This is a genomic window from Streptomyces sp. NPDC006193 (assembly GCF_040613915.1).
Lineage (GTDB): Bacteria > Actinomycetota > Actinomycetes > Streptomycetales > Streptomycetaceae > Streptomyces.
Genome location: NZ_JBEXTB010000011.1, coordinates 57,672 through 112,916, shown reverse-complemented (window position 1 = coordinate 112,916; position 55,245 = coordinate 57,672). Strand labels below are relative to the sequence as shown.

Genomic DNA, 55,245 nt, shown 5'->3' with positions numbered 1-55,245 from the left:
CAACTGGGCCAAGGCGCACGACATCCTGATGCCCGCCTTCGCGCTCGGCTCGATGCGCACCTACCACCCCGTCATGCTGAAGGTGGCCCGGCGGCTCATCGACTCCTGGGACCGGGCGGCCCGCGCCGGACGTCCCGTCGACGTGCCCGACGACATGACCCGGATGACCCTCGACACCATCGGACTGGCCGGGTTCGGCTACGACTTCGGCTCCTTCGAACGCGCCGAGCCGCACCCCTTCGTGGAGGCGATGGTCCGCTGCCTGGAGTGGAGCATGACCCGGCTCGCCCGCACCCCGGGTGAGGACCACGCGGCGGCCGACGCGGCCTTCCGGCGCGACGCCGACTACCTCGCCGGGGTCGTGGACGACGTCATCGCCTCCCGCACCGGAACCGACCAGAGCGGCGCCGGCGACCTGCTCGGGCTGATGCTCAGCGCCCCGCACCCCGCCGACGGCACGACCCTGGACGCGGCCAACATCCGCAACCAGGTGATCACGTTCCTGATCGCCGGCCACGAGACGACGTCCGGCGCGATGTCCTTCGCCCTCCACTACCTCGCCCGGAACCCGGCCGTCCTGCGTCTGGTGCAGCGCGAGGCCGACGCCCTGTGGGGGGACACGCCCGACCCCGAGCCGTCGTACGAGGACATCGGCCGGCTCGCCTACACCCGGCAGGTGCTCAACGAGGCGCTCAGGCTCTGGCCCACCGCCGCCGCGTTCAGCCGGGAGGCCCGCGAGGACACCCTGCTCGGCGGCCGGATCCCGCTGCGCGCCGGGCAGGCCGTCACCGTGCTCACCCCGATGCTGCACCGCCGGCCCGTCTGGGGCGACAACCCGGAGCTGTTCGACCCGGAACGGTTCGCCCCGCAGGCTGAGGCGGCGCGCCCGGTGCACGCCTTCAAGCCCTTCGGCACCGGCGAACGGGCCTGCATCGGGCGGCAGTTCGCACTGCACGAGGCGACCATGCTGCTGGCGATGCTGGTCCACCGCTACCGGCTGCACGACCACGCCGGCTACCGGCTCAGGGTGAAGGAGACCCTCACCCTCAAGCCCGAGGGCCTCACCCTCACCCTCACCCCGCGCACCTCCGCCGACCGGGTGCACGCCCCGCTGCCCGGCGGCGGCGCCGCGCCGGCCGACGACGGCCCGGCCCCGGACACCCTGCCGGCGCGGGTCCGCCCGGGAAGCCGCGCCCTGTTCCTGCACGGCAGCAACTACGGCACCTGCCGGGACCTCGCCGCCCAGCTCGCCGACGAGGCGGCCGCCGTCGGCTGCGCCAGCGAGACCGCGGCGCTCGACGCGTACGCGGGCGGGCTGCCCACGGACCGGCCCGTCGTCATCACCGCCGCCTCCTACAACGGCCGCCCCACCGACGACGCCCGCGCCTTCACCGCATGGCTCGACGGCTCCCCCGACCTGACCGGTGTGACCTACGCCGTCCTCGGCGTCGGCGACCGCAACTGGGCCGCCACCTACCAGCAGGTCCCGGCCCGCGTCGACGCCCGCCTCGCCGAACTCGGCGCCACCCGGCTCACCGCCCGCGCCGCCGCCGACGCGTCCGGCGACCTCGGCGGTACGGTACGGGAGTTCACGGCCCGCCTGCGCACCGCCCTGCTGACCGGGTACGGCGACCCGGACGCCCCCCGCGGCGCCCCGGACGAGCCCGCCCGCGCCTACGAGGTGCGCGCCCTGACCGGCGGCCCGCTGGCCGCCCTCGCCGAGCGGCACGGCATGGTCGCGATGACCGTCGCCGAGGCGTACGACCTCACCGCGCCGGACCACCCGCGCACCAAGCGGTTCCTGCGCATCGCCCTGCCCGAGGGCGTCGCCTACCGCACCGCCGACCACCTCGCCGTGCTCCCGGCCAACGCGCCCGCCCTGGTGGACCGCGCCGTCGCCGCGTTCGGCCTCGACGCCGACGCCGTCCTGGACATCCGGTCCACCCGCCCGCGCCGCGACGGCCTCGCCGTGGACCGGCCGCTGACCGTGCGCCAGTTGCTCACCCACCACGTGGAGCTGGGCAGGAGGCCGACGGCCCGGCAAGCGGCCCTGCTCGCCGAGGCGAATCCCTGCCCGCCCGAGCGGGCCGCCCTGGCCGCCCTGGCCGGCGACGACCCGCGCACCCTGGTGGAACTGGCCGAGGACCACCCCGCCCTGCGCGGAGCCCTCGACTGGCCGCTGCTGCTCGACCTGCTGCCCCCGATGCGCCCCCGCACCTACTCCATCTCCTCCTCGCCCGCGGTCGACGCGCACCACGCCGACCTCATGGTCTCCGTGCTGGACGTCCCCGCCCCGGCCCGCTCCGCGCCGTCCGCGAGCGCGGGGAGCCCCGCCGTCAGGGGCCGCCGCCGCGGCACCGGATCAGGCCATCTCGCCTCCCTGCGGCCCGGCGACACCGTGTACGCCCGCGTCCAGCCGTGCCGTGAGGCGTTCCGGGTGGACGGCTCGGCACCGGCCGTGCTGGTCGCCGCGGGCACCGGGCTCGCGCCGTTCCGCGGCGCCGTCGCCGACCGTGTCGCGGCCCGCCGCGCAGGCGCCGGACTGCCCCCGGCGCTGCTCTACTTCGGCTGCGACGCCCCCGACGCCGACTTCCTGCACGCCGGTGAACTGCGCGCCGCCGAGGCCGAGGGCGCCATCGGGCTGCGTCCCGTCTTCAGCGCCGCGCCGGTGAACGGGGCCGCGTTCGTCCAGCACCGCATCGCCGCCGAGGCCGACGAGGTGTGGCGGCTGCTGACCGAGGGCGCCCGCGTCTACGTCTGCGGCGACGGCGCCCGGATGGCGCCCGGCGTCCGCGCGGCCTTCCGCACCCTCTACCGGGACCGCACCCCCGGCGCCGACGAGGCCGCGGCCCAGCGGTGGCTGGACTCGCTGGTCGCGGACGGGCGTTACATCGAGGACGTCTACGCGGCCGGCTGAGCGCCGGGGGAGGGGCGAGGCGCACGGCTCCGGTCCCGACGCCCCTCCCCGCCCCGGCCCCGCGCTCCCCCCGTCCGTGGAGTGCGGGACTCCGGGGCAGCCCGCCCGCCGGACACCGGGCCGGCTCGTGCCGCCGTGCCCGCGGACCTCCGGAAGCGCCCGTTCCTGGGCCCGTGGCCGCCCGCGGGGGCGGTATCCGGTCGCTCCGTCTTAGCTCATACCCTGAATTAAGGTGGCGGGAATCTCCCCACCCAGCTGCCCGAAGGGGTATGTTGCAGGTCGGGCAGGGTTTGTGAAGGGAGCCGCATGGCGGGGCGGAACGGACGCACGGTACGCGATCTCAGACGCGGCAACCGCACGGCGGTGCTGCAGCGGCTCTACTTCGACGGGCCGCTCAGCCGCTTCGAGCTGGGCCCGGCCACCGGGCTGAGCTCCGGCTCGGTCAGCAACGTGGTCGCGGACCTGATCGCCGACGGCCTGGTCGAGGAGGCCGGCAGCGTCGACTCCGACGGCGGCCGGCCCCGCACCCTGCTGCGCGTCGCCCCGGACAGCGGGCAGATGATCGGCGTCGACGTCGGCGAGACCCGCGTCCGCGTCGAGCTGTTCGACCTGGCGCTCACCGAGCTCGCCCGCACCGAGCGGCCGTTGACGCCGCAGGGCTACGACGTCGACGTCATCGCCGGTCACATCCGCGACGGCGTCGCCGAGGTCCTCACCTCCGGCCGGGCCGCCCCCGACCGGCTGCTCGGCGTCGGCGTGGGCGTCCCCGGCATCGTGGAGCGCTCCCCGGACCGGGGCGCCGTCGTGCACGGGCAGACCATCGGCTGGGACGCGGTGCCGCTGGAGCGGCTGCTCCGCTCGGCCTCCCCGCTGCCCGACGAGGTGCCGTACTTCATCGACAACGGCGCGAAGACCCTGGGCCAGGCGGAGATGTGGTTCGGCGCCGGTCGCGGCGCCCGCAACGCCGTGGTCGTGCTCTTCGGCTCCGGCGTCGGCGCCTGCCTGGTCACACCCGAGGTGGAGCACGGGCGGGCCGTGGAGTGGGGCCATCTGACGGTACGGGTGCGCGGGCGCCGCTGCCGCTGCGGTGCGCCGGGCTGCCTGGAGGCGTACGCGGGCGCCGAGTCGCTGCTGGCCCGCTGGCGCGAGGAGGGCGGCCGGCCGCCGGAGGACGCCGACGAGGAGACCGCGCTCACCGCGATGCTCGCCGCCGCCTACCCGCCCGAGGGCGGCGCCCCGGACCCGGTCGCGCTCGCCGTGCTGGAGGAGACCGCCGAGTACCTCGGCGCGGGCCTGTCCGATCTGATCAACCTCTTCCAGCCCGAGCGGATCCTCATCGGCGGCTGGGCCGGCCTCCAGCTCGGCACCCGCTTCCTGCCCGCCGTACGCCGGCACGCGGCCACCTACGCCCTGCGGCACCCGGCCGACCGGGTGACGATCGACCTGGGGCGGCTCGGCCCCGACGCGGTCACCGTCGGCGCCGCGATCCTGCCGCTGGCCGCGTTCTTCGCCGGCGGCGGCCGGCGCCCCGAGCCGGCCGGCGAGGCCCGCCTGCCGGCGTGGCGGGCCGCGCTGCGCGAACGCGCGCCGCGCTGAGCCGGCCGGCCGGTCAGGCCGTGGGTTCGTCCGGGCCCGGCTGCTCCGCGGGCGACGTGCCGGGACCCTGCGTGCCGCGGGGGCCGCTGCCGGCCTCGTCCGTGTCCGGCACGGACTCCTCCCCGGCCTCGTCGCCGAGCGTGCGGCCGGGGACCACCTCCCACGGATCCTCGCCGGGACCGGCCTGCTGATCGGGCAGGTCACGGGGGACCGGCCGCTCCTCGGGTCCGGCTTCCGAACCGGGTTCCTGCACTGCCATGTGTTCTCCTCCTCGTTCGGGTCCGTACGGGTCCTGTCCGGGGCGCGGGCCGTCGATGCGCCGGCGTCCGGCGCGGTGCCGGGCGCGTCCGCTCGGTCCGGCCCGCTCAGCCGACCTTCCGCCCCCGCAGCACCTCGGTCTCCATCCCGCCGCCCTTGCGCAGGCCGTCCAGGAACTCCTGCAGCACCTCGGTCGCCGTGCGCCGCGGCTGCCAGCCCAGCTCGGTGCGCGCGCGCCCGCAGTCCATCAGCGGCAGCCGCAGCACCGCGTCGAACAGGTGCGGGGAGGCGGGCAGCAGATGCAGCCCCCACGCCGCGGCGATCGCCGACCGGGCCGCCGTGCGCGGCACCCGCACCGGCCGCGCCCCGAGCAGTCCGGCCAGCACGTGCGCGTCGACCGGGGGATCGGCGGCCAGGTTGTAGGCGCCGCGGGCGGTGTCCGCGTGCACCGCGAGGCGGTAGGCCTCGGCGGCGTCGTCCGTGTGCAGTGCCTGCATCCTGAGGCCGGGGACGTCGGGCAGGAACGGCAGCAGCTCCCGCCGGGCCAGCGGACCGGGCAGGAACCGCCCGCCGAAGATCCGCCGCTGCTCGCTCGCCGACTGCCACTTGAACAGGAACGCCGGGCGCATGCGCACCACCCGCACCTCCGGATGGTCCCGCTCGAACACGTCCAGGGTGCGTTCCAGATACGCCTTCTCGCGGCAGTACGCGGCGTCCGGCCAGCCGTGGGTCGGCCAGGACTCGTCCACCGGACGGTCCTCGGGCCCCGGCGAGTACGCCCCGACCGAGGAGGCGTGCACCAGCACCGGCACCCGCGCCGCCGCGACCGCCTCGAACACCCGGATGCCGCCGAGCACGTTGGTCCGCCAGGTGGTGGCCGGATCGTGCGTCGGCTGGAACGCCCAGGCCAAATGGATCACGGCGTCGGCGCCCTGGAAGCACTCCACGAGGTCCGCCCGGTCGGCGGCCAGGTCGACGGCGGACCACTCGGTCTTCGCCGGTGACCACTCGGGCGTACGCCGGGCGAGTCCCCGCACCGATCCGACGCGGGGATCCTCCGAGAGCAGACGCACCACACTCGTCCCGACATTGCCGGTGGCTCCGGTCACGACGATCCTGCTGCCCGCTGAGCTGCTCACCTCAGGCTCCTTACGTCGTCACGGCGGAGGGTGCGACGAGCGGCCGGGTACCCGGCCGCCCCGCCCGCACACCCCGGCACGCCACGGCAGGCGATCACTGCGCCGCCCCCCGCCGCGCGACCGTCGGGACCGCCGGGCGCGGCGGACGTCCCCGGTGGACGAGAAGAGCCCCGGCCGTGACGGGGGGAATCACGGCCGGGGCGGTCGAGGGGGCGCGGGACGCCGGCCGTCCTGCGGGGTGTTCCGTCCCGCACGTGACCCGCGTCACCTTCGGCGCCCCTCAGGCCAGCGGGCTCCCGGCCAGCCGCGCCAGCAGGTCGGCGGGGTCGGCGTACACCGCCTCCGCCCCCGCCTCCTCCAGGTCGGCGCGCGGGATCCCGCCGCACAGCAGGCCCACACAGCGCACACCGGCCTTGCCGCCCGCCCGCATGTCCCACACGGTGTCCCCGACGAACACCGCCCGCGAGGCCGGCACCCCGGCCAGCTCCAGCGCGTGCTCCACGGGATCCGGGGCCGGCTTGCCCTCCTGCACGTCCTCGGCGCTCGCCATCCCCGAGATGGCGTCGTCCGCGTCGATCGCCCGGCGCAGCGCGCCCAGCTCCGCACCGCTCGCCGACGTGGCCAGGACCACCGCCCAGCCGTCGCGGTGCAGCCGCCGCAGCAGCTCCGCCGCCCCCGGCAGGGCGGGCAGCCGGTCGAAGTACTGCCCGTACAGCGCCTTGTGCGCCGCGTCCAGCTCGGCGTCCTGCTCCGTGTCCCGGTCCTCGCCCAGCAGATGGGCGACGAGGTCGGCGGAACCCAGGCCGACGGCACGGTGCACGGCGTGCATGGGCACCGTGTGACCCGCCTGCCGGAACGCCTCCCACCAGGCCACGACGTGCAGGTGATTGGTGTCGACGAGGGTTCCGTCGACGTCGAAGACGGCGGCGCGGTCCATCCGGGGATCCTTTCTCTCAGCTCCCGGACCGGGTACCACGCCCGGCCTCCGCCACGCGTGCCGGCAGCCGGCCCTCCCGGGTCCAGTCCAGCAGCTCCCCGGCCGACCAGGTCGTCACCACCCGCTCGGGCGGCACCCCGCACTCCTCGGCCCGCGCGCAGCCGAGGATCTGCCAGTCCAGCTGGCCGGGCGCGTGCGCGTCGGTGTCGACCGCGAACAGCACCCCCGCCTCCACCGCCCTGCGCAGCAGCCGCCGGGGCGGGTCCAGCCGTTCGGGACGGCTGTTGATCTCCACGGCCGTACCCGACTCGGCGCACGCGGCGAACACCTCGTCCGCGTCGAACTCCGACTCCGGACGTCCCCGGCCCGTCACCAGGCGCCCGGTGCAGTGCCCGAGGACGTCGGCGTGCGGATCGCGCACCGCGGCCACCATCCGGCGGGTCATGGACCGGGCGTCCATCCGGAGCTTGGAGTGCACCGACACCACGACCACGTCCAGCCGCTCCAGCAGCGCGGGCTCCTGGTCCAGCGAGCCGTCCTCCAGGATGTCGCACTCGATGCCGGTGAGCAGCCGGAACGGCGCCCACCGCGCGTTCAGCTCCGCCACCGCCTCCAATTGCTCCCGCAGCCGCGCGGGCGACAGCCCCCGGGCCACCGTCAGCCGGGGCGAGTGGTCGGTCAGCACGGTCCACTCGTGTCCCAGCCCGGCCGCCGCCCGCCCCATCTCCTCGATCGGGCTGCCCCCGTCCGACCAGTCCGAGTGCGTGTGGCAGTCCCCGCGGATCAGCGCCCGCAGCGCGGCGCCGGGAGTCTCCGCGCCGGCCGGCGCCCCGGCCTCCTCCTCCAGCTTCCGCAGGTAGCCAGGCACCTCGCCGGCGAGCGCCTCCCGCACCACCTGGGCGGTCTTCGGACCGACCCCCTTCAGCGCCTCCAGCGTCCCGGCCGCCGCCCGCTCGGCGACCTCGTCCGCGGGCAGCGCGGCGAGCACCCGGGCCGCGGTGCGGAAGGCCCGCACCCGGTAGGTGGGCGCGAGCGCCCGCTCCAGCAGAAAGGCGATGCGGTCCAGGGCGGCGACAGGTTCCATGCACACCAGGTTCACACCGGACGCCCCCGAGGGGCGCGGCGAACCGCGCGGGCGCCGTCCCCGCGCCCGGCGGACCGCTCGGCGCCCCCGTTTGCCCCGCCCCGCCCCGGGTACTGCGAAGACCCGTCCACGCGACCGACCCCCGAGGAGGTTCAGCCATGCCCACACCGGGTGCGCAGCGAACGGCGCTGATCACCGGCGCGGACTCCGGCATCGGCCGTGCCACCGCCGTACGGCTGGCCGAGGCGGGCCTGGACGTCGGCATCACCTGGCACTCCGACGAGAAGGGCGCCGAGGAGACGGCCGAGGAGGTCCGGGCGCACGGACGCCGGGCCGCCGTCGCCCGGCTGGACCTCACCCGGCTGCCCGAGGCCGCCGACACGGTCGACGAGCTGTGCGCGGAACTGGGCCGCCTCGACGTCCTGGTGAACAACGCCGGCACGGGCACCATGACCCCCTTCCTGGACCTCGCCCTGGCGGACGTGCGCCGGGTCCTGGACGTCGACCTCGTCGGCCCGTTCCTGCTCGGGCAGCGGGCGGCCCGGCAGATGATCCGGCAGGGCGACGGCGGCCGGATCGTCAACGTGACCTCCGTGCACGAGCACCAGCCGCGCGTCGGCGCGGCACCGTACTGCGCGGCCAAGGGCGGACTGGGGCTGCTCACCCAGGTGATGGCCCTGGAGCTGGCCGAACACGGCATCACCGTGAACGCGGTCGCACCGGGCGAGATCGCCACGCCCATGACCGGCCAGGAGGACACGGACGTGCGCACCGAGCGCCGGCCCGGCGTGCCGCTCGGGCGGCCCGGCGACGCCCGCGAGGTCGCCGCGGTCATCGCGTTCCTGGCGAGCCCGGACGCCTCCTACGTCACCGGCGCCTCGTGGAGCGTGGACGGCGGGATGCTGCGCATGGGCCCGATGGCGGGCTCGCACCTGACCGCCGACGACTGGCGTCGCCCCTGACCCGCCGATGGGAGCGCGCCAGGCGGCGGGCGATCATCTGGACGGCGCCGGTGGACGGCCCGCCGCGGGGAAGGGCGTTCTACCCTCGAAGACATGACCGAACAAGCAGCTCCCTACATCTCCCGCCCGCGGATCCTGGTCCTCGGCGTGTGCCCGGGCAGGCCGGGCGAGCCGCCGTTCAGGATCATGGAGATCGACGGTCAGGTGATCGGTGAGGCCAGGGCCGTCATCGACGTGCTGGAGGCCGCGGCCGCCTACGGCATCACCATCCACGACCTGGACGACCCCGATGTGGTCCGCTGGGTCGGCGGGGACAAGTACACCTGGACCGTGCACTGAGCGTCCGGCGCGGCCGGCTCAGCCGACCGTCCACTTCTGGTTGGCGCCGCCCGTGCACGTCCAGATCTGCAGCCGTGTCCCGTTGGCCGCGTTGTTGCCCGTGACGTCGAGGCACTTGTCCGCCTGCGGGTTGACGATGTCGTGCGCCCCGGTGACGGTCCATTTCTGGTTGGGGCCTCCGGTGCAGTCCCACAGCTGGACGGTCGAGCCGTCCGCCGTGCCGTTGCCCGTCACGTCCAGGCACTTGCCGAGCGCCCGCAGCGTCCCGTCCGAGCCGACGGTCCACGCCTGCGCGCCCGTGCCGTTGCAGTCGTAGAGCTGGACCGGAGTGCCGTTCGCCGGATTCGCGCCGGCCACGTCCACGCACTTGCCCGCGAGGCCCCGGATGGGCACGCCGGCGGCGTCGCCGGAAGTCGTCACCGACACGGAGTCCACCACCAGCTGCTGCGGGAACTGGGTGGAGCCGTCGGGGTCGCCGGGCCAGTAGCCGCCGACCGCGAGGTTCAGGATCAGGAAGAACGGCTTGTTGTCGAAGACCCAGGTCTTCCCGCCCAGGTCGGCGGGCGTGCGGCGTTCGTAGACGGTGCCGTCCACGGACCAGGTGAGGGAGCCCGGCGCCCAGTCGACGGCGAAGGTGTGGAAGGCGTCGGCGAAGGCCTGCCCGTTCGGCAGCGTGTAGGCGGCGCCGATGCCGCCCGAGCCGGAGTAGCCCGGCCCGTGGATGGTGCCGTGCACGGTGGAGGGCTCGAAGCCGACGTTCTCCATCACGTCGATCTCACCCGAGTCCGGCCAGTTGACCGGCGTGCCGAGCATCCAGAACGCGGGCCACATGCCCTGCCCGCGCGGGATCTTCATCCGGGCCTCGACGTGGCCGTAGGTGGCGTGGAACTTGCCGGCCGTGTTCAGCCGGGCCGAGGTGTACTGGCAGCTGCCGTACCAGCACTGGTAGCCGGCCGGGTTCTCCTTGCGGGCGGTGATCACGAGATGGCCCTGGCCGTCCAGTGCCGCGTTCTTCGTGCCGGAGGTGTAGTACTGCCGCTCGTGGTTGTTGACGTTGTCGCCGGTCTCCAGGGTCCACTTCGAGGCGTCGACCGCGGCGCCCGCGGGCCCGTCGAAGGTGTCCGAGAAGGCGGTGACGGCCGCGGCCGACGGGGCGGCGGTCCCGGCCCGCGCGGGGCCGACGGCCGCGGAGCCGATCAGGGCGGCGGACAGGGCGGCGAGGAGACATCGGCGGAGCAGGCGTGGGGAGGCCATGGCTCTCCATTCGTGGGGGCGCCGTGGGGACGCTGCGGAGAAGCGAGTGCCTCTTGATTTAAGGAATGAGATAAGGGCGCGTCAATACTCTGGTACAGACCTGAATGGCCGCGCTCATTCCGCGGGCTCCTCCGGCACCCGCCGGTGCACCCCGCGCCCGAGCCGCCGCCCCAGCAGCAGCCAGCCCAGCAGGGCCCCGGTGGTGTTGAGGATGACGTCGTCGATGTCGAAAGCCCGCCCGGTCACCAGCGCGCCCTGCACCAGTTCCACCATCAGCATCACCAGCGCGGTCAGCCCCAGCACCTGGAACGCTCCCCGGGCGCGCGGGGCGAGCACCGGCACCAGCACCCCGAACGGCACCCCGAGCAGCACGTTGCCGCCGACCTGCCGGAGCACGTCCCGCAGCGAGCCCTGCTCCAGATAGGCCCGCAGCGAGCGCCCGGGGTGCAGGTTGCTGTGGGTCAGGGGCACCGACGCGGGGGAGGGCTGCAGGGTGATCCGGGCCAGGACGACCGCGAACGCCACCATGAACCCGAAGGCGGCCAGGACCACCAGAAGCCGGACGGGAAGCGGCCACACATGGTGCACGGCGGGCGGGCGGGTCTCCTCGGCCGGTTGCGGCTTCCTGGCGGTGCGCAGCACCGCGGGCAGACGCAGGGCGGTACGGGGCATTCGATCCTCCAGTCGTCAACGTGCCGATGCTGTAAGCCGGTTACCCACCGCACCGCCCCCGATGCCGCCGCCCGTTCCGCACCGGCCACATCCGCGCACGCCCCGGCCCCCGCGCACGCCCCGGCCCCCGCGCACGCCCCGGCCCCCGCGCACGCCCCGGCCCCCGCGCACGCCCCGGCCCCCGGCACGGGTCGCGTGCCGGGGGCCGGGGAACAGCGCGCCGGCCCGGGAGATCCGGCCCGGCCGCCTCGATCAGGAGCCGTAGGAGACGTGCACCTCCTCGAAGCCGAGGGAGCGCAGCAACCCCTGGAGCATGCCGGTGGTGTTGGTCTCGGCGCGGGCGGTCAGCCCGCTGCTCCTGGCCGCCTCGCCGATGTGCCGGACGGCGAGCTTCTGCACGGCCTGCTCGCCGTTGGGGTTGCCCGAGAAGAGGTCGCCGAGCCGGTCCAGCAGCCCGCGCTGCTTGGAGACGGCGTACGAGTGGTCCGGATCCAGGGCCGGCCTGCCGAGCCGCGCGTGCGGCAGCCGGAGCGTGGCGGACGTGCGGTCGCCGTCGACCGTCACGTCGTTCTCACCGACCTGGCCGAGATCGACATAGGCGTCCACGGTGCCCGCGCCGACGTACAGGGTGCGGGTGCCGCGGATGGCGTCCGGCAGGAGCTTCGCGTCCTTCTCCAGGTCCACCACGACCTGGAAGTTGCCGGATGCGGCGTTGTAACGGCTCATGTCCTGGATGGACTTGAGGAGTGCGGGTCCCGAACGGTCGTGGGTCTCGGTGCCGAACAGATCCTTGATGCCCGGCACCACGGCCAGCCGGATCCCGGCGAACAGCACCACGAGCACCAGTACGAGCGCGGCCACGGCCTTGGCCCAGCCGGGCAGGCGTCTGACGGAAGTCGTCATCGCGACGGTCCTCCTTCCTGCTGACCGCATTCCCGCCGACAGCCGGGTCAGACCCGTGGGCCGGGCCCGGCGGCCGTCCCGCTGTCGGCCGGCCGTCCGCAAGGGCGGGCGCCCGGGCTCACAGCGGGCCGGAGGCGGCCTCGAAGCGGGCCAGGGCCGCGTCCAGGCTCGGATACGCGGGCAGCGCCCGGGCCAGGCCGGTGACCCGCAGGATCCGCAGGGTCAGCGGATGCGTGCACACCAGGCGCAGCTGCCCGCCGCGCTCCATGACCCGGGTGCGCGCCCGGTGCAGCAGCCGCAGCCCCGAAGCGTCGAAGAACTCCACCGGCCGCAGATCGACCACCAGGCGGAGGCCGTCGCGCCCGGTGACCCGGTCAAGAAACGGGCCGAGCTCGGTGGCCGCGACGATGTCGATGTCACCCCGGAACTCCACCACCGTGTGCCCGCGGCACGCGTACACGCTCAGTTGCCGGGGGAGAGGCACGCGCTCGTGTCGCACCTCGCCACCACCTCCCAGCCGCGCCCGGACGTCGGTTTCCGATCGTCAAGTTACCCTCGGTGGAAGAAATTTGAGCATGTTCGTTCGGCATATGTCTTCGCGTTCGACGCGTGTCGCGGGACGAGCCGGGCGGCGCGGCCCGTCCCGGACGCCGGCGCCGCTCAGTCCGCCAGCAGCACCAGCTTGCCCGTGGTCCGGCCCGTCTCGCCGATCTCGTGCGCCTTCGCGGCGTCGGCCAGCGCGAACGTCCCGGCGATCGTCGCCTTCAGCCTCCCGGACTCCGCCAGCTCCGCGACCGCCCGCATCCCCTCCCGGTCGGCGTCCACCAGCATCCGCACCGCCCGCACGCCCAGCCGCTCCGCCTCCTCGTGGAACTCGGGGGAACCCACCGGCAGGACGGACACCACGACACCGCCCGGCCGCAGCACCCGCAGGGACCGCACCGACGTGTCGCCGCCGAGCGTGTCCAGGACGACGTCCACGTCCCGCACCGCCTCCGTCACGTCGGTGGTGCGGTAGTCGACCGGTTCGTCCACGCCGATCTCCCGCAGGAAGTCGTGCTTGCCCGCGCTCGCCGTGCCGATGACGTACGCCCCGCGCGCCTTGGCGATCTGCACGGCCACATGCCCGACCCCGCCGGCCGCCGCATGGATCAGCACCCGCCGGCCGGGCCGCACGTCCGCGTGCTCGGTCAGCGCCTGCCAGGCGGTCAGGGACACCAGCGGCAGCGCGCCCGCCTGGGTGTGGTCGATAGAGGCCGGCTTGTGCGTCAGGGCGCGGACCGGGGCGATCACGTACTCGGCGTGCGAGCCGTGGCCGAAGGGGTAGGGCAGCATCCCGAAGACCTGGTCGCCGGGCGCGAAGGCGGCCACGCCGATCCCGGTCTCCACGACCTCGCCGGACACGTCCCAGCCGAGGACGAACGGGGGCTCGCCCAGGAACCCGCCGGTGGCCCGGTGCTTCCAGTCGGTGGGGTTCACCCCGGCCGCCCGTACCCGCACCAGCACCTCGTTCGGACGCGGCCTGGGCCGCTCGATCCGCACTTCCCTCAGCACCTCGGGACCGCCGAGGACGTCCTGGCTGATGGCTCGCATCGTGTTCACATCGCTCATGGTGCCCCAGCCTGCCGGAGGCCGCCCGCCGGGGAAATGGCATGATTGCCAACCTTCGATAAGATCGTGCCATGCCCGACATCCAGCTGCGCGCCCGGCGCCCGGAGCGCGTGGCCGTGCTCGCCCTCGACGGCGTCTACCCCTTCGAACTGGGCATCCCCAGCCGCATCTTCGGCGCGGCCGACGGTCACTACGAGGTCCTCACCTGCTCGGTCGACGGCCTGCCGGTGCGCACGAACGCCGACTTCACCGTCGGTGTCACCCACGGCCCGGAGCTCCTGGAGACGGCCGACACGGTCGTCGTCGCCTCCGTGGGGACCGCCCACATCCCCACCGAGCTGTCCGGCGAGGTCGCCGCCGCGCTCGCCCGGATCCGCCCGGACGCCCGCATCGTCTCCATCTGCACGGCCGCCTTCGTCCTGGCCGCGGCCGGTCTGCTCGACGGCCGCAGGGCGACCACGCACTGGCAGGTCGCCGGCCTGTTCCGCCGCCGCTACCCGCAGGTGGACCTCGACCCCGACGTCCTCTTCGTCGACGACGGCCGGATCCTCACCTCCGCCGGGGCGGCCTCCGGCGTCGACGTCTGCCTGCACATGGTGCGCACCGACCACGGCAGCGAGCTGGCGAACACGGTCGCACGCCGGTGTGTCGTGCCCCCGTTCCGGGACGGCGGCCAGGCCCAGTACATCGAGCAGCCGGTGCCCGAGAGCGGCGCCGCGAGCACGGCCGCCACCCGGGCCTGGGCCCTGGAACACCTGGACCAGCCCCTCACCCTGGCCGACCTCGCCGGGCACGCCCGGATGAGCCTGCGCACCTTCGCCCGCCGCTTCAACGACGAGGTCGGCCTCAGCCCCGGCCGCTGGCTCATCCAGCAGCGGGTGGCCCGAGCCCGGCATCTGCTGGAGGCCAGCGACCTGCCGGTGGACCGGATCGCCGCCGAGGTCGGCTTCGCCACCGGCGCCTCCCTGCGCCAGCACCTGCACGCGACGATAGGGGTGTCGCCGCAGACCTACCGCCGCACGTTCCAACGCACCCGCTGACCCCCCTCGCACCGGCCCCGCCGCACCTCGACGCACCCCGAGCGGAAGGCGCAGCCCGCCGACCGCCGCCCGCCGCCCTCAGGCGGGCGGGGTGCGCCGGGGGCCGAGCGGCGGGGACGGCAACTCGGGGCGCGCCGCATTCCCCCTGGGGGCGATGGGCGCGTCCGCGGCCGTCCGGGACGATCGGCGGGGAAACGGCGACCGCGTCCAAGGAGGCTCCGTGTCCCTGACCCGTCCGTTCCGCGAAGCCGCCCTCGTCGCGGCCTCGCTCGCGCCGGCCGCCTCTCCGGCCGCCGTGGCCGCGCCGGCGCCGCAGGCGGCCGAGCCCTGCCACGTGGAGCACTTCTGCCTGTGGGGGCGCGGGCGGTTCGAGGGCCCGATGGCTCCCTGCACCAAGGGAAGCCGCGATGTGGCCGGTCAGGGCCTCACGCGGGGCGGCCGGTCGGCGTGGAACCGGACGAGTGAGGCATGGTGCCTGGGGTACAACCCCGGTTGCGCGAGCGGGGCGAAGGAGATCGTGAAGCCGGGCGGGAAGGTGCGCGGGACCCCCTACGCGTTCAAGTCGCTGCTGCCGCGCAGCGACTGGAGGTGCTGAGGCCCCACGAGGGCGGCGCCGCCCCTCGGATCCGCGCCCGCACGGGCGCCGTTCGCCCGGGAAGGGCGGTGGCCGCGGCAGAGGCTCAGCGGCTGCGGTGCAGGGCGATCAGCAACTGCCACACCTGGTCCGCGACTTCCTCCGGCTCGGCCGCCAGCAGTCCGTGCAGCCAGTCCGCGAGGACCCCGGCGAAGGTCGCGGCCACGGCCGAGGCGACCAGCGGGGCGTCCGCGGCGCCCGCCAGCTTCCGCTCGGCGAGGCTTCGGGCCCGCAGGTCCCGGTGCAGCACCCGGCCCAGCGGCCCGCCGCCGCCCGGTGCGAGCAGCGACCGGTACAGGGCCGCGTGCGGGACGAGATCCGCGAAGAACTCCCGCAGGGCGGGCGGGGCGTGCACCGGATCGGGCCGCCCCCGCCAGGCGTGCAGGGCGTCCACCGCCTGCCGTACGACGTCCGCGCACGCGTCCACCGCGAGCGCCTCCAGCCCGTCGTAGTGGACGTAGAAGGTGGCCCGGCCCACGCCGGCCCGGCGCGCCAGCGCGGCCACGCCCACCTGTTCCAGCGGGCGCTCCGCGCACTCCGCGAGGAGGGCCGCCCGCAGCCGGGCCCGGGTGCGGGCCGCCCGCGGATCCTCGGCCGGGGTCCCGCTCAACGCGCGGCCAGCACCGCTGCCAGGGCCAGCGCCCCGGGCAGGGCCTGCGCGACCAGGATGCGGCGGTTCGCCGTGACCGCCCCGAACACGCCCGCCACCACCACGCAGGACAGGAAGAAGACCTGCGCCCGGAACCCGGTCGGGTCTTCCGCGGCCAGCCCCCACACCAGCCCCGCCGCCAGAAACCCGTTGTACAGGCCCTGGTTGGCGGCCATCGGGGCGGTGACCCGGGCCACCTCCGGGGAGAAGCCGTGCAGGGAGCGCCCCGGCTTGCGCTGCCACAGGAACATCTCCAGCGCCACGATGTACACGTGCAGGGCGGCCACCAGACCGACCAGGACGCGCGCCACGATCTCCATGACCGGCGGACCTCACCTTCTTGGACAGGTGTCCAGCATAACCAGACACCTGTCCACGTAGGGAGGGGGGCGTGCCCGGCGCGGGGTGAGGGAGCCGGAGGGGGCGAGCCGTGCAACGACAGGGCCTGGCCGCCCGCCGACTGAATCCGGCGGCCCGGGATATCCGCTGGGGAAGAGGACACACCCCGGGAGGGAACATGGCACTGGTGAAAGCCGGCGTGGTCGTGCTGGACTGCGCCGAACCCGAGAAACTGGCCGAGTTCTACCGGCAGTTGCTGGAGGGCGAGCGGACGGTCGAGTCCGCCAACCTGGTGGAGATCCGGGGCGCCGACGGCATGCGGCTGGCGTTCCGGCGCGACGTCAACGCGACCCCGCCCAGCTGGCCGCGCCCGGAGAACTCCCTCCAGGCCCACCTCGACTTCCTGGTCGAGGATCTGGACGAGGCCGAGCGCCGGGTGGTCGGGCTGGGCGGGCGGCCGACCGAGACGAGGGACGCGGCGGGGCCGTACGAGGAACGCGGGTACGCCGACCCCGCCGGGCACTCGTTCACCCTGCGGCTGCTGCCTGCGACGGCGCCGAAGCAGGGCTGAGGGGCCGGCTCAGTCCCGGCCGCCCTTGTCGGTCGCGGGCCACACGCCCGTGGAGCGTGCGATGGCCTTCGCGCCGGTGCGGTCCACCGCACTGCGCACCACCGCGAAGATCGCGCCCTGGACCGCCGCGGCCAGCAGGATCTCACCCCAGCTGCGGTCGGGGTCCAGGGCGTCGGGCGCGTCCTCCTCGTGCCGGATCGCCATCCATGCCTTGCGGAAGGCCATGCCGGCCAGGGCACCGCCCGCCCAGCTGAGCACGAATCCGACCGGCTGGTAGGCGAGAGGCAGCTTCTTCTTCTTTTTCTTGGCCATGTCTGACTCCTTCCTCGTCAGACGGTCCTCATGCAGGCCGTCCCTGCGGGGCCACCCGTTCGCCCGGGGGCACCGGTCCCGGCGGCGTACCGTCCCCGAACGGCCGGCCGCCCAGCTCCTCGCGGTGGTGGGGGCTCAGCCAGCCGGTGAGATCCGGACCGAGCGGCACGATGCCGGAGGGGTTGATGCCGGTGTGCACCTGGTAGTAGTGCCGCTTGATGTGGTCGAAGTCCACGGTGTCACCGAAGCCCGGCGTCTGGAACAGGTCCCGGACGTAGGCCCACAGCACCGGGTGCTCCGACAGCTTCCAGAGGTTGCACTTGTAGTGGCCGTGGTAGACGGCGTCGAACCGGACCAGCGTGGTGAACAGCCGGATGTCCGCCTCCGTGAGGGTGTCGCCGACCAGGTACCGCTGTCCGGCCAGCCGCTCGCCGAGCAGTTCCAGCCGCCGGAACACGGCCGCGCACGCCTCCTCGTACTCCTTCTGCTCCGTGGCGAACCCGGCGCGGTACACGCCGTTGTTCACGTCCTCGTAGACTTCGGCCATCACCTCGTCGATCTCGTCGCGCCGGTCCGCCGGGTACAGATCGGGCGCGCCGGGCCGGTGCAGGGCCGTCCACTCGGTGGCCAGGTCCAGGGTCAGCTGGTGGTAGTCGTTGGTGACGAGCCGCCCGCTGGGGACGTCCACGACGGCGGGCACGCTGACCCCGCCCGGATGACCGGTCTCCCGCCGGTCGTACGCCTCGCTGAGGTACCGGATGCCGAGCACCGGGTCCCGGCCGTCCGGGTCCAGGGTGAACCGCCAGCTGCGGTCGTCCTGGATCGGATCGGCGATCGCCAGCGACAGCGCGTCCTCCAGCCCCAGCAGCCGGCGCGAGATGACCGCCCGGCTCGCCCACGGACAGGCCCGCGACACCACCAGCCGGTAGCGGCCCGCCTCGACCGGCCAGCCGTCCCGGCCGTCGGCGGTGATCCGGTCCGTGAAGTGGCTCCGGGACCGCTTGAACTTCTTCCGTCCGTGCGCCGTGTTGCCGTCCTCGCCCATGTCTCCTCCTCGTCGCGATCCGTCTGTCCGGGACACAGCCTTCCCCGTTCCCCACCGGTGTGAGCCGCCGGGGCGCGGGCAGTCGGCGATAGGTGAGCGAAGCATCTTCGGAACGGGAGACGGCCGCACGGACGGCCGGGGACGGCGCAACGACACCGGCACGGGCCGCGGAGGACGGAGCGCCGCCCGCCCGCGCCCGGGACGACGGCAGGCCGGGCGGCCCCACCGACGGCCGGACCGAGTCCAAGGCCGACCGGAACACCAAGATCACGATTCTCGTGGCGCTCGCCGCCAACCTGGTGATCGCCGTGGCCAAGGCGGTCGGCGGCGTCCTCGCCGGCTCGCCGGCGCTGCTGTCGGAGGCCGCGCACTCCGTCGCCGACAGCCTCAACGAGGTCTTCCTGCTGGCCGCGCTGCGCCGCAGCCGCCGCCCCGCCGACGCGCGGCACCCCTTCGGCTACGGCAAGGAACGCTTCTTCTGGTCGCTGCTCGCCGCCGTGGGCATCTTCGTCATGGGCGGCTGCTTCTCCTTCTTCCAGGGCTTCGAGGCCCTCCACAACGGCGCCGAGGAGACGTTCAGCGGCTATGTGGCGGGCCTGATCGTGCTCGGCGTGGCCCTGGTCGCCGAGGGCGCCTCCCTGCTGCGGGCCCTGCACCAGGTCCGCCGGCAGGGCGGCGGTCTCGGCGGACTGCGCGACCCCGCGCTGCGCACCGTGATCGCCGAGGACGGCACGGCGGTGCTCGGCGTGACCCTGGCGCTGGTCGGTATGGCGCTGCACATGACGACCGGTCAGGTGGTGTGGGAGGCGTCCGCCTCGCTGGCGATCGGCGTGCTGCTGGTGTACGTCGCCTACCGGCTCGGCCGCGACGCACGCGCCCAGCTGATAGGAGAGGCCGCCGACCCGGAACTGAGCGGCCGTATCCGGTCGCTGCTGCAGGCGCAGCCGGAGATCGACAGCGTGGAGGCGCTGTTCACGATGAAGATGGGCCTGGACTCCACCCTGGTCGCGGCCCGCATCGACTTGGCGCCGGGCCTGGACAGCGAACGCGTGGAGGAGGTCGCCGTACGCATCAAGCGGTCCCTCGCCCGGACGTTCCCGGACGCCGACCAGATCTTCCTCGACGTCACCGACCGGCCCGCGGGCGAAGCACGCGAAAGCCCCGCCGCGACGGGGGAGCGCGGCGGGGCCTGAGGCACGGGTGCCCGTGCCGAAGCGGCTTCACACGCTTCGGGGGCGGTCACTTTCTCCGGACACGGCCCGGCGCGGAGCGCGGATGCGCCGCGCCGGGCCGGACGCGCCGGCCCGCGAGCCCTTCTCAGCTCGCGTCGAGCGGCTCCAGCACGAAGACCGGGATCTCCCGTGACGTCTTCTTCCGGTAGTCGGCGTACGGCGGGAACGCCGCCACCGCCCGCTCCCACCACTCGTCCTTCTCCGCGCCGGTGACCTCACGGGCCCTCATGTCCCGCTTCACGGGACCGTCCTGGAGTTCCACGTGCGGATGGGCCTTCAGGTTGAAGTACCAGAACGGATGGTCGGGCGCCCCGCCGACGGAGGCGACCGCCGCGTACCGGCCCTCGTGCTCCACCCGCATCAGCGGCGTCTTGCGGAGCTTGCCGCTCTTCGCCCCCCGGGAGGTCAGCACGATCACCGGCAGCCCGGTGTCCCGCAGGGTCGTCCCCTTCGTCCCGCCGGAACTCTCGTACAGCTCGACCTGCTCGCGCACCCACTGGGTGGGGCTGGGCTCGTACTCACCCTCAAGAGGCATGGGACTCCGTCTCCTTCGCCGTCCGGCGACTGCCCGCCGCCGGTTGCGGCCCCGGCGGGCCGCGCTTCGTCCGTACCGGATGCCCGTCCGCCGGCGCGGGGATTACCTCGCGGGTCATCGCGCCGGCCCGCCGGCCACGGCACAGTGGTCACGTCCCGATCACCGCCCGCAGGGGAGGCAGCCGCCCATGTCCGCCGACCGCACCGCCGAGACCCGCTCCGCCGTCCGGGAACTGCTCCGCAGGATAGGCCAGGGCGACCCCGAGTCGGTGGCCGAACTGTACGCGGAGGGCTGCGACTGGCGGCTGGACTGGCCGGAGGAGGACCACGGGCGCGCCGACACGCCGTGGATCCGGCACCGTTCCGGCCGCGCCGACGCCGCCGCGCACTACCGGGAACTGGCCGCCCACCACGTCCCGGAGAAGGCCGCCACCACGGTCGAGCGGATCCTGGCCGACGGCGAGGACGCGGTCGTGCTGGGCGAGATCCGGCAGACCGCCGCACCGACCGGCCGCGCCTACACCGCCCGGTTCGCCCTGCACCTCACCGTCCGGGGCGGCCTGGTGGTACGGCACCACGTCTACGAGGACAGCCTCGCCGTGGCCCGCGCCTTCGCCTCCGGCGCGGGCGGCGCGCGGCTGCCGTGACCGGGCAGGCGCGCGGCCTTTCGCGGCCGCGGTCGGCCGACGGGCGGGCGGGGTTCCCCCTTCGGACCGGCGCGCTTCGGCCAGATCGCGCGCGTCACCGAAGTGGCCGAACTTTCCGTCGACCCATAGATGCCTGGGGCATCTAATGAAGATCGGCACCACGCACTTCTTCGTCTGCGAGGTCTTCCCATGACGGAACTGACGGACATCACCGGCCCGGCCGCTCCGGCCGCACCCGTCGCCTTCCCCCAGGACCGCACCTGCCCCTACCACCCGCCCACCGGCTACGCCCCCCTGCGCGACGGGCGCCCCCTGTCCCGTGTCACCCTCTACGACGGACGCGAGGTGTGGGTCGTCACCTCGCACACCGCGGCCCGCGCCCTGCTCGCCGACCCCCGGCTGTCCACCGACCGCCGCCACCCCGGCTTCCCCGTGCCCACCGCGCGCTTCGAGACCGCCCGCGACCGCAAGGTGGCCCTGCTGGGGGTGGACGACCCGGAGCACCACCGGCAGCGGCGGCTGCTGATCCCGTCGTTCACCGTCAAACGCGCCGCCGCACTGCGCCCGTGGATCCAGCGGATCGTGGACGGGCTGCTGGACGCGATGATCGCGCAGGGGCCGCCCGCCGAGCTGGTGTCCGCCTTCGCGCTCCCCGTGCCGTCGATGGTGATCTGCGACCTGCTGGGCGTCCCGTACGCCGACCACGAGTTCTTCGAGGAGCAGTCCCGCCGCCTGCTGCGCGGCCCGACCGCCGACGACACCGAGGCGGCGCGCATCCGGCTGGAGGAGTACCTCGGCGGGCTGATCGACGCCAAGGCGGAGCAGGCCGGACCCGGCGACGGCATCCTCGGCGAACTGGTGCACCAGCGGCTCCGCACGGGCGAGCTGGAGCGCTCCGAACTCGTCTCGCTGGCCCTCATCCTGCTGGTCGCCGGGCACGAGACGACCGCCAACATGATCTCCCTCGGCACCTACACGCTGCTGCGGCACCCCGGCCGGCTGGCCGAGCTGCGCGCCGACCCCGCGCTGCTGCCCGCCGCGGTGGAGGAGCTGATGCGGATGCTGTCCATCGCCGAGGGACTGCAGCGGGTGGCGCTGGAGGACATCGACGTCGCCGGCACCACGATCCGGGCCGGCGAGGGCGTGCTCTTCTCCACCTCGGTGATCAACCGGGACACGTCCGTGTACGAGGATCCCGACACCCTGGACTTCCACCGCCCCGCCCGCCACCACGTGGCGTTCGGCTTCGGCATCCACCAGTGCCTGGGTCAGAACCTGGCCCGCGCCGAACTGGAGATCGCCCTCGGCAGCCTGTTCGCGCGTCTGCCCGGGCTGCGCCTGGCCGTCCCGGCGGAGGAGATCCCGTGCAAACCCGGCGACACGATCCAGGGGATGCTGGAACTCCCCGTGACCTGGTAAGAGGCTCTGCGCATGCACATCGACATCGACAAGGACGTCTGCATCGGGGCCGGGCAGTGCGCACTGGCCGCGCCCGGCGTCTTCACCCAGGACGACGACGGGTACAGCACCCTCCTGCCCGGCCGCGAGGACGGCGCGGGCGACCCGATGGTCCGCGAGGCGGCCCGCGCCTGCCCGGTGGGCGCGATCACCCTGGCCCCCTGACGGACCGGCGGACGGCGCGGCCGGCCGCGAGGCGGAGACCCGCGCCGCCTCCCGGCGGCCGGGCACCTGGGCGTGCCGGTGAGCGCGCCCTCGGTCGCGCGGGCGTCCCCTAGCGCACCGTGCGGACGTACGCGGCCCGGTCCGGTGTGGACACGTTCCGGTCGCGGCGGACGATGCTCAGCCGGTCGCCCCAGCGCGCCCGGGCCTTGCGCAGTCCGGTGTCGGTGTACTCCACGTCCACCACCCGGTCGTCGAACGCCTTCGCGTACACCTCGCACTCGTCGTACTGCCCGCACTCCTCCGTCACCGCGAAGTCCAGCCCGGCCCGCTCGCGCCGCCCGGCCAGTTCCGCGGTGTTCTTCTGCGCGACGGCCAGGTGCCGGGTGTGCGCGTGCCGGGAGAGCAGGGCCATGAACGCCGTCGCGTCGGCCGCGTCGAGCAGCCCGTGGGAGCGGGTGTAGCTGTCGTAGTTGTCGGGCTCGACGGCGTCGAAGCCCTTGCGGGCGCAGTCGTCGATCCACCGGTTCACCCGCCGCGCCGCCCGCTCCCGCCGGGCCGGGGTGCGCAGGTCGAGCAGCGGTTCGTCCCAGTCCTGGTCGACGACGACCCTGCCGTGCGCGTCGCGCAGCAGCAGGCCGGCCGGCCAGGAGGCGCGTTCGGCGGGCTGGGCCTGGAAGGCGTTGACGTAGCAGATGTTGTACAAGCCGGGCGCGGGGGAGTCGGACCGGTCGCGGCTGACGATCCGTACGCCCGCCGGCGGGGGGTAGGCGCCGCCGATCTGGTAGTCGAACCCCGCGTTGCGCGGAGGCAGCCGCACCGCGGCGGGCTTCGGCGGGGAGGCCGGCTGCTCACCGCCCGCGGCACAGCCGGCCAGGGCCGTCACCGCGGCGACGAGCACCGCCAGGAGGGCGCCCGGGACCGTGCGCCGCCCCGCGGCGCGGAGAACACCCGTCGAGGTCACGTCCGCTCCATCCTGCCCACGCCGGACGGCGTACGGCACATGTCAAGATCACATCGCCCGCGCACCGGCGCCGTCAAGCCGGCTCCCGGGCACGCCGTGGGCTCCGCCGTGACCCCGTGCTGATGTCGCGGGCCCGGACGGGCCACGGAGCGCAGACGGCGGCCCTCGCCGGCGCGTCCCGGTCGACGAGGACCGGCCGCAAAGGGAGCGAATGCGTTGCGTTGACAGAATGTCAATGAGGAATGCCGGACGGGAATGCCGCTTACCCGAGGGTCACTTGTTCGGGGGTGTTCCGCTGTGCAAAAGTGTGCGTCGTCGGCGCGCAGGCGCATGCATTCCCCCGCAGTGCGCCAGGCCGCTCCCGTACACCCCCCACGCTTCGACAAGGCCGCCCAGGGTGGGCGTTCGAGCTGCCTCACCGCCTCACCGCGCCCGTTGGTATGGACTTATTTCCGTGTCGCTCATGGAGGAATGCAGCCGTGCGTGAGGCAGGCCCGTCGGACGAGCAATTGAGCGCCGAACTGAAGAAGTGGACGGGGACCGCACCCGCGCTGCACCCGGTCGGCGAACTCCTCGACCGGCACTGGGCGGCGGCCTTCGCCTACGCCCGCCTGTGCACCGACGGGCCGCGCGCCGCGGGCATGCTCACCACGGCGGCGTTCACCCGGCTGTTCGGCGCGGCCCTGCGGCAGGCCGGCCCGGCCGCCGCCTGGCGGCCCCACGTACTGGTCGCCGTGCGCCGGCTCGCCGCCGAGTGGGACGCCGACGACCGCAGGGAGCTCCTGCACCCCGCCCTGCGCTCGGGCGGCGGCGCCGGGGAGCGCGCCGCGGCCCGGCTGCTGCCGCCGCCCGGCCGGCGGCTGCTGACCCGCGCCTTCCAACGGGCGCCCGAGACCTCCCGTGCCGTGCTGTGGCACTGCGAGGTCGAGGCGGAGCCCCTCTCCGTGCCCGCGGCCCTGCTCGGCCTGGACGAGGAGGGCGCCCGCGTGGAACTGAGCCGGGCCCGGGCACGGCTCCGCGAGGAGTGCCTGCAGGCGCACCGTGAACTCGCCCCCGAGGACGAGTGCCGGCGCTATCTGCGGATGCTGGACGTGACCTTCCGGCGCGGCGGCGCCGCCGTCGATCCGGATTTGCGGGAGCACCTGGGGCGCTGCGCCCACTGCAGCCGTACCGGCGAGCAGCTCGACCGGTTCAACGGCGGCCTCGGCCTCGCGCTCGCCGAGGCGGTCCTCGGCTGGGGCGCGCGCGGCTATGTGGAGTCCCGGGCCCGCGGCGCCGAGGAGCCCGCCGAGCCGGCCCCGGCCGCCGCCGCGGTCGCGCCCGTCGGCGGCGAGGCATTCACCCCCGCGGACCCGCACCCACCCGCCGGGGCCCGGGGGCCCGCCGTGGCGCCCGACACCGCCGGGTGGTCCGACTTCGCCGTATCCACCGGGTGGACCGGGTCCGCAGCGCCTGCCGAGGGCGCTGACGCCGCCGGGACCGCCCTAGGCGTCGGAGCCGCCGGAGCCGCCGGAGCCGGGTGGGCCGGCTCGGCCGCGATCGCCAAGTCCGGCGGATCCACCGGATCCGCCGGATCCGCCGGGGGCGGCTTCGGGGCCGCCTCGGGCGCCGCTTCCGCCGGTCCCGGGGAGCAGGCCGGCGCCGGCCGGCCGGCGCGCCGCGCGGCGTCCACCGGCCGGCGCCGGGCCGCGGGCCGAGGGGCATCCGCCGCCCGCTCCCGCTCCGGCGAGCCCGCCCCCGACGCCCCCGCCGCACCCGGCGGCACCGGCCGTTCCGCTCTTCGTGCCGCGCGACGCGCCCGCCGCCGCAACCTGGCCCTGGCCGTCCTCACCGTCAGCGGGCTGGTCGTGGTGCCCCTGGTGCTGTGGTCGGCGCACGGCTCCGGCGACCCCCGCGAGCCCGGGGCCGCGGGCGCGCCCACCCGCACAGCGGGGCCGGGAGGGGACACCCGCTCCCCGGGCGGGTCCTGGACCGGCGGCAACCGTGCCGGACACAGTGCCCTGCGCGGCAGACTGCACAACCTCGCCTCCGGCCTGTGCGTCGGCGTCACCGGCAAGAAGGCCGTCGAGGGCGCCGAGACGGAACTCGCCGCCTGCTCCGCGGCGCCGACCCAGCAGTGGACCTACGAGACCGACGGGCTGCTGCGCAACGCCGCCGCTCCCGGCCTGTGCCTGGACTCGCGCCTCGGCTACTCCGTCCGCCTCGCCCCCTGCGCGGCCACCGGCGAGGCCGCCCGGACCCTCCGCTACGACTTCACCCCCCAGGGCGCCCTGGTGCCCCGCGGGAACCCGGAACTGGCCCTCACCCCGGCCGCCACCGACGGCTCCGGCGCCCTCGTGCTCAAGACCCGCGCCCCGGGCGCCGCCCAGCGCTGGTCCGTCGACACCGCCCACCCGGATCTGCGGATGGAGAACGTGAACTGGAGCGGCGGCGACACCCCACTGGCGGCCTCCGACGCGCCGCCCGCGGCGAAGAGCCGCCCGGCGGCGGCTCCGCCCACCGCCGCCGGGCGGTGCGCCGCGCACGCGCAGCCCTGCGACCGGGACGACGGCGGCTCCGGACACGGCGGGCGGCGCCGCCGCTGAGGCACGCCGGGCGGGCGAGGCGGTGTCCTCGCCGCACCGGCGGCGCCGGGCCGGGGCGCCCGGTGACGACGGCGCGCGCGGCCGGGCCGGTCAGGGGCCGGTGCCGGGGCTGAGCACCGTCAGGCGGACGGACGAGGAGTTCCCGGAGACCGGCACCGGGCCGCCCGACCACGGCACCTTCAGGTGGTCGCGCTCGTCCGGCGGGGTGACCAGCAGGGCGGCCGGCGTGGCCGTCTTCGCGCCGGTGATCTCCGGGTTGGAGAAGGTCAGCCCGGCCCAGGCGCTCTGCCCGGGCTTGAGCACGACGGTCGCCGGGGAGCCCGGTTCACGCTTCGGGTCGGGGCCGAGCTGCGCGCCGGAGGCGTTGACGAAGGCCGCCCCCGGATAGCCGTGCAGGGTGCAGGTGCGGCCGGACCTGTTGGTCAGCACCAGGGGGAAGTTCTCCTGCCCGGCGCCCGGGTCGTTGCGGCCCACGGAGGCGCGCAGCTCCGAGGTGTGGCAGCGGCCGCCCGTCGCGGGCCGGGCGGCCGCGGCGGTGCCGCCGCCCGGGGACGCCGTCGTCACGGGGGCGGAGGACGAGACCGCGCCGACCGGCACGGTGCGGGTGGAGACGGGCGCCGACGCGGACGCCGGGCCCCGCGTGGCGTCCTGCACGGGCGCCGCCGTACCGGACACCGTGATCGGGGGGTTGCCGCGGGCTCCGTCGCCGTCGCCGCAGGCGGTCAGGAGGCCCAGCACGGCGACCGTGCCCACGAGCAGGACACCGTGCCGGGCGGACCGGGGGGTGTACACCATGTCGCTCACCACTCCAGGATCGTCGGACACGCGCGGAGGCGTGCCGTCGGCGCCGGGTGCGCCGTCCTCTCGGTCCGATGCACGGGACGCCGGAAAAGTTCGGGACACACCGGGTTCTTTCCCCCCACTTGACCGTGGGCCATGCATTCACGCCACTCGCAGGGAGCGCAGTACGCCGTCGGCCGCGCCGCCCGCTCCCCGCTCACGCAGCTGCACGTACACCTGCGGCCGGGCGGGACCGCCCGCCGGGACCAGCGCGCACTCGGTGAACGAGCCGCCGTCCGGGCAGCCGCCCCAGGTCCGCACCAGCCCGTGCCAGCGCGTGCCGGCGAAGGTGCGGGCGCCCCGATAGCGGCAGCCGGGATGGGCGAGCGCCCTCACCTTCGCGGTGATGCCGCCGTGCGCGACGACCCCGGCGAAGACCCCGTCCACAGGGGCGCCGGGGTCGGTCCAGCGGGACAGGTCGCCGGCCACCACCAGGCCCGGCTCGTGCCCCGCGGCCAGCCCGAGCGCGCGCGGATCCCAGCCGGAGGCGCGCAGCTCCCGGCCCCAGCCGGCCGGTACCCGCAGGGTCACCCGCCCGGTGGCGTCCGCGACCGGCACCGTTTCGCCGGCCGGGCCGCCCCGGTGGAGCACCGCGGTCGCCGTGACCGCGGCGGCCGTGGCCGCGAGGACCGCGGCGAGCGCCAGGCGCACCGCCGTGAGCCCGGCGCGGACCCCGTCACGCCGTCGAGCGGCCCGCACCGGCGCCGTTCCCGCCAGCTCGTCCAGCGCGTCCGCGAAGGCCAGGGCGCTAGGCCAGCGCCGCGTCCGGTCCGGCTCCAGCGCCCGCAGCACCGCCCGCGCCACGTCCCCGCCGAGGTCCGGCCGCAGCCGCCCGGGCGGCACGACCTTGCCCGGCGGGCCCGGCACGGTCCCGGTGAGCAGCTCGTAGCCGACCGCGCCCAGGCTGTAGACGTCGGCCCGCTCGTCGACGCCCGCGCCCGGTTCGGCCTGCTCCGGCGGCCGGTAGCCCGCCGAGCCCGCGGCCAGGGTCAGTCCCGAGGCCTGCGCGAGGCTCTTGGCGAGCCCCAGGTCGGCCAGCAGGACGCGGCGGGAGCCGTCCGGGGCGGTGCGCAGCAGCACGTTGCTCGGTTTGATGTCGCGGTGCACGATGCCCGCCTCGTGCAGCGCGGCGGCGCCGCGCGCGGCCTCGGCGGTCAGCGCGAGCGCCTCCCGCACCGGCAGCGCACCGCCCGCGGACAGGTCGGCGAGGGTGCCGCCGTCGGCGTACTCCATCACGAAGTACGGCCGCCTGTCCGGGAGTTCACCGAGGTCGTAGACCTGCACCACCCGGCTGGAAGCGGCCCGGCGCAGCAGCCGCGCCTCGGTGAGGAAACGCTCCCGCACATCGAGCCGGTGCGCCCAGTTCTCGGCGAGGACCTTCACCGCCACCGGCGCCCGCAGCTCCGGGTCGTGCGCGAGCCACACCGTGGCGAAGGCGCCGCTGCCCAGCGGCCGTTCGAGGCGGTGGCGGCCGATCCGCCCGACGGGGTGCATGCCACTATCATGCCTGCCCCGACGGCGACTTCGAGGGGAGGCGCTCGTGCAGGACGAGGCGCCCGCGGAGGACCTCGCCCGGCGCGCCGCCGCCGGCGACGGCGCGGCCCTGGACCGGCTGCTGGGCGAGATCCGGCCCGAGGTCGTGCGCCGCTGCGGGCGCTTCCTGCCCTGCCGGGAGGACGCCGAGGAGGCCGCCCAGGACGTGCTGCTCCAAGTGGCCCGCCACCTGCCCGCCTTCGAGGGCCGCAGCCGCTTCGGCACCTGGCTGTACACGGTGGTCGCCAACTGCTGCCGGCAGAAGTACCGCGAACTGAAGCGGCGGGCCGCCGAACAGCCCGCCGCCCTGCGGCCCGAGCAGGCCGTCGACCCGCGCACGACCAGTGTCATCGCCGGTTCCCGGGTGGACCTGCTGGAGGCCCTGGAGCGGCTGGAGCGGGAGCATCCGCACCTGGTCGCGCCGCTGGTCTACCGGGACGTCTGCCAACTGGACTACGCGGAGGCCGCCGAGCGCGCCGGCATCCCGCTCGGCACCCTCAAGTCCCGGCTGCACGAGGCCCGCAGGCGGGTACGGCCGTGGCTGTCGGCGTCCTGAACGCCCCCGGCCCGCCTCACCGGTCCTCCTGGAACAGCGGCAGCTCCGCCCAGATGGTCTTGCCGTCCGCGGTGTGCCGGCTGCCCCAGCGCTCGGTGAGCTGGGCGACCAGCAGCAGGCCCCGGCCCCCCTCGTCGAAGGTCTTCGCCCGGCGCAGGTGCGGGGCGGTGTGGCTGGTGTCGGACACCTCGCAGATCAGCGTGTCCGCGTCGTGGATCAGCCGCAGCCGGATCGGGCGGGAGCCGTAGCGGATGGCGTTGGTGACCAGTTCGCTCACCACCAGTTCCGCGGTGAACGTCGCCTCGCTGAGCGACCAGGCGTCGAGCCGGTCCACGACCTGCTTGCGGATCGGTGCGACCAGCGCCGGGTCGGCGGGGACGTCCCAGGTCGCCACCTGCGAGGGGGGCAGGCCCCGGGTGCGGGCGAGCAGCAGCGCCACGTCGTCGGGGGCGCCCCCGTCCGGGAGCAGGGCCCGCAGGACGTGGTCGCAGGTCTCGTCCAGTGAGCCGCTGCTCCGGCCGAGCGCCCGGCACAGCAGCTCGCGGCTGGCGTCCGCGTCCCGCTCCCGGGACTGCACCAGGCCGTCGGTGTACAGGGCGAGGACGGCGCCCTCGGGCAGGTCCACCTCGGCGCACTCGAACGGCAGCCCGCCCAGGCCCAGCGGGGGCCCGGCGGGCAGGTCGAGCAGCCGGGGCACGCCGTCCGGCCGCAGCAGCACGGGCGGCGGATGGCCGGCGCGGGCCAGCGCGCAGCGGCGGGACACCGGGTCGTAGACGGCGTACAGGCAGGTCGCGCCGACCTCGCCGGGGCTGCCGTCGCCGGACTCCTCCGACAGCCGCACCACGAGGTCGTCCAGGTGCGTGAGCAGCTCGTCCGGGGCCAGGTCGATGTCGGCGAGGGTGCGGACGGCGGTGCGCAGCCGGCCCATGGTGGCCGAGGCCTGGATGCCGTGCCCCACGACGTCGCCGACGACCATCGCGACCCGCATCCCGGACAGCGGGATCACGTCGAACCAGTCCCCGCCCACCCCGGCCCGCGCGGCCGGCAGATACCGCGAGGAGACCTCGTCGAGCGCGGCCGTGCGCGGCAGGGAGCGGGGCAGCAGGCTGCGCTGCAGGGCGAGGGCGGTCTCCCGCTCGCGCGAGTAGCGGCGGGCGTTGTCGATGCAGAGCGCGGCACGCGTGGTGATCTCCTCGGCCAGCAGCCGGTCGTCCGCGGTGAACTCCTCCGGGCTCCGGTGCCGGGTGAAGACGGCCACGCCCAGGGTGAGGCCGCGGGCCTGGATGGGCACCGACATCGAGGAGTGGATGCCGTAGGCGCGCACCTGCTCGCCGCGCGCGGTGTTCCAGGCCAGCCACTCGTCCATGTCGCCCGCGGCCACCGAGGCGATGATCGTGCGGCCCGCGGTGAGCGAGTCGGCCTGCGGGGAGCCGGCCGGGTACCGCTCGGTGCGGCCCGGCTCCGTCACCGCCTCCGGCACACCGCCGATGACCGAGCCGTGGGCGGCCCGGCGCAGTGTCACGGGCGCCGTGACCCGCGCCGGGGGCTCGCCGCCGTAGTCCTCGGGGTCCAGCAGGTCGACGGTGACGAAGTCGGCGAGCGCGGGCACGCAGATGTCGGCGAGCTCCTGCGCCGTACGGGTCACGTCGAGCGTGGACCCGATGCGCCCGCTCGCCTCGTTCACCAGTTGCAGCCGCTCACGGGCCCGGTGGCTGTCGGTGACGTCGTGCGCGGCCAGGCACACGCCCCGCACCCGGCCCGCCGCGTCCCGCACCGGCGCCATCCGGGCGAGCCAGGCGTGGGCCCGGTCCTCGCCCGTGGTGTACACGGACGTCCGCACGTCCTGGGCCCGGCCCGAGGTCAGCACCCGGAGCATGGCCAGCTCCAGCTCCTCGCTCTGCGGCCTGCCGCCGATCTCCGCGACCCTGAGGCCCCGTATCCGCTCCTCCGGCAGGCCGACGACGGCGGCCATCGCCGCGTTCATCCGGCGCAGCCGCAGCTCCCCGTCGTACACGGCGACCGCGCACGGCGACTGGATCAGACCCGCCCCGGCGAGCGGGTCGTCCGCGGCGGGCGGCTGCGCACCGCTGAGCGGGGTGACCACGAGCCAGCCGCCCCGGCGCCCCTCCTGCGGCGGACGGCGGTGGGCGAGCAGCCACACCGAGACGGTACGGCCGTCCCGGTGGCGCAATCCCACCGTGCCCTCCCAGCGGCGGCCCGCGGGAGCGGCCGGGAATCCCGCACCGGCCAGCAGCTCGGCGGCGGGGCGGCCCAGCACGGCGTCGGGCGGGTGGCCGAGCAGGCGCCGTGCGCCCTCGTTCCACTCCACCAGCGTTCCGTCGTCGTCGATGACAGCCCGGGCCGTCGCCGCGTCGTCGAACGGATAGACCCGGCTCATCGTCGCCGCTCCCAAGCGCACACTCACAGTGAACAGGTGGCACCACTCGCGTCCCAGCGTAGTGCTTCGGGTACGCCGGTGAGCGCCGGCCCCGGTCGTCGGGCCGGCCGGACGGACAGGAGCGGGGCCGCGGTCAAGGGGAGATCCGGCCGATGTGCGCAGCGGGGGACCCCGGACACCTTCCGGGCCAGCCGTACCTGACGTGTCGTCAGGAGCCCTCTGGCGCAGGCTCGTGGTGAGCGTCTCCCGGTGCTGTCCGAGTGCGGCGGCCGCGGTCTGCCGGCCCGGGAGACGTGCGGTGTGCGGCCGGGGCCCCGGCGCCGCACACCGGGCGGCCGGCCCGAAGTGGCCTGCCGCCGACGGCCGTTCCCCCGCGTCCGGCCGGGCCCGGCCGCGACCGCCGCGGCGTGCGGCGGCTATACCCGCCGGACACCGCGCCGGGATTCGGACGGTACCGTGGCGGATGCGTTCCCACCTGCGGGTATTTACGCGGGAGTACCCGCACGGTACCGTGAGGGACATGCCAGCTCTCAACGTGGAGTTCAGCGAACGGGAACTCGAGGACCTGCGGCAGATCGCCAAGGAGCGCGGTACGTCGATGAAGGCGCTGGTGCGTGAGGCCGCCGCCGCCGACATAGCCCGGCACCGGGCCCTGCAGGAGGGCGCGGAGGCGTTCCGGCGCTTCTTCGCCGCCCACGCCGAGGAGTTCGCGGTGGCCTTCCCCGACGACGAGTCCCCCGCCAGGGGCGAGGCCGCCTGAGCGATGCCCTCCGTCATCCACATCGACGTCCCCTGGCTGCTCCAGCGGCACGAGGAGGTCCTGCCCGACCAGCCCGCCGTGGACGACTTCTCCGCGCTGGTCGCCGCCGTCGCCCGGCACCGGGTGGACCCGCCCCGGCTCGGAGTGGACTCCGACGCCGCCTGGCGTGCCGCCGCGCTGCTGCACACCCTCGCCGTGCTGAAGCCGCTGCCCGCGGCCAACGCCCGCTTCGCCTGCGCCACCGCCGTCGCCTACATGTTCGTCAGCGGCGTCGGCATCGACCCGCCCTACGGCGCCCTCGTCGACCTCGCCCGCGACCTGATCTCCGGCAAGACCGACGTCTACGGCGCGGCCGACCGGCTCCGCTCCTGGCAGATCTGACCGCACCGGCTCCGGACCGCACCGCGTCCGGACCGGCCCGCGTCCGGACTGCACCGGCCGGCCCGGACCGCGACGCTTCCCGCTTCGAGCCAGCGGCCCCCGCCCCGGTGGGCGGGGAGCCGCCGGGCCGCCGGCCGAGAACGGGAGGGACGGGGCCGGCGGCCGGCCGCGCGGGGGAGGCCGCCGACCCGCGCGGGGCCCGCGGAGCAGGGCCGGCGTCCAGTCCACCACCCGCGCCGCACGCTCCGGGAGCGTGCGCGTCCGCGGCGTGCGTGCGCGCCCTTCACACGGGGCGCGGGGGAAGCGCCCGCCCGGCGGACCGGCGCCGCCCGACTGCCGGTCCGCACCGCCCTGTTCCGGTCTGCCGGCGTCCCGTGCGCCTTGTTGCCGGTGTGGAAGGTGTGCGAAGGTTCGCACCGCGGTGCGTCTCCGCTCCTCTGCACGTCCCGAGCGCGGCGGACACGCACCAACGCACCACGCAGCGAAGGAATCCACCCCGTGCCCACCCCCCACCCTCCCCGGCCTTCCTGTCCGCCGCCCGGCGGCGACCCCGGGGAGCCCGACGAGTCGCTCGCCGGCCCGCTGCGGGCCGGCTCCGACGCGGAGGCCTCCCGGTCCGCCGCCCTCCTGATGGCCCGGCACTGGGAGCCGGTCCAGGACTACGCGGTCGTCTGCCTGGCCGCCCCCGGGCAACTCGCCCACATGGTCACCGCCGCCGCCTTCCACCAGGTCCTCGGCCGGCTGGCGCTCGGCGAACCCGCCGAGGCGCTGCGGCCCCGTCTGCTGGTGGCCGTCCGGGACACGGTCGCCAACTGGTCCGGCACCGACCGGATCACCGCCGCCCTGCCCGGACTCGGGAGATCCGCGGGCCGCGCGCCGCGTGCCGCACAGCCGCGGACACCCGACGACCGCGTCCTCGCCGACCGCTCCTTCCACAGCCTGTCCCGGGCGGAGCAGGCGCTGTTGTGGCACACCGAGGTCGAGGCCGAGCCGGTCGACGTTCCCGCCGGACTGCTCGGCATGGACGCCGAGAACGCCACCGCCGCGCTCGAACAGGCCCGGGAGGCATTCCGGGCGGGCCTGGTGCGGGCCCACCGGGAACTCGCGCCCGGCCAGGAGTGCCGCCACTACAACCGCCTGCTCGACGTCCCGATACGGCGGGGCGGCGCGCTGCTGCCCGACGTCCGGAAGCATCTGGCGGGCTGCGCCCACTGCCGGCACGCCGCCGAGCAGCTGGGGCAGAGCGGGGCCGCGCCGGGCGTGCTCCTCGCCGAAGCCGTCCTCGGCCGCGGCGCCCGCCCGTACCTCGACTCGCGTCCCGGACGCCGGCAGGGCGCCGCCGGCGGCCGCGGCGGCTCCCGGCGCTCCGGCGGACGCCGGCGCGGCGGCGGGCGATCGGCACGCACGGCCGCGCCCGGCGGACGGCGCCGCTCCGGCCGCGGCGGATCCGCTCTGCCCGGCGCGGCGGCCCGGCTGTCCCCGCCCGACCGCCGCGCCCTGGGCCCGGTCCGGTCGTCCAGGGCGCTGCTGACCGGAGTCGGCGTGGCCTCGGCCGGGCTGCTCGCCGCGGTCCTGGCGATCAGCGTGTGGCCGGCCGGCGGAGAGGGCACCGGCCCGGCCGCCGCCACCGGCGCGGCCCCCGGCACCGACGCCGGATCTCCTTCCCACGCCGGATCCCCGTCCGCCGCGCCCGGCACGGCGGGCCTGCCCGCCGCCGGCCGTCCGGCCCGGCTGCGCAACGCCGCCGCCGGTCTGTGCCTGGACGTCAGGGGCACACCGGCGGCGGGGGCGAGCGCCGTCGTCGCCGACTGCTCCACGGCGGTCACGCAGCAGTGGACGTACGAGCCCGACGGGCTGCTGCGCAGCGCGGCCGACACGAGCCTGTGCCTGGACTCCCACGCCGACGCCGGAGTGGTCATCCTCGGCGACTGCGCCGACGCCGGTGACGAGCGGGGCGACGACGTGCGTTACGACCTCACCGGCCAGGGCGAGCTGCTGCCCCGGTGGGACCGGACGCTGGCCCTGGCCGCCACCGGCGACCGGGCCGGCGGCGACCTCGCCGCCAAGGTCCGGGACGGCTCCGCCGGCCAGCGCTGGACGGCCGACGCGCCGACCGCGAGCCCCGGCTCCCTGCCGACCGCCGGCGCCGGCGGGCCGTCCGCCCACCCCGCGCAACTGCCGGAACAGCGCACGTAGCAGGCGCGCCGCGAGCACACCCCGGACCGCCCGGCCCCCCGCGCCTCCGGCACAGGGGTGGTACGGCGGCTGCGCCCCGCCCCGGGCGCGGCGGGCCCATGGGCGGCCGGCGCGGGCCCTTAGGGCGGGGCGGGTGCGGCAGCCCCGCCCTAAGGGCACGGCGGCGTGCACGGGCGGTGCTCCGCCCCGGGCGCCCGCGTTCCGCCACGGCCGCGTCGCTCCCGCTCGTGCCGGCGGTCGTGCGGGGGGTGCCGCGGGCCGGTGGCTGCGGCGGGACGGCCGGCGTCGGCCCGGCGCCGGCGCGCGGGTGTTCCGGCAGGGTCAGGCGGGGGTCTCCGTCAGGTCGGCCGGCGTCACCGCCGCCGGGCGGGTGTGGCCGCACAGCGCGAGCGTCAGGTCGAACTCCGCCAGCAGACAGCGGATGACGTGTTCCACGCCCGCCTGCCCGTCCAGGCCGAGCCCGTACACGTACGGTCGGCCCAGCAGCACCGCCCGGGCGCCGAGGGCGAGGGCCTTGAACACGTCGTCCCCGGTGCGCACCCCGCTGTCGAACAGCACCGTGAGCCGGTCGCCGGCCGCCTCCGCGACCCGCGGCAGCGCGTCGGCCGCCGCGACCGAGCCGGCCACCTGCCGGCCGCCGTGGTTGGAGACCACCACGCCGTCCATCCCGGCGTCGGCGGCGAGCCGGGCGTCGTCCGGGTGCAGCACGCCCTTGAGGACGATCGGCCCGTCCCACAGCCCGCGCAGGAAGCCGAGGTCCGGCCAGGTGTGGCCGGCGTCCCCGAACAGGCCGAGGAAGTGCAGCACCGCCGCCTGCGGATCCTCCTGCACGGGCTCGGCGAGGCCCGCCCGGAACGCCGGGTCGGTGAAGTAGTTGGCGGTGCCCACGCCGTGCAGGAACGGCAGATACGCCTGGTCCAGGTCGCGGGGGCGCCACGCCAGCAGCGGGGTGTCCAGGGTGACGACCAGCACCGAGTAGCCGGCCGCCCTGGCCCGGGTGAGGAAGCTCCGGGTGACCTCTCGGTCCTTGCCCCAGTACAGCTGGAACCAGCGCTCGGCGTCCCCCATCGCCTCCGCCACCTGCTCCATCGGTGTGCTGGACGCCGACGACAGGACGTACGGCACCCCCTGCGCGGCGGCGGCCCGGGCGGCGGCGCACTCCGCGTCCGGGTGCACGATCGACAGCACGCCCACCGGCGCCAGGGCGAGCGGCGCCGGCAGGGTCCGGCCGAGCACCTCCGTCGTCAGGTCGCGCTCGCGCACGTCCCGCAGCATGCGCGGCAGGATCCGGCGCCGGGCGAGGGCCGCCCGGTTGGCGCGGGCCGTGCTGCCGTCCCCCGCGCCGCCCGCGACATAGCCCGCGGGACCGGGCCCGAGCCGCTGCTCGGCCAACTCCTCCAGCCGGGTCAGGTCGGTCGGGAGCCGGGGCACCGCTCCGCTCGTCCCGTTCAGATAGATCTCGTACTGGAAGTCCGCCCAGTGCCGCGCCATCCGTCCCTCCCACGTCGCGGACCGCGTCCACCGGGACGATACCGACCGGTAAGTCGGGCGTCATCCGACCGGACGCCGTGAGGAGCGGCTCCCGGTGATCAATTGATGAACACAAGGAGTCATCAAGGAGCGCGACGCGGGCGAAGTCGGAATGTTTCAGGACGATTAACGAACAGCGCATTTTCAGCCATCCGGCCGGTCCCAGGGCGGGGGAGCCGTGCAGTTCCGGGGCCACGGTGTTCGGGTTCCGTGACTTCACGCCACTGATTCAACACGAAATGTTACTGAAACCTATGGGTTCGATGTGAGTTTCGGCCGGGGACTCGGCAGAGTGGCGCTCGCCGCTCCGGCACCCGACCGGGCCGGAGCCGGCTCCCTGTCTGTTCGAGCGGAAGGATGCACACAATGCGGAACACCGCGCGCTGGGCAGCGGCCCTCGGCCTCACGGCCGCCGCCGTCTGCGGACCCCTGACCGGGGCCGCCGCCGCTGCACCGGGCGCCGCCCCGTCGTCGCTCTACGCCCCCTCGGCCCTGGTGCTGACCACCGGCCACGGCACCGACGCGGCCACGGCCACTCCGGAGCGCGCCGTCACCCTCAGCTGCGCCCCGACGGCCTCCGGAACCCATCCGGCGCCCGCCGAGGCCTGCGCCGAACTGCGCGGCGTCGGCGGCGACCTGGACACCCTGAAGGCCGAGGACGGCGTGATGTGCACCAAGGTCTTCGACCCCGTCTTCGTCACGGTCCAGGGCGTCTACCAGGGCAAGCGCGTGGCGTACGAGCGCACCTTCGGCAACGCGTGCACGAGGGACGCCGTCGGCGGCAGCCTCTTCGCGTTCTAGGGACCGGGATCGCAGGGGTCCCCGTGGACGCCGGATCAGGCCCGCAACTGGGGAGTGCGGCCCCTGCAGCGGGGAACCTGCGATCTCGCACCGGGACCGGGCGGGCGGAGTGGGGCCGCCCGCCGGCCCCGGGCACACAGCCGCTCCCCGGGGGAGGTCCGTGGGGGGCCGTCCCCGGGGAGCGGCGAGAAACAACCGGTTTCGACCAGGCGCTCAGGCCTTGCGCCGGTGACTGGTGTCGCACCAGGGATAGCGGCGACTGCGCCGGCAGGTACACAGAGCGACGCGGAACCGGTCCGACGAGACCGTGGTCCCGTCCTCCAGCTCGACCTCCACGGGGCCTTCCACCAACAGCGGCCCGCGCCGCTGCACGGTGATCCGGCGGGCCCGCTCAGCAGGATCGTTCGGCACGGATGACCACCAGCTCTTCCCTGTCGTCGGCCGGCGCGAGCAGCCCGCGCCGGCGCAGCCAGTCCTCCCGGGAGCGCAGCACCGGCCCGAAGGCGATCCAGCGCCGCCGGACCACCGCGGCCTTCAGCCCGGCCTGCCGCAGCAGTTCCAGGGTGCGCTCGGGCCCGCTCAGCGCCGAGTGCACGATCAGCAGGACCCCGCCGGGACGCAGCAGCGCCGGGGCGTCCCGGCAGATCCGGTCCAGCAGCAGCCGCCCGTCGTGCCCCGCGTCCCAGGCCCGCGACCGGCCGCGCGGCCGGCGTCCGGCGTCGGGCGCCGGCACATAGGGCGGATTCGCCAGGATGAGGTCGAAACTGCGGCCGCGGACCGGCGCGAACAGGTTGCCGCGCCGGATGCGGACCGGCAGGCGGGTCAGCCACGCGTTCAGCCGGGCCGTCCACACCGCTCGCCGCGACACGTCCACGGCGGTCACCTCGGTCCCGCGCCGGGCCGCCTCCAGGGCCAGCGCACCGCTTCCGGTGGCCACGTCCAGCACCTGCGCACCGGCCGGCGGCGCCTCCTCGCGGAGGACCTCGGCCAGCAGCTCCGTATCGTCCTGCGGGGCGTACACACCCGGGAGCAGCAATGCGATCACAACGCGCGGGTACCCCGGTATTCAGGATGTATGGGACAGCTGCTGGTCCAGGGGTGTCCGCAGGGACGACCTCCCCGCGCGCCAGTCGGTGAGCAGCCGCCGGGCCAGCCGCTCCTCCAGGTACTCGGTCGCGTCGATCCCGAAGGCGACGTCGGCGGCCAGCTCCGGCTCCTCCTCGAGCAGCCCGACGATCACTTCGTGCCGGACGACCTGTTCGTGCACCGCGTCCGCCTCGACGTGCTCGTCGTAGAAGAACTCCGCGGCCGGACCGGCGCCGGTGCGGCGCATCGCCTCGGCGAGCCGGCGGGAGCCGGGGGAGGAGGTGATCTCCACCTCCGCGAAGTGACCCACCAGCGCGCCGCGCAGGTCGCGGTGCAGCCCGAACAGGGACATCAGGTTGACCACGGCCAGCATCTCGGCGGCGGCCGCGCCCAGGTAGCGGCCGTACGCCGGGTCCAGGCCCAGATCCCTCATCAGGTCGGCGAACAGCCGGGCGTGCACCCGCTCGGCCCGACCGCCGCCGAACTCGTCGAACTCCACCGCCGCCATCGCCGCCTTCGCCCGGCCCCACAGCCGCGGCAGCACCCAGGCGTGCGGGTCGGCCTCCTTCAGGTGGTACAGGGAGCGCTGGGCCGCGTACTCGCGCACCTGCCACAACTCGCCCTCGTCGCACAGGAAGTGGCTGATCCCCGTGCCCTGGGCCGGTTCCACCAGCAGGGCGCCGAGCGCGTCGTCCAGGCTGTCGTGGACCGGTGCGTCGGCACGCAGCGCGGCCAGGAAGCGCTGCTCCAGCGCCGCGCGGACGCGCAGCAGCTCCGGGTCCCACTCGGTCTGCGGCGGGACACCGGCGAAACCGCGGTAGTGCAGCTCGTAGCAGAGGTACAGGGCGAGCTGCAGGTCGTCGCCGTACGGGTCGGCGCTCCGGGCGTCCTCGGGGCGGGGCAGGGGGCCCGTGCCGCGCAGGTACGCGGTGACCGCGGCGGAGAGCGGGCCACGGGACGGGGGCAGCTGGGGTCCTCGCAGGTGGTGGTTCATGGGGCTCGGGTACCCGGCGCGCGGCGAAGCAGTGGTGGGCGTGCGGCGAAGCAGTGGTGGGCGTGCGGCGCCGCGGCGGTCACCGCGCGCCTTCCGCCCGGTCCGGTCGGGGCGGCCGGCGGCGGTGCGAGGACGGAGTGGCGGGCGCCGGGCCGGCCCGCCCGTCTCCCCGGCTTCGGCGTGGCGGGCCCGTCCGCCGGCCGGACCGGTCTGTCGCGTCTGGCCTGCCGGACCGGCCTGCTCACCCTTCCCGGCCCCTCTCGCCTTCGTGCCGCGCGGCGGGGGCGGGGCACGGCGGCCGCCGGTGTGCGGACGGCGTACGGCCGCCCGGGCGAGCCGGCGCGTCCCGTCGGGGCGGAGTCCCGCCCGACTCAGTCGCCCTCCGCCTGCTCCTGCGCTCCGGCGTTGGGGGTGATCGCGTCCCCCGCCTCGCCCGAAGCACCCTCGTCCCCCTCGTGCTTCCCGGCCTCCTCGGTCTCCCGGAGGACCTCCTCCAGAGCCGTCTGCGGCCGGTCCTCGCGCTCGTTCCCGCCCGGCATGGCCTCTCCTTCCGCCGTCGTGATGATCTCCCGTGCGGGTTGCCCGTCACGGCCGTCTCAAGCGTCGCCCCGGCCGGAGCGGACCCGCTCGGCGGATCGGCGGCAGCGGGTCACGGGACCGGGCGGCTTCGCCGTGCGCGGTGTTTCATCCTGTGGCGCCCTGGATACACCGCGAAAGTTCGGCCCCCGGAGTCCGCGAGCCCGAGCGCACGCGAGCCCGAACACACCGTCGCTGTGAGGTCGCCACCATGTCCCATGCCCCGTCCCCCGCAGGACCGTCGAACCGCACCAGGCCGGTGACGGCCGCCGTCCCGGAGACGGGCCGGGCGCCGCGTGCCGCCGGGCGCCGGGCCGGCCGCGCAGGCGCCGCCCTGGTGACGGGAGCGTCCTCCGGCATCGGTGCGGCCGTGGCCCGTCGGCTGGCCGCCGAGGGAGGCTGGCGGCTGGCGCTGAACGGGCGGGACGTCACCCGGCTGGAGCAGGTGGCCGCCGAGTGCGGCGCGACGGCCCTGCCCGCGGACCTGACCCGGCCCGGCGCCGACCGCCGGCTCGGCGACCTCGCCCTGGACCACCTCGGCCGGCTGGACCTGCTGGTGGCGGGCGCCGGCGTGGGCTGGGCCGGGGACTTCACCGGCATGCCCGGCCCGCGCATCGACGAGGTCGTCCGCGTCGACCTGCTCGCCACTGTCCACCTCGTGCGCGCCCTCCTGCCCCACATGGTCGCGGCCGGATCGGGGCGCATCGTGCTCATCGGCTCCTTCGCCGGCAGCGTGGGCGTGCGCGGCGAGGCCGTCTACTCCGCGGCCAAGGCCGCGCTGGCCGCCTTCGCCGACGCCCTGCGCTACGAGCTGCACGGCACCGGGGTCGGCGTCACCCACGTCATCCCCGGCGTGGTCGACACGCCCTTCTTCGACCGCCGCGGCGCCCCCTACACCCGGTCGTGGCCGCGGCCCGTGCCCTCCGCCCGCGTGGCGGACGCGGTCTGCGCCGCCGTCCGTCGCGGCCGGGACGAGGTGTACGTCCCCGGCTGGCTGCGCCTGCCCGCCCGGGTGCACGGCGCCGCGCCCGGACTGTACCGGCGGCTCGCCGTCCGCTTCGGGTGAGCGGCCGTGACCGCCGTCACCGTCCTGCTCGCCCTGCTCGCGGCCCTGTCCAACGCGTCCGCCTCGGTGCTGCAGCGCCGGGCCGCCGTGCAGGAGCCGGACGAGGGCAGCGGGGCGGGGCCGGCCGTGCGCCGGTTCGCCCACATGCTGCGGCGGCGGTCCTGGCTGGCCGGCGCGGCCCTGCTGGCCCTGTCCAGCCTGCTGCAGGCCGGTGCGCTGGCGGTCGGCAGCCTGTCCCTCGTCCAGCCGTTGCTCGCCGCCGAGCTGCTGTTCACGCTGGCCGTCGGCAGTGCCGTCTTCCGGCGCCGCCCGGACGGCCGGACCTGGCTGGCGTTCCTCGCGCTCGCCGGCGGGCTCGCCCTGTTCCTCCTCGCCGCCGCGCCGTCGTCCGGACGGCCGACCGCGCCGCCGGGGGCCTGGCTGCTGGGCGGCTGCGGCACGCTGGGCGGCGTGCTCCTGCTCGTCGCGGCCGCCCGGCCGGTCAGGGGCGCGACCCGCGCCGCGCTGCTAGGCCTCGCCTCCGCCGTGTCCTTCGCGCTGACCGCGGCCCTGCTGAAGGAGGCGGTGGGGCGGCTCGGGCGCGGGCCCGAGGCCATGTTCGCGCACTGGTCGCTGTACGCGACGGGCGCCGCCGGGCTCGTCGCCTTCCTGCTGCTGCAGGGCGCGCTCGCGGCGGGCTCCCTGACCGCCTCCCAGCCCGCCCTCACCCTCGGCGACGCGCTCACCAGCGTCGTGCTCGGCTGGGTGCTGTTCGCCGAGACCATCCAGCTGGGCCTGCGCCTGCTGCCGGAGGCGGTCGGCATCGCCCTGATCGGCGCGGGCAGCATCGGCCTGGCCCACGCTCCGGCCGTCGGAGGGGAATGGGACACGGCCGGGGGCCGCCCGCCGGACCTGGACGGCGAACGGCTGCCGGCGCCCCGCAGCCCCTGACCCACCGCTTCGAGGAGGCAGATCACCGATGTCCCCCCTGTCCGGCCGCGCGTGGCGGACGGCGGCCGCGCTGCTGCCGGCCGCAGCCGCCGCGGCGCACATCGGCCCGGCGGCCACCTGGCTCCCTGCCGTGCGGCTGCCGTTCTGCCCCGGGCTCTGCGGCGCCGGACACGCCCGGCACGTCGCGCTCACCTTCGACGACGGACCGGACCCGGTGTCGACTCCGCGCTTCCTCGACGCGCTGGACGCGCTCGGGGTCCGGGCGACCTTCTTCGTGCTCGGCGAGCGCGTGGTCCGCCACCCCGAAGTGGTCCGGGAGACGGTACGGCGCGGGCACGAGCTGGGGGTGCACGGCTGGACCCACGACCGCCCCTGGCTCCCCGCGCTCACCCGGGACGCGGCGGAGGTCGCCCGGACCGTGCGCGCGGTGCACGGCGTCACCGGGCACCGCCCGCTGTGGTACCGGCCGCCGTACGGCATCCTCACCACGGGCCGCTGGCGGGCGGCCCGGCGTGCCGGACTGCGGACGGTGCTGTGGTCCGCGTGGGGCAGGGACTGGACGGCCGACGCCACCCCGGACTCCGTACGGGCCCGGGTCGCGGCGGACCTGCGCGGCGGCGGCACCGTCCTGCTGCACGACTCCGACCGGCACGCGGCCCCCGGCTGCTGGCGCGCGGCCCTCGGCGCCCTGCCGGCCGTGGTCCGGGGCTGCCGCGAGGCGGGCCTCACGGTCGGCCCCCTCCGCGAGCACGGTCCGGGACCGTCCGCAGCAGCCCGCCCGGAGTGACGCGGAGCCGCACGGATGCCGGTGGCGGCACGGGAGGAAGGGAGTGAGCCCGCCGCTCGCCCGGGCCGGCCGGGCCGGGCGGTGTCCGCCCCGTCCCCGAGGCGGACGCCGGGTGCACGGAGGACCGGCCCCGGGGTGGACCGGTGCGGCGGCTCGGCGGGAGCCGTGCCCGGTCCGTTCCGGAGCCGGCGGGCATCACCGGGCGAGCGGACGGTCGTCGGTCCAGCCCACCGCCGTCGACCGCCGGAGCAGCCGCCGGTCAGCTCCGCGGCCCGCCGCCGTCGGCGGAGCCGGAGCAGCTCCGCAGCGTCCGCACCGGTGGGCCCGGTCGGCTCACAGGTCGTCCACGCACTCCATCGGGTCGCGCCGGAACAGCGCGAGGCCGCGGGCCACGCGTTCCGCGCGTTCGCGGCCGTCCTCCGTGAGGCGGGCGAGGGCCTTCAGCAGCGCGGCCCCGTCGGGGGCGAGTTCCGACAGGCCGAGCTCGGCCATCCGGCGCACGCCCTCCGCCCCGTGACCGGGCAGCGGACGGTGGCCGACCAGGGGCAGGCCCGCGGCCAGGGCCTGCACGGCGGTCTGGCCGGCGGCGTTGTCCACCAGCGCGTACGACGCGGCCAGGAGCCCCGGCATGTCGTCCACCCAGTCCAGGGCGAGCGCCCCGGGCTCGCGGGAGACCCGGGCGAGGAGCTGCCTGTTGCGGCCGCACAGCACCACCGGGAGACAACCGGCCCCCGCCAGCAGCCGGGCGGTGGCGGCGGGGCGGGACGCGGCCCCCCACGCGCCGGCCGACACCACGACGGCGGGCCGGCCCGGCGCCCGCCGGGCGAAGCGCTCCCGCCAGCGTGCCGCCCCGGGCGCCGGGGCACGGAAGGCCGGCGCGACCACCGGCCCGGTCGTCACCACGGGCGTGTCGAGGAACCGGCGCACCTCGGCCGCCGCCGCGTCCGTGAGGCACAGGTACCGGTCGTTGCCCGGGTGCAGCCACTGCCGGTGCACCGCGAAGTCGAGCAGGAAGACGGCGCTTGGCACCCGCAGCACGCCCCGGGCCCTGAGGTCGCCGGTGAGCTGTGCGGCCAGGTGGAACACGGACACCACGACGTCGGCGTCCAGCCGGTCCACGAGGTCCGTCAGCCGGGGGCCGGCGAGCCGGGCCAGCGGGACCCCGCTGGGGCGCCGGCCGGGACCCGCGCGGAGGAAGGCGTGGTAGACGCCGGCGTAGACCCACGGCAGGTGCCGTACCGACGTGCGGTATCCGCGGCGCAAGCCCGTGCCGAGCCCGTACGGCAGCAGCCGCAGGACGTCGGCCACGTGGGCGTCGTGCCCGCGGGCCGTGGCGCGCCGGGCCAGTTCGGCGGCCACGGTGTCGTGACCGGCTCCCATGCCCGCGCTCACGATCAGGATCCTTCGCCGGCGGCCCGGCGCATCGGGGTCGGTGGTGTGCACGGGGGCCGATTCTCCGGTGCCGTCGCGCCCGGACGGCGGACGCGGCGGCCGTGTCGCCGCACCGGACGGCCGCGGGCGTCCGCCACGAGCCGTCCCGGGGCCGCGGTCCGGCTGCGCGGCGCCCGGCACGTGCCAGTCTGGATGGACCGGCACGGGGAAGCGTGCGGGCGGCGAGCACGGGAGGAGCCGTGGGGCGGTTGCGGCGCGGCCTGCATCGCGCGTGGGAGTGGCTGCGCGTCCGGGCCCTGTTCGAGCACGGCCGTGAGCTGGAGCTGATGCACCGGGCCATGGGGTTCGCCACCCTGGCCCTGGTCACGCTGGCGCCGCTGCTGATCGTGGTGGCCGCGGCCGCCCCCCTGGTGCGGGGCGGCTTCGCCTCCTGGCTCACCGACGGCATGGGACTGTCCGGCCGGTCCGCGCGGGTGCTCACCGATGTCGTCAGCCCGCCCCGGAAGGTGATCGGCACCACCAGCGCCTGGAGCGCCGTGCTGCTCGCCGTCTTCGGCGTGGCCTTCGGCGGCAGCGTCCAGAACGCCTACGAACGGATCTGGGGCCTCGCCTCGGGCCCCTGGCACCGGGTGTGGCGGCAGGCGACCTGGCTGGTGGTGCTGACCGCGTACCTGTACCAGGAGGTGGTGACGAAGACGGCCCTGCCGGGCGACCACCGGATCCTGCTGTCCGCGGTGAGCGGCGTGCTGTTCTTCTGGTGGGGGCAGCGGTTCCTGCTGGGCGGCCAGGTCCACTGGCGCGCCCTGCTGCCGGGCGCGCTGGCCACGGTCGTCGGCCTGGGGGGCCTGCGCGCCTTCTCGCACCTCGTCTTCACCCCGCTGATCGTCACCAACGCGCTGAGCTACGGGGCCGTGGGCACGGTGCTCGTCGTCGAGTCGTGGCTCATCGGCGTCGGCTTCGTCATCTACGGCGGCGCCCTGTTCGGCCGCTGGTTCACCGAGCACCACTGGATGCCGTCGCACCACCGCGACGAGCCGGACGGAACGCAGGACGACGGAGCCTGGGCGGGGTAGCGCGCAGCTGTTCACGCGGGGGATCGCGGGGCCGGCCGCGCGCGGGCCCGAGCGGTTCCACGACGGCCGGGCCGGGCGGCGAACGGGCGGATCCGGCCCCTCCCGCGTCCCCGGCACCGCCGACCGCAGGTGACCGGCCGCGGTCGCCGCACGGGTGGCCGCCCCACCGTGCGCACGCGTTCCGGCGGGCGGACGGGACCTGCGCCCGGCCGTGGACACCCTCGTACGGGCCGCCGAGGGCCCCGGCGGCGGCCGGTGCGGCGTCCGGGCGGGAGAGGGGCCGAAGGGCCCTGTCCCTTCGGGAGGCCCGAGCGCACGATGGCCAGGTGCCCGAGATCGCCGACTTCCACGCCCTCGACCGGCAGGCGTGCCTGCGCCTGCTGGGCGAGGCGCCCGTCGGCCGGGTCGTCTACACCGTGCGGGCGCTGCCGGCCGTGCTGCCGGTCGACTTCCTTCTCGACGCGGACTGCTCCGTGGTGCTGCGCACCTCGGCCGACTCCGACCTGGTCCGAGCGGTCGACGGTGCCGTGGTCGCGTTCGAGGCGGACGAGTTCGACGCGGTGGCCCGCTCCGGCTGGAGCGTGGTCGTGACCGGCCGGGCCGCTCTCGTGACCGATCCGGCCGAGCACCGACGCCTCACCCACGTCGGCCCCGGCTCCTGGATGCCCGTGCGGAACGGAGTCTTCGTGCGCATCGAGTCCGACATGGTCACCGGGCGCCGGCTGACCGGGGCGTGATCGGACAGGCCGGACAGCGCTGATCCGGTCCCGCACCGCGCGGACGGCGGGACCGGGGCGGGAGCCGTGCCCCGGCCGGCGTGCCCGACGGCCGCGCCCGGCGTTCAGCCCCGTACCGGGAGGAGGGGGACATCGACTCCCCCCGGAATCCGCCGTCGCGGGCTCAGGCCGAGGTGTCGGGCAGCCACATGTCGGGACCGAACACCTCGTAGCGGATGCGGCGTGCCGGCACCCCGCCCTTGAGCAGCTGTCCGCGCACCTCCCGCATGAACGGCAGCGGACCGCACAGGAACACCGTGGCGCCTTCGGGCAGTTCGACGCCCTGAAGGTCCATCAGGCCGACGCGGGCACCGGGCTCCTCGGGGCCGGGCCGCTCGTACCAGAACACGGAGCGCGCGCCCGGGAGCCGGTCGGCCAGCTCACGCGTCTCACCGCGCAGCGCATGGTCGGCGGGGGAGCGGTCGGCGTGCAGGACCAGCACCGGGCGGCGCGAACCGAGGGCGGCGAGGTGGGCCAGGATGCCGGTCATGGGGGTGCATCCGATGCCTGCCGACACCAGCACCACCGGGTCGGCGGCATCGGCCGGGTCGTCGAGGAAGACGTCGCCGAAGGGCGCGGACAGAGTCAGCTCGTCGCCCGCGTGCACCTGCTCGTGCAACAGGGCGGAGACCTCGCCGTCCGGTGCGCCGCAATCTCCCGCGACCCGCTTCACGGTGATCCGCCGCAGGTCCCCGCCCGGGGCGGACGACAGGGTGTACTGCCGCAGCTGCCGCACCCCGTCGGGCATGCGGACCCGTACGCTCACGTACTGGCCCGCCCGTGCCCGGGGCGCCGGAGCGCCGTCGGCCGGGCGCAGCAGGAAGGACACCGTGTCCGGGGTCTCCGTGCGCCGCTCGACGACCGTCCACTGCCGCCAGATCCCGCCGGGCCGGACGCCCGCGTCCTGGTAGAGGCGTGCCTCCTGGGCGATCAGGGCGCCGGCCATCAGCCAGTACACCTCGTCCCAGGCCGCGGCCACCTCCGGGGTGACGGCGTCGCCGAGGACCTCGGCTATGGCGCCGAACAGGTACTTGTGCACGATCGTGTACTGGTCGTCGGTGACGCCGACGGCGGTGTGCTTGTGCGCGATCCTGGCGAGCAGGGCGTCCGGGCGGGTGTCCGGGTCCTTCAGCAGGGCGGTCGCGAACCCGGCGATCGACCCGGCCAGCGCACGGCGCTGCGCGCCGCTGGCCTGGTTGCCGCGGTTGAACATCCCGTCGAGCAGCTCCGGGCGGTCGCGGAACATCGCGCCGTAGAAGCGGGCGGTGATCTCGTCCAGGGCTCCGGCCACGGCGGGCAGCGTGGCTCGGACCGATGCGGCGGATTCTGCGGACAGCATGGAGGACCTCCCGGACGGGCCGGATGAAGGGGGAAGGCGGCCGATCGCCTCGGCGGCGTCTTCTGTGTATCAGTCGCCGGCCCCCGCTCCGGTGCCGTTCCGCCCCGGTGGGCCGAAGAGGGGCCGAAGGGCCCCCCTCACCTCGGGCGCACAGGCCCGCCCGACCCGCCCGGCCCAGGGGCCGGACGGCACTGCTCCTGCGCCCGGGCTCGGCACCGGGCCGCCGGATGCCCGCCGCCCCCGCCCGCGCTCTAGGCCAGCTGCCGCCGCACCAGCTCGTGCAGCCGGCCCCCGGTGTCCGCGAGGAGGTCGGCGGGGGCGCCCTGCTGAACGATCCTGCCGTCCTCCATCACGATCACCCGGTCGGCGTCCAGGACGGTCGACAGACGGTGGGCGATGACGATCCGGGTGGCGTTCAGCTTGCGGGTGCTGTCGATGACGACGCGCTGGGTCTCGTTGTCCAGGGCGCTGGTCGCCTCGTCGAGGAAGAGGATCCGCGGGCGGCGGATCAGCGCCTGCGCGATCATCAGCCGCTGCCGCTGGCCGCCGGAGATCGCGCCGTTGCCCCCCACGATCGTGTGCAGGCCCATCGGCATCCGCTGGATGTCCTCCGCGAGCCCGGCCAGTTCGGCCGCCGCCATCGCCTCCTCCGGCGTGTACGCCTCGGTGCCGCAGATCACGTCCAGGATGGAGCCGGTGAACGGCTGGGCGTGCTGGAGCACCACCCCGCACTGGCGGCGCACCGCCGACTGGTCGAGCGCCGCGAGGTCCTGCCCGTCGTACAGGACGCTGCCGGAGACCGGCCGGTCGAAGCCGATGAGCAGGCGCAGCAGCGTGGACTTGCCGCAGCCGCTCGGGCCGACGATCGCCACGAACTCGCCCGGCCGCACGGCGAAGGACACGTCGTCCAGGACGAGCGGGCCGTCGTCGGCGTACCGGAAGGACAGCCGGCGGGCCTCCAGCGCTCCGGACAGCGGTCCCGGGCGGGTGCTGGCCGTCCGCACCTCGGGCGTGGCGTCCAGCACCGGCCTGATCTCCTCGAACAGCGGCAGCGCCGCCACCGCCGACACCAGCGCGCCGGTCAGCTGGGTGACCGAGGTGAGCACCATGGTGACCGAGGTGTTGAAGGCCAGGAAGTCCGCCGCCGGCATCGCGCCCTTCGCGGGGCCGGCCAGCAGCATGAACATCAGCAGCGTGCAGACGGGCAGGTAGACGGCGCCCAGCACGGTGGTGAGGTTCTTGATCCGGCCGGCCTTCTGCTGGAGCTCCCGGCTGCGCGCGAACTGGCGGGCCCAGGCCGCGTAGGCGTAGTTCTCGGCCGCCGCCACCCGCAGCTTGGGCAGACCGCGCAGGGTCTGGAACGCCTGGTTGTTCAGCTGGTTGCCGAGCGTCACCAGCCGGCGCTGCCAGCGCACCTGCCACAGCCCGAGCCCGAGGAACACCGCCGCGATGACGACGAGCATCCCGAGCGCCGCCATCGCCAGCGGCACGCTGTACCACAGCAGCAGGCCGAGGTTCATCGCGCCGACCGTCACCGACTGCGCGACCACCGGTCCGACGCCCGCCAGCATCCGCCGGATCGCGCTGACGCCCATCGCGGCGCCGGCCAGCTCCCCGGTGGAGCGCTGGGTGAAGAACCGGGTGGGGAGCCTGAGCAGCCGGTCCCAGACGGCCGGCTGGAGCGCCGCCTCGATCCGGCCCTCCAGACGCAGGATCGACAGGTTCTCCAGCAGCGTGAACGCCGCCGCCACCACCCCGCTCACCATCACGGCCAGGCACATCTGGGCGATGAGGCCCTCCTGCGCCCGCGGCACGTACTCGCCGAGCACCTTGCCGGTGGCGATCGGCACCAGCGCGCCGATCGCCACCGTCACCAGTCCCGACAGGAGCAGGCTCAGCAGGTCGCCGCGGGTGCCGCGCAGACTGAACCGCAGCAGCCCGAGCGGCCCGAGCGGCTTGTCGGGCAGCGGCCGGTAGAACATCACCGCGCGCGGCTCGAACTCCTCCGCGTTCGCCTTCTCGACCGGCGTCTCCCGGCCGGTGCCCGGGTGGACGGCGACATAGCCGCCGCGCCGCCACAGCAGCGCCACCGGCGTCCCGGACAGGGCCCGGCGGCCGACCAGCGGGCCCACGTTCTCCCGCCACCAGCGCCCCTCCAGGCGCACCGCCCGGGTCCGCACCCGCGAGGCCAGCGCCACCCGTTCGACCGGGTCCAGCCGGTCGCTCTCGGCGCCGCCGCGCGCGGGCTCGGCGAGGGCGATGCCGGCGGCGTCGGCGACCAGCCTGCACGCCGCGTACACGGCGTCCGCGTCGGCGGCCGTCGCACGGCGCGACGAGCGCCTGCCGATCGAGGCCAGCAGGGTCCGGTCGGCCTGCGCCCGGACCTCCTCACCGGCCTTGATCCCGGCGGCCGCACGTGTCTCGTGGCTGCGCTCCAGCTGCTCGATCCACCGGTCCAGCGCGGTCAGCAGCCGGTACTGCTGGTCCACCATGCTCTGCCACAGCGCCGGGTCCATCAGCAGGTCGGCGGCGGCCTCGGCGCCGTACAGGGAGCCGTACTGCACACTGCCCGGCGGCACCTGCATCCAGAACACGTCGTCGTCGGCGGGCGCGGCGGTCCGCTCGTGCGCCACCGGGGCCTGGAACAGCACCGACAGCCCGCGGCCCACCCCGAGGGCGAGCGCGTACTCCAGCGGGCTCGTCGTCGGCGGCACGTACTGCGGGTTGCCGTACTCGTCGTACGACCAGGTCTGCGTCTGCGCCGGCTGGTACAGCTCGCGCAGGCTGACGCGGTGCACCACGCAGTCCTGGACCGGGCGGGCCACCAGGGTGTGCCGGGGTCCCGCGACCGGGCCGAGCAGCAGCGTGCCCGCCTCCAGCCGGCCGAGGTGGTGCCACTGGCCCTGCTGCGCGGCGTCCACCGCGAACAGGTCCAGGGCGCCGGCCGCGACCAGCCACAGCACCTGCGGACCCTCCAGGTCCAGGCGGCCCAGGCCGGCGCAGTCGAGCCGCGTGCCCAGCCCCCCGAGCGCCCCGAGGACGAGGTCGTCTTCCCGCACGGACGTCATCTCACCGCTCCCTGACCAGTGCCGCGTACGCGCCGCCGCGCGCCACCAGCTCCTCGTGCCGCCCGCGTTCCACGACCGTGCCGTGCTGCAGCACCACGATCTCGTCGCTGTCGCGGACCGTGCTGAGCCGGTGCGCGATCACCACGCAGGCGCAGCCGCGCCGCCGCAGGTTGTCCATCACGACCAGTTCGGTCTCCGCGTCCAGCGCGCTGGTCACCTCGTCGAGCACGAGGATGCTCGGCCGGCGCACCAGCGCCCGCGCGATCTCCAGCCGCTGACGCTGGCCGCCGGAGAAGTTGCGGCCGTCCTGCTCGACCCTGCTGTGGATGCCGCCGGGACGGCGCATCACCACGTCGTACAGGGCGGCGTCCTTCAGCGCCTCCACCACGTCCTCGTCGGGGATCGACGGGTCCCACAGGGCCACGTTGTCGCGGACCGAGCCCTCGAAGAGGAACACGTCCTGGTCGACGAAGGACACGGAGGCGGCGAGGGCGCCGCGCGGGATGTCCTCCAGCCGGCGGCCGTCGATGCGGATCACCCCGTCCCACGGCGTGTACAGGCCGGAGATCAGCCTGGAGACGGTGGACTTGCCGCTGCCGGAGCCGCCCACCAGCGCCACCTGCTGCCCGGGGCCCACGGTCAGGTCGAAGCCGGTCAGCAGCGGCTTGTCCAGCGGGCTGTACCCGAAGGTGACGTTCTCCAGTTCGACGTGCCCGTGCAGCCGGCGCGTCGAGCCGTCCCCGCCGGGCCGGGCGTACAGGGGGTCGGCCCGGAAGTTCTCCACGTCCTTCAGCCGGGCCACGTCGGCCGCGAAGTCCTGGATGCGGCCCGCCACGCCGTTCAGCCGGGTCAGCGGGGCGGTGAAGCGGGTCACGAGCGCCTGGAACGCCACCAGCAGGCCCACCGAGATGTGCCCCTCGACCGCCCGCAGACCGCCGATCCACAGGATCAGCGCGCTGTTGAAGGTGGCCAGCGCCGGCGCGACCACGCCGAGCCAGGCGCTGGGCACGCCGAGCCGCTGCTGCTCCTCCAGGGTGGTGGCGTGCTGCCCCGCCCACTTGCGGAAGTAGCCGTCCTCGCCGCCGGTCGCCTTCATCGTCTCGATCAGCTGCAGCCCGGTGTAGGCGGTGTTGGTGAGCCGGGCGGTGTCCGCGCGCAGCTTCGCCGTCCGGGTCGCGCGCAGCCGCACCACCAGCCGCATGGCCAGCACGTTCAGCAGGGCCACGCCGATGCCGACGAACGTCAGCTGCGGGTCGTAGGTGTAGAGCAGCACCGCGTACAGCACGACCACGACCGCGTCCACGCCGGCCGCCGCGAGATCGCGGGCCAGGGTCTCGGCGACCTGGTCGTTCGACTGCAGGCGCTGCACCAGGTCGGCGGGGGAGCGCTGGGCGAAGAACGTCACCGGCAGGCGCAGCAGATGGCGCAGGAAACGGGCGCTGGACAGGGTGGAGGAGATGATCCGGCCGTGCAGCAGGTTGGCCTGCTGGAGCCAGGTCAGCGCCAGCGTGAGCAGGACGCAGCCGGCCATCGAGGTGAACAGCACGCCCAGCAGCGAGGTCTGCCCGCCGATGAGGAACGTGTCGATGTAGGTGCGGCTGAGCGCGGGCACGGCCGCGCCGACCGCGACCAGCAGCAGGCTGGCCAGCACCGCCGCCGGGAGGGTTCCCGCGGTGCCGCGCAGCCGTGCCGGCAGGGCGCCGAGCACACCCGGCCGGCGTCCGCCCCGGCTGAAGTCCTCACCGGGCTCCAGTACGAGCACCACCCCGGTGAAGCTGCCGTCGAACTCCTCCATGGGCACGAAACGGCGGCCCTTGGCGGGGTCGTTGACGTACACCCCGCGCCGGCCGAAGCGGCGGCCCATGCCGTCGTAGACGACGTAGTGGTTGAACTCCCAGAACAGGATGGCCGGGGCCCGTACCTCGGCGAGGGCGGCCAGGTCCATCTGCATGCCCTTGGCGGTCAGGCCGTAACTGCGGGCCGCCTTCAGCAGGTTGGAGGCGCGGGAGCCGTCACGGGAGACACCGCAGGCGATGCGCAGCTCCTCCAGCGGGACGTGCCGGCCGTAGTGGCCGAGCACCATGGCCAGGGAGGCGGCGCCGCACTCGACGGCCTCCATCTGCAGCACCGTGGGCGTACGGACGGTGCCGGTACGGGTCTTGGGGACCGGCCGCTTCGCGGGAGCGGCCCTCCTGCGGCCGCGGGTCCCCTCGGCCTCCCCGGTGCGGGCGGTCACGGCAGCAGCCAATCGACGGGACGCTGGTCGGCGAGCCGGACGGCGCCGGTGGCCAGGGTCATGGACTCCAGCCGGAACGGCGGGCCCCCGGCGGTGGACCAGCGGTAACCGCTCCTGGTGGAGGGGGAGGTGAGGAGCTTCACGAGCACGGCGACCGGGCGGCCCCTGCGGGTGAACTGCTCGCCGAGCTGCCGGTCGCCGAGGAACGCGGCGATGGACTGGGCGGACTGCGCGGTGCGGTCCACCGACTTCACCTCGCCGCGCAGCACGCCGTAGCGCTGCGCCGGTACGGAGGCCACGGTCAGGTCGACCCGGGCGTGCGCCGGGACGGCGGCCGCGTTCTCGGCGGGCACGTACACGGTGGCGTACAGCGGGTCGGAGGCGTGCGCGACCTTCTCGATCGCGGCGACGTCGGTGCCGGTCCGCACGATCTGGCCGAGGGTGGCCGCGAGCGTGGTGACGCGGCCCGCCGCGACCGTCCGGACGACCGTCTCGCCTTCGGCGGTGCGGACCTTCAGGACGGGAGCGCCGGCGGGCAGCCGCCGGCCCTGCCGGGTGAGGACGGCCGTCACCTGCCCGTCCACGGGGCTCTGCAGCACGTAACTGCCCTGCCCGTGGGTGAGGACGGCGGGTGCGCCGACCGTGGAGGCGACCGAGCCGGTCACCGCCCACATGGAGGCGGCCGCCATGACGACGACGGTGACGCCGAGCGCGAGCCAGCCCTGCGGGCGGGCGAGCCGCACCGGGAGGTCCAGTTCCTCCGGCGACTGCAGCTTGGCGAGGGCCTGTTGGCGGAACTGCACGGGACTTCCCTCACCTGTGGGTAAGACACATGTCGAGTCAGTACATCGATGAGTCCCGGAGCCGGGGAGCGGCTCCGGGACTTCGGTGGCACCGAGGTGCGGTCAGAGACCGGCGACCAGGTTGGTGACCGGGGCGGTGTTCACGCCGGCGACGCCCTCGACGGTGCCGACGACCGTGTTGACCAGGCCGTTCACGCCCGGGGCAACCTCGTTCACGGTGCCGAGGGTGCTGTTGAGGGTGTTCACCGACAGGCCGCCGGAGACGTTGTCCAGCTCGGCGTCCGAGATCTCGACGGTCTCGACCTGGGGGGTGGAGTTCATGGTGGAACTTCCCTTCGTATGAATGGTTCTCAAGGGGGAGAGCGGCCCCCTCTGGGGACAGACGGACGGCCGCGGCCACGGGCGCCGGGCACCCGTCTCCGGGGGCCCGCCGGACCCCGCGGTGCGATGGATCAAAGCACGCACGCAGTCCGCGCTTCCACTCAACCGTGGCTCTCACCTGGGCACTTGGCAGGCGAAGGGCTGCAACCGTGCAGGTGTGCGCACGGCATGTCGGCGACTCCTTCACATGCCGGGCCGGCATCGCCGCGGCGACCGCTCGGCCCGCCGGAGGGCGAATTGGGCACTTGTCGCCAAAGGCGCTTCCGGGGGCACGCGCATGTGCAGATCGCCTGACGGCCGTGGGGCGCCTGGGCATTCGATGTGCAGATTCCCTGAAGGGGGGATTCCGCTTTGCCTCCGGCACGCAGAGTGATCGTTCTGTCGCCCCGAGTGTCAGCCCAGGATCGCGTACACCGTGCTCGCCCGCGCGGCGAGCGCGCCCGACGCCGCATCGCGCAGCGTGACGTCCGCGAACGCCATCCGGCGGCCCAGCTTGGTCAGGACCGCCTCGATCAGGACATCCGCCCCGGCCACCGCCCGCTGGAACGACGTCGACTGCTGCACCGTCGTCATCGGCACGAAAGCCCCCCGCGCCGCCGACACCGCGATGACCGTCGCGGTGTCGGCCGCGGCCATCAGCGCCTGCCCCGACAGGCCGCCGCCCTCCCGGGCCAACCGGTCCGACCAGGGCAGACGCAGCACGGCACGGTCCTCGCCGACCTCCTCGACGCTCAGCCCGAGATCGAGCACCCAGGGGGCGAAGCGGGTGGAGAGGACGGCGCCGGCCTCGGCGGTGGTCATCGTCATACGGGCGATCGTTCCCTGCCGCCGGCCACGGCACGCCGACCCTGGCCGATTTCCCGCCCCGACGCCCCGGCGCGGAAACGGAATTGAACACACCGCGCGGCCGGTGCGTACGTACGGCCATCCAGGCGCCCCAATACGAACTGCCCGTGAGAGGCACACCCCCGTCCCCAGGAGGTCGAGAAGTTTGAGTCACAAGCGAATGCCCAGGCGCAAGGCCGCGATAGCGGTGGGCGGTGTCGCGGCTCTCGGAGCGGCGGCCCTGCTGCTGCCCCACGCCAACGCCTCGCAGGACGAGAGCCGGGCGTCGGGCGCCACCGGCGCCGTCAAGACCCTGAAGGCCGACGACGCCTCCGACCTCGCCGCCCGGCTGCAGAAGATCCTCGGCGACGCCTTCGCGGGGTCGTACTACGACAGCGGGAGGCAGCAGCTCGTCGTCAACGTGGTCAACGGCGACGGCAATGTGATCGTCCAGGCGAAGAAGGCGGGCGCGGTCGTCCGCCAGGTGGAGAACAGCACCGCCGAACTCGAAGCCGCCGCGAGGACGCTGAAGACCGAGGCGACCATCCCCGGCACCTCCTGGGCCGTCGACCCGCGCACCGACAAGATCGTCGTCACCGCCGACAGCACCGTCACCGGCGCCAAGTGGAACCGGCTGCAGTCCACGGTGCAGGACCTCGGACCCGGCATGGCCTCCCTCAAGAAGTCCGCCGGCGCCTTCAAGACCTTCGTCTCCGGCGGCGACGCCATCTTCTCCCAGACGCAGGGCGGCAACGTCCGCTGCTCCCTCGGCTTCAACGTCACCGCCTCCGACGGCAGCCCCGCCTTCCTGACGGCCGGTCACTGCGGTGTCGCCGCCGAGCAGTGGTCCGACTCCGCGACCGGCGAGCCCATCGCCACCGTCGACCAGGCCACCTTCCCCGGTGAGGGCGACTTCGCCCTCGTCAAGTACGACGACCCCGCCACGCAGGCGCCCAGCGAGGTCGACGCCGGCAACGGCCGGACCGTGCAGATCACCCAGGCCGCCGAGGCCACCGTCGGCGAGGCCGTGTTCCGGATGGGCTCCACCACCGGGCTCCACGACGGCCGGGTCAC

The 55,245-nt window shown here is 75.5% G+C and carries 53 protein-coding genes (2 of these 53 running past the window's edge); 23 read left to right on the top strand and 30 right to left on the bottom strand.

The features are described 5' to 3' along the window. Together ABZ261_RS13705 and ABZ261_RS13700 are read left to right on the top strand one after the other, a co-directional pair. Nucleotides 1-2,917, top strand: partial view of a cytochrome P450 gene (locus ABZ261_RS13705; RefSeq protein WP_356858619.1) — the 3' portion only. 299 nt of this gene lie to the left of the window's left edge; only the last 2,917 of its 3,216 coding nucleotides appear in the window; its start codon lies off the left edge, out of view; its stop codon occupies nt 2,915-2,917. A gap of 306 nt (nt 2,918-3,223) precedes the next feature. Next, complete coding sequence (locus ABZ261_RS13700; protein WP_356858617.1) at nt 3,224-4,513, top strand: ROK family transcriptional regulator; 1,290 nt, start codon at nt 3,224-3,226, stop codon at nt 4,511-4,513. 13 nt (nt 4,514-4,526) lie between these two features. On the opposite strand, the gene ABZ261_RS13695 is transcribed toward ABZ261_RS13700, so the two are convergent. The 4 genes from ABZ261_RS13695 to ABZ261_RS13680 all read right to left on the bottom strand — a co-directional run bounded on the left by ABZ261_RS13695 (nt 4,527) and on the right by ABZ261_RS13680 (nt 7,931). After that, on the bottom strand, nt 4,527-4,772 hold the full coding sequence (locus tag ABZ261_RS13695; protein WP_356858615.1) for a hypothetical protein: 246 nt from the start codon (nt 4,770-4,772) through the stop codon (nt 4,527-4,529). A 106-nt stretch (nt 4,773-4,878) separates the two neighbouring features. Beyond that, nucleotides 4,879-5,910: an SDR family oxidoreductase gene (locus ABZ261_RS13690; protein WP_356858614.1), complete on the bottom strand. Its 1,032-nt coding sequence runs from the start codon at nt 5,908-5,910 to the stop codon at nt 4,879-4,881. Nucleotides 5,911-6,190: 280 nt separating this feature from the next. Then, on the bottom strand, nt 6,191-6,847 hold the full coding sequence (locus tag ABZ261_RS13685; RefSeq protein ID WP_356858612.1) for an HAD family hydrolase: 657 nt from the start codon (nt 6,845-6,847) through the stop codon (nt 6,191-6,193). 16 nt (nt 6,848-6,863) lie between these two features. Beyond that, nucleotides 6,864-7,931, bottom strand: coding sequence for a PHP domain-containing protein (locus ABZ261_RS13680; protein ID WP_356858610.1), 1,068 nt, complete (start codon nt 7,929-7,931; stop codon nt 6,864-6,866). 158 nt (nt 7,932-8,089) lie between these two features. Here ABZ261_RS13680 and ABZ261_RS13675 point away from each other — a divergent pair, with 158 nt between their 5' ends. Further along, complete coding sequence (locus tag ABZ261_RS13675) at nt 8,090-8,893, top strand: SDR family oxidoreductase (RefSeq protein WP_356858608.1); 804 nt, start codon at nt 8,090-8,092, stop codon at nt 8,891-8,893. 93 nt (nt 8,894-8,986) lie between these two features. Beyond that, nucleotides 8,987-9,232, top strand: a complete 246-nt coding sequence (locus ABZ261_RS13670) for a hypothetical protein (RefSeq protein WP_356858606.1) — start codon at nt 8,987-8,989, stop codon at nt 9,230-9,232. 18 nt (nt 9,233-9,250) lie between these two features. Here ABZ261_RS13670 and ABZ261_RS13665 read toward each other — a convergent pair whose 3' ends face one another. The 5 genes from ABZ261_RS13665 to ABZ261_RS13645 form a co-directional block, all read right to left on the bottom strand. Continuing rightward, entirely contained in the window at nt 9,251-10,486 is a 1,236-nt protein-coding gene (locus ABZ261_RS13665; RefSeq protein WP_356858604.1) for a lectin, read from the bottom strand. Nucleotides 10,487-10,600: 114 nt separating this feature from the next. Then, nucleotides 10,601-11,158 carry a VanZ family protein gene (locus ABZ261_RS13660; RefSeq protein WP_356858602.1) on the bottom strand — a complete coding sequence of 186 codons (558 nt, stop codon included), beginning with the start codon at nt 11,156-11,158 and terminating at the stop codon, nt 10,601-10,603. Nucleotides 11,159-11,410: 252 nt separating this feature from the next. Then, complete coding sequence (locus ABZ261_RS13655; protein ID WP_356858600.1) at nt 11,411-12,061, bottom strand: DUF4230 domain-containing protein; 651 nt, start codon at nt 12,059-12,061, stop codon at nt 11,411-11,413. 118 nt (nt 12,062-12,179) lie between these two features. After that, nucleotides 12,180-12,545: an anti-sigma factor antagonist gene (locus tag ABZ261_RS13650; RefSeq protein ID WP_356858598.1), complete on the bottom strand. Its 366-nt coding sequence runs from the start codon at nt 12,543-12,545 to the stop codon at nt 12,180-12,182. Between the two features lie 176 nt (nt 12,546-12,721). After that, nucleotides 12,722-13,672: an NADP-dependent oxidoreductase gene (locus tag ABZ261_RS13645; protein ID WP_356858596.1), complete on the bottom strand. Its 951-nt coding sequence runs from the start codon at nt 13,670-13,672 to the stop codon at nt 12,722-12,724. Nucleotides 13,673-13,743: 71 nt separating this feature from the next. On the opposite strand from ABZ261_RS13645, the gene ABZ261_RS13640 reads away from it, so the two are divergent. Together ABZ261_RS13640 and ABZ261_RS13635 are read left to right on the top strand one after the other, a co-directional pair. After that, the gene (locus tag ABZ261_RS13640; RefSeq protein WP_356858594.1) at nt 13,744-14,712 is read left to right on the top strand and encodes a helix-turn-helix domain-containing protein; all 969 of its coding nucleotides are present in this window, start codon (nt 13,744-13,746) and stop codon (nt 14,710-14,712) included. Between the two features lie 220 nt (nt 14,713-14,932). Further along, a complete protein-coding gene (locus ABZ261_RS13635; protein WP_356858592.1) occupies nt 14,933-15,307 on the top strand; it encodes a peptidase inhibitor family I36 protein in 375 nt (124 codons plus the stop codon). A gap of 85 nt (nt 15,308-15,392) precedes the next feature. Here ABZ261_RS13635 and ABZ261_RS13630 read toward each other — a convergent pair whose 3' ends face one another. Together ABZ261_RS13630 and ABZ261_RS13625 are read right to left on the bottom strand one after the other, a co-directional pair. Continuing rightward, nucleotides 15,393-15,956, bottom strand: coding sequence for a TetR/AcrR family transcriptional regulator (locus tag ABZ261_RS13630; protein WP_356858590.1), 564 nt, complete (start codon nt 15,954-15,956; stop codon nt 15,393-15,395). Beyond that, nucleotides 15,953-16,315, bottom strand: a complete 363-nt coding sequence (locus tag ABZ261_RS13625) for a DUF1304 domain-containing protein (RefSeq protein ID WP_356858588.1) — start codon at nt 16,313-16,315, stop codon at nt 15,953-15,955. The genes ABZ261_RS13630 and ABZ261_RS13625 overlap by 4 nt, the downstream gene beginning before the upstream one ends. 197 nt (nt 16,316-16,512) lie before the next feature. Here ABZ261_RS13625 and ABZ261_RS13620 point away from each other — a divergent pair, with 197 nt between their 5' ends. Next, nucleotides 16,513-16,905 (top strand): VOC family protein, encoded by a 393-nt coding sequence (locus tag ABZ261_RS13620; protein ID WP_356858587.1) that lies wholly within the window; start codon nt 16,513-16,515, stop codon nt 16,903-16,905. A gap of 9 nt (nt 16,906-16,914) precedes the next feature. On the opposite strand, the gene ABZ261_RS13615 is transcribed toward ABZ261_RS13620, so the two are convergent. Next, complete coding sequence (locus tag ABZ261_RS13615) at nt 16,915-17,217, bottom strand: DUF4235 domain-containing protein (RefSeq protein ID WP_356858585.1); 303 nt, start codon at nt 17,215-17,217, stop codon at nt 16,915-16,917. A gap of 28 nt (nt 17,218-17,245) precedes the next feature. Continuing rightward, the gene (locus ABZ261_RS13610) at nt 17,246-18,262 is read right to left on the bottom strand and encodes a glutathione S-transferase C-terminal domain-containing protein (protein WP_356858583.1); all 1,017 of its coding nucleotides are present in this window, start codon (nt 18,260-18,262) and stop codon (nt 17,246-17,248) included. A 266-nt stretch (nt 18,263-18,528) separates the two neighbouring features. Here ABZ261_RS13610 and ABZ261_RS13605 point away from each other — a divergent pair, with 266 nt between their 5' ends. Next, nucleotides 18,529-19,455, top strand: coding sequence for a cation diffusion facilitator family transporter (locus tag ABZ261_RS13605; protein ID WP_356858730.1), 927 nt, complete (start codon nt 18,529-18,531; stop codon nt 19,453-19,455). A 124-nt stretch (nt 19,456-19,579) separates the two neighbouring features. Here ABZ261_RS13605 and ABZ261_RS13600 read toward each other — a convergent pair whose 3' ends face one another. Next, nucleotides 19,580-20,029 carry a nitroreductase family deazaflavin-dependent oxidoreductase gene (locus ABZ261_RS13600; protein ID WP_356858581.1) on the bottom strand — a complete coding sequence of 150 codons (450 nt, stop codon included), beginning with the start codon at nt 20,027-20,029 and terminating at the stop codon, nt 19,580-19,582. Between the two features lie 187 nt (nt 20,030-20,216). On the opposite strand from ABZ261_RS13600, the gene ABZ261_RS13595 reads away from it, so the two are divergent. From ABZ261_RS13595 to ABZ261_RS13585, 3 genes are all read left to right on the top strand, one after another. Beyond that, complete coding sequence (locus tag ABZ261_RS13595; protein WP_356858579.1) at nt 20,217-20,675, top strand: nuclear transport factor 2 family protein; 459 nt, start codon at nt 20,217-20,219, stop codon at nt 20,673-20,675. Nucleotides 20,676-20,864: 189 nt separating this feature from the next. Next, nucleotides 20,865-22,094 (top strand): cytochrome P450, encoded by a 1,230-nt coding sequence (locus ABZ261_RS13590; protein ID WP_356858577.1) that lies wholly within the window; start codon nt 20,865-20,867, stop codon nt 22,092-22,094. Nucleotides 22,095-22,106: 12 nt separating this feature from the next. Beyond that, complete coding sequence (locus ABZ261_RS13585; protein WP_356858575.1) at nt 22,107-22,298, top strand: ferredoxin; 192 nt, start codon at nt 22,107-22,109, stop codon at nt 22,296-22,298. Nucleotides 22,299-22,407: 109 nt separating this feature from the next. On the opposite strand, the gene ABZ261_RS13580 is transcribed toward ABZ261_RS13585, so the two are convergent. Beyond that, the gene (locus tag ABZ261_RS13580) at nt 22,408-23,172 is read right to left on the bottom strand and encodes an endo alpha-1,4 polygalactosaminidase (protein ID WP_356858728.1); all 765 of its coding nucleotides are present in this window, start codon (nt 23,170-23,172) and stop codon (nt 22,408-22,410) included. A 566-nt stretch (nt 23,173-23,738) separates the two neighbouring features. Here ABZ261_RS13580 and ABZ261_RS13575 point away from each other — a divergent pair. Beyond that, nucleotides 23,739-25,844, top strand: coding sequence for a ricin-type beta-trefoil lectin domain protein (locus ABZ261_RS13575; protein WP_356858574.1), 2,106 nt, complete (start codon nt 23,739-23,741; stop codon nt 25,842-25,844). A gap of 90 nt (nt 25,845-25,934) precedes the next feature. On the opposite strand, the gene ABZ261_RS13570 is transcribed toward ABZ261_RS13575, so the two are convergent. After that, entirely contained in the window at nt 25,935-26,639 is a 705-nt protein-coding gene (locus tag ABZ261_RS13570) for a DUF4232 domain-containing protein (protein ID WP_356858726.1), read from the bottom strand. A gap of 147 nt (nt 26,640-26,786) precedes the next feature. Next, nucleotides 26,787-28,178: a serine/threonine-protein kinase gene (locus tag ABZ261_RS13565; protein ID WP_356858572.1), complete on the bottom strand. Its 1,392-nt coding sequence runs from the start codon at nt 28,176-28,178 to the stop codon at nt 26,787-26,789. A 46-nt stretch (nt 28,179-28,224) separates the two neighbouring features. On the opposite strand from ABZ261_RS13565, the gene ABZ261_RS13560 reads away from it, so the two are divergent. Further along, on the top strand, nt 28,225-28,773 hold the full coding sequence (locus tag ABZ261_RS13560) for an RNA polymerase sigma factor (protein ID WP_356858570.1): 549 nt from the start codon (nt 28,225-28,227) through the stop codon (nt 28,771-28,773). Between the two features lie 16 nt (nt 28,774-28,789). On the opposite strand, the gene ABZ261_RS13555 is transcribed toward ABZ261_RS13560, so the two are convergent. Beyond that, entirely contained in the window at nt 28,790-31,171 is a 2,382-nt protein-coding gene (locus ABZ261_RS13555) for a SpoIIE family protein phosphatase (protein ID WP_356858568.1), read from the bottom strand. Nucleotides 31,172-31,691: 520 nt separating this feature from the next. Here ABZ261_RS13555 and ABZ261_RS13550 point away from each other — a divergent pair. The 3 genes from ABZ261_RS13550 (at nt 31,692) to ABZ261_RS13540 (ending at nt 34,508) form a co-directional block, all read left to right on the top strand. Beyond that, a complete protein-coding gene (locus ABZ261_RS13550) occupies nt 31,692-31,931 on the top strand; it encodes a hypothetical protein (protein ID WP_356858566.1) in 240 nt (79 codons plus the stop codon). A gap of 3 nt (nt 31,932-31,934) precedes the next feature. After that, nucleotides 31,935-32,312 carry a toxin Doc gene (locus tag ABZ261_RS13545; protein ID WP_041666033.1) on the top strand — a complete coding sequence of 126 codons (378 nt, stop codon included), beginning with the start codon at nt 31,935-31,937 and terminating at the stop codon, nt 32,310-32,312. Between the two features lie 498 nt (nt 32,313-32,810). After that, complete coding sequence (locus tag ABZ261_RS13540; RefSeq protein ID WP_356858564.1) at nt 32,811-34,508, top strand: RICIN domain-containing protein; 1,698 nt, start codon at nt 32,811-32,813, stop codon at nt 34,506-34,508. A gap of 321 nt (nt 34,509-34,829) precedes the next feature. Here the strand turns inward: ABZ261_RS13540 and ABZ261_RS13535 are convergent, their stop codons facing one another. After that, entirely contained in the window at nt 34,830-35,999 is a 1,170-nt protein-coding gene (locus ABZ261_RS13535) for a lactate 2-monooxygenase (protein ID WP_356858562.1), read from the bottom strand. A gap of 405 nt (nt 36,000-36,404) precedes the next feature. On the opposite strand from ABZ261_RS13535, the gene ABZ261_RS13530 reads away from it, so the two are divergent. After that, nucleotides 36,405-36,839 carry a subtilase-type protease inhibitor gene (locus ABZ261_RS13530; RefSeq protein ID WP_356858560.1) on the top strand — a complete coding sequence of 145 codons (435 nt, stop codon included), beginning with the start codon at nt 36,405-36,407 and terminating at the stop codon, nt 36,837-36,839. Between the two features lie 213 nt (nt 36,840-37,052). Here ABZ261_RS13530 and ABZ261_RS13525 read toward each other — a convergent pair whose 3' ends face one another. From ABZ261_RS13525 to ABZ261_RS13510, 4 genes are all read right to left on the bottom strand, one after another. Beyond that, nucleotides 37,053-37,250 carry a CDGSH iron-sulfur domain-containing protein gene (locus ABZ261_RS13525; protein WP_356858558.1) on the bottom strand — a complete coding sequence of 66 codons (198 nt, stop codon included), beginning with the start codon at nt 37,248-37,250 and terminating at the stop codon, nt 37,053-37,055. Next, a complete protein-coding gene (locus tag ABZ261_RS13520; protein WP_356858556.1) occupies nt 37,231-37,884 on the bottom strand; it encodes a HemK2/MTQ2 family protein methyltransferase in 654 nt (217 codons plus the stop codon). The genes ABZ261_RS13525 and ABZ261_RS13520 overlap by 20 nt, the downstream gene beginning before the upstream one ends. A gap of 21 nt (nt 37,885-37,905) precedes the next feature. After that, the gene (locus tag ABZ261_RS13515; RefSeq protein WP_356858554.1) at nt 37,906-38,919 is read right to left on the bottom strand and encodes an iron-containing redox enzyme family protein; all 1,014 of its coding nucleotides are present in this window, start codon (nt 38,917-38,919) and stop codon (nt 37,906-37,908) included. Between the two features lie 371 nt (nt 38,920-39,290). After that, nucleotides 39,291-39,458 (bottom strand): hypothetical protein, encoded by a 168-nt coding sequence (locus ABZ261_RS13510; RefSeq protein WP_356858552.1) that lies wholly within the window; start codon nt 39,456-39,458, stop codon nt 39,291-39,293. A gap of 248 nt (nt 39,459-39,706) precedes the next feature. Here ABZ261_RS13510 and ABZ261_RS13505 point away from each other — a divergent pair, with 248 nt between their 5' ends. Genes ABZ261_RS13505 through ABZ261_RS13495 form a run of 3 tightly spaced genes read left to right on the top strand, consistent with a single transcriptional unit; the run spans nt 39,707 to nt 42,278 of the window. Then, a complete protein-coding gene (locus ABZ261_RS13505) occupies nt 39,707-40,561 on the top strand; it encodes an SDR family NAD(P)-dependent oxidoreductase (protein ID WP_356858550.1) in 855 nt (284 codons plus the stop codon). A 6-nt stretch (nt 40,562-40,567) separates the two neighbouring features. Then, nucleotides 40,568-41,491 carry a DMT family transporter gene (locus ABZ261_RS13500; protein WP_356858548.1) on the top strand — a complete coding sequence of 308 codons (924 nt, stop codon included), beginning with the start codon at nt 40,568-40,570 and terminating at the stop codon, nt 41,489-41,491. A 28-nt stretch (nt 41,492-41,519) separates the two neighbouring features. Then, a complete protein-coding gene (locus ABZ261_RS13495) occupies nt 41,520-42,278 on the top strand; it encodes a polysaccharide deacetylase family protein (protein ID WP_356858546.1) in 759 nt (252 codons plus the stop codon). Between the two features lie 333 nt (nt 42,279-42,611). Here the strand turns inward: ABZ261_RS13495 and ABZ261_RS13490 are convergent, their stop codons facing one another. Next, the gene (locus ABZ261_RS13490) at nt 42,612-43,658 is read right to left on the bottom strand and encodes a galactosyldiacylglycerol synthase (protein WP_356858724.1); all 1,047 of its coding nucleotides are present in this window, start codon (nt 43,656-43,658) and stop codon (nt 42,612-42,614) included. Nucleotides 43,659-43,918: 260 nt separating this feature from the next. Between ABZ261_RS13490 and ABZ261_RS13485 the strand changes: the two genes are divergently transcribed. Both ABZ261_RS13485 and ABZ261_RS13480 read left to right on the top strand, forming a co-directional pair. Beyond that, nucleotides 43,919-44,743: a ribonuclease BN gene (locus ABZ261_RS13485; protein ID WP_356858722.1), complete on the top strand. Its 825-nt coding sequence runs from the start codon at nt 43,919-43,921 to the stop codon at nt 44,741-44,743. A 326-nt stretch (nt 44,744-45,069) separates the two neighbouring features. Next, nucleotides 45,070-45,480 (top strand): pyridoxamine 5'-phosphate oxidase family protein, encoded by a 411-nt coding sequence (locus ABZ261_RS13480; RefSeq protein WP_356858544.1) that lies wholly within the window; start codon nt 45,070-45,072, stop codon nt 45,478-45,480. 163 nt (nt 45,481-45,643) lie between these two features. Here ABZ261_RS13480 and ABZ261_RS13475 read toward each other — a convergent pair whose 3' ends face one another. From ABZ261_RS13475 to ABZ261_RS13450, 6 genes are all read right to left on the bottom strand, one after another. Next, a complete protein-coding gene (locus tag ABZ261_RS13475; RefSeq protein WP_356858542.1) occupies nt 45,644-46,858 on the bottom strand; it encodes a globin domain-containing protein in 1,215 nt (404 codons plus the stop codon). A 251-nt stretch (nt 46,859-47,109) separates the two neighbouring features. Next, the gene (locus ABZ261_RS13470) at nt 47,110-49,926 is read right to left on the bottom strand and encodes an NHLP bacteriocin export ABC transporter permease/ATPase subunit (RefSeq protein ID WP_356858540.1); all 2,817 of its coding nucleotides are present in this window, start codon (nt 49,924-49,926) and stop codon (nt 47,110-47,112) included. 1 nt (nt 49,927) lies between these two features. Next, nucleotides 49,928-52,045 (bottom strand): NHLP family bacteriocin export ABC transporter peptidase/permease/ATPase subunit, encoded by a 2,118-nt coding sequence (locus ABZ261_RS13465; protein WP_356858720.1) that lies wholly within the window; start codon nt 52,043-52,045, stop codon nt 49,928-49,930. A gap of 113 nt (nt 52,046-52,158) precedes the next feature. Beyond that, nucleotides 52,159-52,965 carry an HlyD family efflux transporter periplasmic adaptor subunit gene (locus ABZ261_RS13460; RefSeq protein ID WP_356858538.1) on the bottom strand — a complete coding sequence of 269 codons (807 nt, stop codon included), beginning with the start codon at nt 52,963-52,965 and terminating at the stop codon, nt 52,159-52,161. A 102-nt stretch (nt 52,966-53,067) separates the two neighbouring features. Beyond that, nucleotides 53,068-53,286, bottom strand: a complete 219-nt coding sequence (locus tag ABZ261_RS13455; RefSeq protein WP_356858536.1) for a type A2 lantipeptide — start codon at nt 53,284-53,286, stop codon at nt 53,068-53,070. A 453-nt stretch (nt 53,287-53,739) separates the two neighbouring features. Next, nucleotides 53,740-54,153 carry a PaaI family thioesterase gene (locus ABZ261_RS13450; RefSeq protein WP_356858534.1) on the bottom strand — a complete coding sequence of 138 codons (414 nt, stop codon included), beginning with the start codon at nt 54,151-54,153 and terminating at the stop codon, nt 53,740-53,742. Nucleotides 54,154-54,352: 199 nt separating this feature from the next. On the opposite strand from ABZ261_RS13450, the gene ABZ261_RS13445 reads away from it, so the two are divergent. After that, nucleotides 54,353-55,245, top strand: partial view of a S1 family peptidase gene (locus ABZ261_RS13445; protein ID WP_356858718.1) — the 5' portion only. The gene runs 532 nt beyond the window's last position; the window shows 893 of its 1,425 coding nt (coding positions 1-893); the start codon lies at nt 54,353-54,355; its stop codon lies beyond the right edge, outside the window.

Excerpts from the sequence above, each read along its gene's own strand:
- ABZ261_RS13700 (WP_356858617.1), top strand. The coding sequence starts at position 3,224 with ATGGCGGGGCGGAACGGACGCACGGTACGCGATCTCAGACGCGGCAAC.
- ABZ261_RS13695 (WP_356858615.1), bottom strand. The coding sequence starts at position 4,772 with ATGGCAGTGCAGGAACCCGGTTCGGAAGCCGGACCCGAGGAGCGGCCG.
- ABZ261_RS13685 (WP_356858612.1), bottom strand. The coding sequence starts at position 6,847 with ATGGACCGCGCCGCCGTCTTCGACGTCGACGGAACCCTCGTCGACACC.
- ABZ261_RS13680 (WP_356858610.1), bottom strand. The coding sequence starts at position 7,931 with ATGGAACCTGTCGCCGCCCTGGACCGCATCGCCTTTCTGCTGGAGCGG.
- ABZ261_RS13675 (WP_356858608.1), top strand. The coding sequence starts at position 8,090 with ATGCCCACACCGGGTGCGCAGCGAACGGCGCTGATCACCGGCGCGGAC.
- ABZ261_RS13670 (WP_356858606.1), top strand. The coding sequence starts at position 8,987 with ATGACCGAACAAGCAGCTCCCTACATCTCCCGCCCGCGGATCCTGGTC.
- ABZ261_RS13665 (WP_356858604.1), bottom strand. The coding sequence starts at position 10,486 with ATGGCCTCCCCACGCCTGCTCCGCCGATGTCTCCTCGCCGCCCTGTCC.
- ABZ261_RS13660 (WP_356858602.1), bottom strand. The coding sequence starts at position 11,158 with ATGCCCCGTACCGCCCTGCGTCTGCCCGCGGTGCTGCGCACCGCCAGG.
- ABZ261_RS13655 (WP_356858600.1), bottom strand. The coding sequence starts at position 12,061 with ATGACGACTTCCGTCAGACGCCTGCCCGGCTGGGCCAAGGCCGTGGCC.
- ABZ261_RS13645 (WP_356858596.1), bottom strand. The coding sequence starts at position 13,672 with ATGAGCGATGTGAACACGATGCGAGCCATCAGCCAGGACGTCCTCGGC.
- ABZ261_RS13640 (WP_356858594.1), top strand. The coding sequence starts at position 13,744 with ATGCCCGACATCCAGCTGCGCGCCCGGCGCCCGGAGCGCGTGGCCGTG.
- ABZ261_RS13625 (WP_356858588.1), bottom strand. The coding sequence starts at position 16,315 with ATGGAGATCGTGGCGCGCGTCCTGGTCGGTCTGGTGGCCGCCCTGCAC.
- ABZ261_RS13620 (WP_356858587.1), top strand. The coding sequence starts at position 16,513 with ATGGCACTGGTGAAAGCCGGCGTGGTCGTGCTGGACTGCGCCGAACCC.
- ABZ261_RS13615 (WP_356858585.1), bottom strand. The coding sequence starts at position 17,217 with ATGGCCAAGAAAAAGAAGAAGAAGCTGCCTCTCGCCTACCAGCCGGTC.
- ABZ261_RS13610 (WP_356858583.1), bottom strand. The coding sequence starts at position 18,262 with ATGGGCGAGGACGGCAACACGGCGCACGGACGGAAGAAGTTCAAGCGG.
- ABZ261_RS13600 (WP_356858581.1), bottom strand. The coding sequence starts at position 20,029 with ATGCCTCTTGAGGGTGAGTACGAGCCCAGCCCCACCCAGTGGGTGCGC.
- ABZ261_RS13595 (WP_356858579.1), top strand. The coding sequence starts at position 20,217 with ATGTCCGCCGACCGCACCGCCGAGACCCGCTCCGCCGTCCGGGAACTG.
- ABZ261_RS13590 (WP_356858577.1), top strand. The coding sequence starts at position 20,865 with ATGACGGAACTGACGGACATCACCGGCCCGGCCGCTCCGGCCGCACCC.
- ABZ261_RS13585 (WP_356858575.1), top strand. The coding sequence starts at position 22,107 with ATGCACATCGACATCGACAAGGACGTCTGCATCGGGGCCGGGCAGTGC.
- ABZ261_RS13570 (WP_356858726.1), bottom strand. The coding sequence starts at position 26,639 with ATGGTGTACACCCCCCGGTCCGCCCGGCACGGTGTCCTGCTCGTGGGC.
- ABZ261_RS13565 (WP_356858572.1), bottom strand. The coding sequence starts at position 28,178 with ATGCACCCCGTCGGGCGGATCGGCCGCCACCGCCTCGAACGGCCGCTG.
- ABZ261_RS13555 (WP_356858568.1), bottom strand. The coding sequence starts at position 31,171 with ATGAGCCGGGTCTATCCGTTCGACGACGCGGCGACGGCCCGGGCTGTC.
- ABZ261_RS13550 (WP_356858566.1), top strand. The coding sequence starts at position 31,692 with ATGCCAGCTCTCAACGTGGAGTTCAGCGAACGGGAACTCGAGGACCTG.
- ABZ261_RS13545 (WP_041666033.1), top strand. The coding sequence starts at position 31,935 with ATGCCCTCCGTCATCCACATCGACGTCCCCTGGCTGCTCCAGCGGCAC.
- ABZ261_RS13535 (WP_356858562.1), bottom strand. The coding sequence starts at position 35,999 with ATGGCGCGGCACTGGGCGGACTTCCAGTACGAGATCTATCTGAACGGG.
- ABZ261_RS13530 (WP_356858560.1), top strand. The coding sequence starts at position 36,405 with ATGCGGAACACCGCGCGCTGGGCAGCGGCCCTCGGCCTCACGGCCGCC.
- ABZ261_RS13515 (WP_356858554.1), bottom strand. The coding sequence starts at position 38,919 with ATGAACCACCACCTGCGAGGACCCCAGCTGCCCCCGTCCCGTGGCCCG.
- ABZ261_RS13510 (WP_356858552.1), bottom strand. The coding sequence starts at position 39,458 with ATGCCGGGCGGGAACGAGCGCGAGGACCGGCCGCAGACGGCTCTGGAG.
- ABZ261_RS13505 (WP_356858550.1), top strand. The coding sequence starts at position 39,707 with ATGTCCCATGCCCCGTCCCCCGCAGGACCGTCGAACCGCACCAGGCCG.
- ABZ261_RS13495 (WP_356858546.1), top strand. The coding sequence starts at position 41,520 with ATGTCCCCCCTGTCCGGCCGCGCGTGGCGGACGGCGGCCGCGCTGCTG.
- ABZ261_RS13490 (WP_356858724.1), bottom strand. The coding sequence starts at position 43,658 with ATGGGAGCCGGTCACGACACCGTGGCCGCCGAACTGGCCCGGCGCGCC.
- ABZ261_RS13475 (WP_356858542.1), bottom strand. The coding sequence starts at position 46,858 with ATGCTGTCCGCAGAATCCGCCGCATCGGTCCGAGCCACGCTGCCCGCC.
- ABZ261_RS13470 (WP_356858540.1), bottom strand. The coding sequence starts at position 49,926 with ATGACGTCCGTGCGGGAAGACGACCTCGTCCTCGGGGCGCTCGGGGGG.
- ABZ261_RS13465 (WP_356858720.1), bottom strand. The coding sequence starts at position 52,045 with ATGGAGGCCGTCGAGTGCGGCGCCGCCTCCCTGGCCATGGTGCTCGGC.
- ABZ261_RS13455 (WP_356858536.1), bottom strand. The coding sequence starts at position 53,286 with ATGAACTCCACCCCCCAGGTCGAGACCGTCGAGATCTCGGACGCCGAG.
- ABZ261_RS13450 (WP_356858534.1), bottom strand. The coding sequence starts at position 54,153 with ATGACGATGACCACCGCCGAGGCCGGCGCCGTCCTCTCCACCCGCTTC.